The following is a 53,704-nucleotide window of genomic DNA, read 5'->3' on the forward strand; positions in this document are numbered from 1 at the left end:
TCGTGGTTATCCCAGACCTATGGGCAGGTTCTTTACGTGTTACTCACCCGTCCGCCGCTCATTCCGCCGTCGTCCCCCCGGAGGGTTCAGAACGGCTTCCTGCGCTCGACTTGCATGTATTAGGCACGCCGCCAGCGTTCGTCCTGAGCCAGGATCAAACTCTCCAAAGAATTTGATATAGCTCTTAAATTGACGAAGCTTGCGCTTCATTCAAAAATGGTAAAACTTATTTTTGCCTCATCGTTCAGTTTTCAAAGACCAATCGTTGTCGTGTTAGCGACTTTTTAATAATAGCGATTTGACTTGTGAAAGTCAACTACTTTTTATTATTTTTTTCGCTTTCTGATTATTGTTTCGTGAACAACATCAGCGACGTTTATTAATATATCAGCATCCTAAAAAACCGTCAACTGTTTTTCTAAAAAAACTTTATTTTTTTCTATTAACATCACTAAATGAAAAAAAACAGTCGTGGATCAACCCCCTGACAAGGAGTAATCCACGACCGCTCGATCGTTAGGATGACTTAGAAGACATCTGCTTTTTTGTTTTCTTCTTCGCTGTTTCCGAAGAAGTCGGCTCTGCAACTTGTCCAGTCTGTTGGAAACGATGAAGCATCAATACTTGATAGGCGTTCGCAAACACGAGTGTCGCGAGTGCTGGCCAAAGTAATGGGATTTCATCAGTTGTTTGAAGCGCTGGAATCCATTCGATTAACGTAATCACCGTCATCAAGAAGAGTGTCGGAATGAAAGCACTCATATTCGTTTGTTTCGCCTTACTTACAGCAACTACCCAAGCGACAATTAATAGCACAGCCATCTCACCGATATAACGCCACATATGATCGTTCCCAAATGCGAGCATTCGTAAATAAACGGCATCAAAGATTGCGAAAGCAATCAGCAATACTTGAACACGATTCCATAGACGTGGTCCTCTAAACAAGTCGAGACCGACTCGGTGGATGATTAGGTAGGCGAAGAAGCCCATCATGCTGATCCCGGTCCATGTACTCGAGTAACTGAGTGCCGTGACAATTGCCTCCCAGGACTGACTGACCAAATAACCCGGGTTCGCCAATAAATTCATCAGGAACCCAAACAACGTCCCAAACACGAGCGTTGTCCAAAACAAACGTAAAAAACCTTGTACTTTCATCTCTCACCGATTCACCCTTCTATTTGTTGAATGACTGCTTGCGCCAACTCATCATACGTATGCTCAAACGGATGCCCATCACGATACACAGATGGTGCAAAGTCTTCTTCGTTGTCATACGGTTGACCGAGTGGGATTTGAGCGAGGAGTTTACTCTTCAGTGCTTCTGAGAGTTTTTCTCCACCACCATACCCAAATACGTATTCTTTCTCGCCTGTGACCTTACTTTCGAAGTAAGCCATGTTCTCAATGATGCCTAACACTTTATGGTTCGTTTTAATCGCCATTGCTCCTGCACGGGCAGCAACGAAGGCTGCTGTAGCGTGAGGTGTCGTCACAATCAACTCTTGACATGATGGGAGCATAGAGTGGATATCGAGCGCGACATCTCCTGTTCCTGGTGGTAAGTCGAGCAATAGATAGTCAAGGTCTCCCCACTCCACATCATTAAAGAAGTTGTTGAGCATCTTCCCGAGCATCGGTCCGCGCCAGATAACAGGTGCATTATCTTCAACAAAGAAGCCCATCGAGATGACTTTTACACCAAATCGCTCAACTGGAATGATTTTTTCTCCACGAACGACTGGACGTTCTTCGATTCCGAGCATATCTGGGACACTGAAACCGTAAATGTCCGCGTCGATCAATCCAACTTTCTTCCCAGCACGTGCAAGCGCAACCGCTAAGTTGACGGATACTGTCGACTTCCCTACGCCACCTTTACCTGAAGCGATCGCGATAAATGTCGTTCCTGAATTCTCACGAAGGATTGCTGGCTTCGTTGCCTCCTTCAAACTTTCATCGTTCAATGCTTCAAAGCGAAGCCCGACCGTCTTAAAGCCTTTCCCCTTGAGCAATGTGACGATCTCTTGTTGTAACTGAAGCTGTTCCCCGCTCCCTGTTTGTCCGAGTGCCACTTTTACACTGACGTAATCTTCTTTAATGCGGATGTCTTTGACTCCCGCTGTATCTCCAAGCGTTCGGTTGATCGTTGGATCAACGAGCCCCGCCAATTCCTCGCGTACTTGCTCTACTGTAAGCATATCGCTTCCCCCTTATAACTGTTTCGATATCAGTATATCAAAAAAAGCGTTTTCTTGACGGCTTTGGAATCGACTAATTCAAACAAAAAACTCTCCACCCGAAAGGATGGAGAGTTCGAACCACTTCGCGAAGATTAACGCTTCGAGAATTGTGGTGCGCGACGTGCTGCTTTAAGACCGTATTTTTTACGTTCTTTCATACGAGCGTCACGAGTTAAGAAGCCTTTTTCTTTGAGGCTTGGACGGAATTCTGGGTCCGCTTGAAGAAGCGCACGTGATACGCCGTGGCGAATCGCTCCAGCTTGTCCAGTGTATCCACCACCGTTAACGTTAACGATTACATCGTATTTACCTTCTGTTTCAGTCAATACGAGTGGTGATTTAGCCATCATGATCAAAGTCTCATGACCGAAGTATTCTGAGATATCGCGGCCATTTACAACAACTTTACCGTCACCTGCAACGAGGTGAACGCGAGCCACCGAGTGTTTGCGGCGGCCTGTTCCGTAGTAACGTACATCTGCCATCGTTTAGTTCCTCCCTGTGTCTCGATTAACCGCGAAGTTCGTAAACTTCTGGTTTTTGTGCTTCATGCTTGTGTTCAGTTCCAGCGTAAACGTGGAGTTTGTTGAATTGTTGACGACCGAGTGATCCTTTTGGAAGCATCCCTTTGATCGCGAGTTCAAGCATACGCTCTGGACGTTTTGCGAGAAGCTCTTTTGCAGTTTGTGATTTCAAACCGCCTGGATGACCTGAATGACGGTAGTAGATCTTGTCATTCAATTTGTTACCAGTCAATTTGATTTTCTCAGCGTTGATGATGATGACGTGGTCTCCGCAATCAACGTGTGGTGTGAAAGTCGGCTTGTGCTTACCGCGAAGAAGTGATGCTACTTCACTAGTCAAACGACCGAGTGTTTTGCCTTCTGCGTCGATAAGGAGCCATTTGCGTTCTACTTCAGATGCTTTAGCCATGAATGTTGTGCGCATGTGGAATACCTCCTAAAATGTCTGTTCACTTAATTTTTTTGATGCTTTATCATAATCCTAGTTTACGGGGCTAAGATTGTGGTTCATCTCTAAATGTGAAAATGAAATGCCAATGAATATAATACGATTTTATAGAGGGAATGTCAATCTACTTTTTCATAATTCACATTCCATAAATACAAACCGTGTGGGGGCGCGGTAATCCCCGCCATACGGCGGTCTTTCGCTTCCAGCATTTCGGTGATGTCAGCCGGCTTATATTTGCCTCTCCCTACCTCAATGACCGTCCCTACCATGATGCGTACTTGGTTATATAAGAAACCAGAACCGACGAAACAGAATACGATCTCATCCCCCATTTCGAGCACTTCTGCTTCAAAGATGGTACGGACGCGGTCCTCGACTTCCGCCTTTGTCACAGAGAACGATGTAAAGTCGTGGGTGCCGACTAGCCGCTCCATCGCCTCACGCATTCGATCAAGGCTAAGGTCATACGTCACCGTGGCAGCATAGTGCCTTCTGAATGGATCCTCGGTCTTACGGATATGATAGCGATACTCTTTTCGCTTCGCCCCATATCGAGCATGGAACCCAGGATCCGCTTCTTCTGCTTGTTTGACGAGGATGTCGTCCGGCAACATCGCGTTCAACGCTTTGACAAACCGCTCCGCCGGCATCTGTAACGAAGTGTCAAAATGAATCACTTGTCCTAAGGCATGGACACGAGCGTCTGTACGACCTGAGGCGACAATTTTGACGGGATGGCGATGCATTCGTGTGAGAACTGCCTCGATCTCCGCTTGAATCGTATTCCCATTTGGCTGTACTTGATATCCCGCGTAGTGTGTCCCGTCATAGGCAACTGTCAGTTTAATCCGTCTCATCCAATCCCTCTCAATCCGAACAATATGAGTGATAACGCGACAAAAATCAGCAGTACTGCTGTATCACGCGTCTGCCACTCCATCTCACGCAACCTCGTCCGTCCTTCACCCCCACGATACCCGCGAGCCTCCATCGCCGTAGCGAGGTCCTCAGCGCGCTTAAACGCCGAGATGAACAATGGAATTAATAAAGGGATGACTCCTTTTAAACGAGACTTCCATGGACCGCTCATCAAATCAACCCCTCGTGCTTGCTGGGCTTTCATGATTCGGTCTGTCTCGTCTGCAAGAGTTGGTAAGAAGCGAAGCGAGATCGATAACATCAAGGCAATTTCATGTGCCGGTACACGAATCCGCTCAAACGGTCGCAGACCCGCTTCAATCGAATCCGTCAACTCCATCGGTGTCGTCGTCAACGTGACGAGTGTCGTTAACATGACGAGATAGAAGAACCGGAGCGAGACGATCAGTCCCATCCGAATCCCTTCTGAGTAAATGGCAATCGGACCAAATTCAAAAAGGAGTGTCCCGTCACGATTAAATAATAACTGCAAGATCAACGTGAAGACGATCAAGAAAAGAATCATCCGCAACCCATTCCATAAATAACGCCACGATAGTTGTGATAGTTTCACCGCAAATAACGTGAACGCTAATAGAAACAAGTTCGTCCATAAGTTATCCGCTAAAAACACGACCGGGATAAATCCTAAAATAAAGAGTGTCTTCGCACGTGCATCGAGTGAATGGAGCCAGGAATGACCCGGTATATATTGACCAATAATCATTCGGCTCCCCCTCTCAAGTGCTCTGCGATCCAATCCGCTAATTCGGCCTCCGTTCGTACGAGTGGAGTGACCGTTCCCCCAAAAACAGGCGCTAGATCACGGGCGAATCGGAGAACGTGCGGGATATCGAGCTGGAGACGACGTACGAGAGCTTCATCCTGAAACAACTCAAACGGATCGCCATCGAACGCTACCTGTCCACGCTCCATCACGACGACGCGTTCCGCGTAAGTGAGCACGTCATCCATATCGTGAGAAACAAGAATCAGCGTTAGATTCAGCTCTTCTCGTAATCGTTTAAATAATGCCAGCATATCTCGTCTGCCGATTGGATCAAGACCAGCTGTTGGTTCGTCGACGATGAGGACGTCGGGGCGGCTCGCTAAGACGCCCGCAATTGCGACGCGACGCATTTGCCCCCCGGAAAGGTCAAATGGAGAACGGTCCCATAGTGATTCATCTAAACCGACGAGACGAAGTGCCTCATGGGCACGCTCTTTTGCTTCGGCATCTGTCGCGCCAAAGTTGCGCGGACCGAACATGACGTCGCGTTCGACCGTCTCTTCAAACAATTGGTGCTCAGGATATTGAAAGACGAGCCCAACGCGACGCCGAAGCGGCAAGAGATTTTGTTTTTTATCACGACGCGTTCGAATCGGTGTGACCGTGATATCATCGACCACGACACGTCCATCAGTCGGTCGTAATAACCCGTTCATATGTTGAACGAGCGTTGATTTCCCAGAGCCCGTATGCCCAAGAAACGCAACAAGCGCTCCCGACGGAATGGTTACATTCACATCGCGCAGCGCGGTTCGTTCAAACGGAGTATTCATTTGATATTGATATGTTACTTCTTCAATGCGTATCGGCATAGATGGTTCACCAACTCCGAATGTTGTAGCATCAGACGATCGAGTGGAATGCCACGTGCCTTCAGTTCGAGTTGCATCCGGACAATGAACGGGACATCCAATTGAATGTCACGAAGCGTATCGGGATGTTGAAACACGTCTTCAGGTGTACCCGTCATCGCAATCTTACCTTTCGATAATGCAATGATACGGTCGGCAAACAACACTTCGTCGAGCTCGTGTGTAATGGCGACAACGGTCATCCCTTCTGAGACGAGTTGTCTTACCGTTTGTAATACCTCTTGTCGCCCAATTGGGTCGAGCATCGAGGTCGCTTCATCGAGCACGAGGACACGCGGGCGCATTGCGAGAGCCGCAGCTATCGCAACGCGCTGCTTTTGTCCACCGGATAACTGATGCGGTTCACGGTCCGCTAGTTCCGATAATCCAACGCGCGCTAGACTGTCATCAATTCGACGAACCATTTCTTGACGTGGAAGTCCCATGTTTTCGAGAGAAAATGCCACATCATCGCGCACGGTCGCCCCGACAAATTGATTGTCGGGATTTTGAAAGACGACCCCGATCCGCGTTCGAACGTCCCACACGTCTGCGGCGTTCGATGGATCGAGTGTCTCGACGCGGACTTCCCCCTGTTCAGGAATAAGAAGTCCGTTCCACAACTTCGTCAGTGTCGACTTACCAGAACCATTATGGCCGACAATCGCAAGCCATTCCCCTTTATATACATCGAGCGACAGGCCGTTAAGTGCCGGCTCAGACTGTCCAGGGTAATGAAATACGACGTCCCGTACCATAATTTGCGATTCCATAGGTCGACTCCTTTCTGATGTGGAAACAGGGCAATACGTCACCGCATGCCCTGTTGACTGCCTAATGAATTAGACGAGTTCGATGATTACAACTTCTGCACCATCACCGCGGCGTGGGCCGACTTTCATGATGCGCGTGTATCCACCTTGACGTTCAGCGTAGCGTGGAGCCACGTCTTCGAACAATTTTTGGATTGCGTCTTTTTCTCCAGCGTTCTCCTTACGAACGAATGAAGCTACTTGACGACGGGCATGAAGATCGCCACGTTTCCCAAGAGTGATCAATTTTTCAACGACTGGGCGAAGTTCTTTCGCTTTTTGTTCAGTTGTTTGAATGCGCTCGTTGATGATTAGGTCAGTTGCAAGATCACGCAAAAGCGCCTTGCGTTGCGAGCTTGTACGGCCAAGTTTCGAATAAGCCATTACATTTCCCTCCTTCGGTTGAACTTAGTCTTCTTTACGCAAGCCCAAACCGAGTTCGTCCAACTTGTGTTGAACTTCTTCGAGTGATTTACGTCCGAGGTTACGAACTTTCATCATCTCTTCCTCTGATTTGTTTGCGAGTTCTTGAACAGTGTTGATGCCAGCGCGCTTCAAGCAGTTGTACGAACGAACTGAGAGATCGAGTTCTTCAATCGTCATTTCGAGTACTTTTTCTTTTTGGTCTTCTTCTTTCTCGACCATGATTTCTGCGTTGAGAGCCTCATCTGTCAAACCAACGAAGATGTTCAAGTGTTCAGTCAAAATTTTTGCTCCTAATGATACAGCTTCTTCCGGACGAATTGAACCATCTGTCCACACGTCTAATAAAAGCTTATCAAAGCTAGCGTCTTGACCGACACGTGTTTTATCTACTTCGTAGTTCACGCGTTGAATCGGTGTATAGATCGAATCGATTGGAATGACCCCAATCGGCATATCATCACGTTTGTTATCTTCTGCCTGGACGTAACCACGACCACGGCGAGCAGTCAAACGCATGCGAAGCGTCGCATTGTCAGCGAGAGTCGCGATGTGGAGCTCAGGATTCAAGATTTCAACGTCGCTATCATGGGTAATGTCTGCCGCAGTGACAGCACCGGCACTTGAAACGTTAATCTCAAGCGTTTTCTCTTCTTCCGAGTACACTTTGAGTGCTAACTTCTTGAGGTTTAGTACGATTTGAGTAACGTCTTCGACGACACCGTCAATCGTAGAGAACTCGTGAAGCACGCCATCGATTTGAACCGCTGTTACCGCTGCACCTGGGAGCGATGACAATAGAATTCGACGTAGTGAGTTACCGAGAGTAGTGCCATATCCACGTTCAAGCGGTTCTACTACGAATTTACCAAACGTAGCGTCCTCGCTGATTTCGACCGTTTCGATCTTTGGTTTTTCAATCTCGATCATCTGAACCCCTCCTTGAGTATATCCTGCCGTGCAGTTTGAACTGCTAAAGTATAAGCTGTCGTGCTAGGTAAACCCCTCACACGCTCAAGCGATTATACGCGGCGACGTTTCGGAGGGCGGCAACCGTTGTGCGGAACTGGAGTTACGTCACGGATTGCAGTAACTTCGAGACCAGTAGCTTGGAGCGCACGGATAGCCGCTTCACGTCCAGCACCAGGACCTTTAACGTTAACTTCTACTGTACGCATACCGTTGTCCATTGCAACTTTCGCTGCAGTTTCAGCAGCCATTTGTGCTGCGAACGGAGTCGATTTACGTGATCCTTTAAATCCAAGGTTACCAGAAGTAGCCCATGAGATCGCGTTACCTTGCGTGTCAGTGATTGTAATGATTGTGTTGTTGAATGTAGAACGGATGTGTACCACACCGACTTCAACATGTTTTTTAACTTTACGTTTAGAACGTACGTTTTGCTTACGTTTCGCCATTGTTCAATTCCCTCCTTTACTTCTTCTTGTTCGCTACTGTACGGCGTGGGCCTTTACGAGTACGCGAGTTGTTCTTCGTGTTTTGACCGCGAACAGGGAGACTACGGCGATGACGGATACCGCGGTATGCGCCGATCTCGATCAAACGTTTGATGTTAAGTGAAACTTCACGACGAAGGTCACCTTCAACTTTGATTCCGTCAATTGCTTCACGGATACGGTTGAGTTCATCTTCAGTAAGGTCGCGTGTGCGTGTCTCTTCAGAAACGTTAGCAGCCTTCAAAATTTCTTGTGCTTTTGTTTTACCAATACCATAGATGTATGTGAGCGAAATAACGATACGTTTTTCGCGTGGAATATCTACACCAGCAATACGTGCCATGTGTGCACCTCCTCTGAAATTAACCTTGTTTTTGTTTGTGTTTCGGGTTTTCGCAAATTACCATTACTTTACCCTTACGGCGAATAACTTTACATTTTTCGCAAATCGGTTTTACCGACGGTCTTACTTTCATGAGTATACCCTCCTCCTGGAAAAATCGGAGTTACTTATAACGGTACGTAATCCGCCCGCGAGTCAAGTCGTATGGAGACAACTCAACAGTTACGCGGTCACCTGGAAGGATCCGAATGTAGTGCATCCGAATTTTCCCTGAGACGTGCGCGAGCACCGTGTGGCCGTTTTCTAACTCCACTTTAAACATTGCGTTCGGAAGTGGTTCGACAACAGTGCCTTCCACTTCAATGACATCTTGTTTCGCCATCATTTATTCCCCTTTCTATATGAAGATCTTTAGGAGCACAGACGATCTATTGCCATCTACTGTGAGAGAAGGATCCAGAATGGATCAGTATGAAACAATAGAGCCTCATTCACCGGAATCGAGTTTCGTTAAAATCTCGTATCCATCGTCTGTGATGGCGATGGTGTGCTCAAAGTGGGCGCACATGCTACCGTCCACTGTGACAACTGTCCAGTTATCAGCCAGTGTTCGAACATAGCGTTGACCAGCATTAACCATTGGTTCAATAGCTAACGTCATCCCAGTCTTCAGGCGCGGCCCTTTCCCCGGTGGACCATAGTGTGGAATTTGCGGTTCTTCATGCAAATTTTGTCCAACACCATGACCGACGTATTCGCGGACGACAGAGAAATCGTGTGATTCAACATATGCTTGAATCGCATGAGAAATATCTGTCAATCGCCCTCCAGCCTTGGCGTGCTCCAATCCTTTATACAGACTTTCTTCGGTTACGTCAAGTAGCCGCTGTGTCTCTTCTGAGATTGTTCCCACTGGATAAGTCCAAGCGGAATCTCCATGGTATCCATTATAGTAGGCACCGATGTCGATGGAGATAATATCTCCATCTTTCAATACCCGTTTTCCTGGAATGCCATGAACAAGCTCTTCATTCACCGAAGCGCAAACACTACCGGTAAAACCGTTATAGCCTTTAAACGATGGCGTCGCACCTTGGCTGCGAATGTAATCTTCCGCAATCTGGTCGAGCTCAAGCGTCGTGATTCCTGGTTTTATGTGCTGTTTGAGCACCTGGTGCGTTCGAGCAACAATTTGCCCAGCCTCACGCATAATCGCAATTTCACGAGGCGTCTTCGTGATGATCATTCAGTATCACCGAGTAATGCTTTGACATCGGCATATACGACATCGATTGGACGATCTCCATCCAATGTACGAAGATACCCTTTTTCAGCGTAAAAGTCAATGAGTGGTTTCGATTGCTCGATGTTGACGTCAAGGCGACGGCGAACCGTTTCCTCTTTATCGTCTTCACGTTGCATGAGAGCCGACCCATCCACATCACAGATGCCTTCCACTTTTGGTGGGTTGAAGATCACGTGATATGTCGCACCACATGTTGGGCAGATCCAACGACCTGTCAAACGTGGAACGAGAATTTCCGCATCCACATCGATGTTGACGACGTGGTCAATCTGTTTCCCCAAATCTTTAAGCAAACTTTCGAGTGCCTCTGCTTGAGCAACAGTACGCGGGAATCCATCAAGTAAGAAACCTTTTTCAGTGTCATCTTGGCTAAGACGTTCGCGTACGATTCCGATTGTTACCTCATCCGGTACGAGTTCGCCTTTATCCATAAACGACTTGGCTTCTTTACCGAGTGGCGTTCCGCCTTTGATTGCCGCACGAAACATGTCGCCTGTCGAAATGTGAGGGATTTGGTACTCTTCTACGATTTTAGCAGCTTGAGTCCCTTTCCCAGCACCCGGTAAGCCCATGAGTACTAGATTCATCTCGGTTAGCCTCCAGTTTTGATTTTCACGAAGGGCTTGTAAACACGACAGGAAGGAAGGGTCAACCCTTCCTTCCGCTTTAACGGATAAAGCCTTTATAGTGTCGTTTTACAAGTTGACTCTCGATTTGTTTCATCGTTTCGAGGGCTACCCCGATGACGATCAATAAGCTCGTTCCTCCGATTTGAACGGAAGTTGGAAGACCGGCAAGCTTAATGAAGATTGTCGGCATGATCGCCACGAGCGATAAGAAAATCGCTCCGAAGAAAGTCAATCGATACAGCAACTTCGTGATGTACTGTTCTGTTTGCGCCCCAGGACGAATCCCAGGAATATAACCACCTTGCTTCTGCAGATTTTCTGCCATCTGCTCTGGGTTGACCTGAACAAATGTATAGAAGTAAGAGAACGCAATGATTAACGCAACGTAAATCGACATTCCGATTGGCGCCGTCGTGTCAAAGTACGTCTGTAATTTTTGCGTTGTCTCTGGAGAAGCAATGAAGCTTGCAACAGTTGGTGGTGTTACCATGAAGGAAATCGCGAAGATAACCGGGATAACACCTGCAGCGTTTAGTTTGATTGGCAAGTGCGTCGACTGACCGCCCACTGGGGTACGGTTTGCCGTGCGTTTTGCATATTGGATTGGAATTTTGCGTGCCGCTTGTTGAACATAAATGATCCCAACCGTCACAGCCAAAATAACAAGGGCCAATACAACCAAGTAAACGATGTTAATGAACAATGCATCTCCAGCGTTTTGGAGTTTTGTTTCATAAATCTGCGTAAAGATTCTTGGGAACCCAGCGACGATACCAGCGAAGATAATGATGGAAATACCATTCCCAACACCTTTCTCCGTTGTCATCTCACCAAGGAACATCAAGAACGCTGTACCCGCAGTGAGTACAATCGCGATCACAAAGTAAGTTGCCGTTCCCCATGTTTCATTGACGAGACCTGGGTAGAGGCGGTTAAATCCAAACGACAATGAAGTCGCTTGGACAAAGCCTAAGATGATCGTCCCATAGCGCGTGACCGTCGCTAACTTTTTACGGCCCGCCTCTCCTTGTTTTGCCCATTCGGCAAACTTTGGAACGACGTCCATTTGTAAAAGTTGCACAACGATCGATGCCGTAATGTACGGCATGATCCCCATTGCGAACAAGGAGAAGTTCTGTAAAGCATTTCCTCCAAACAAGTTCAAGAAGTCAAGAAGACCTCCTGAGTCAAAACGCAACACATCCGTATTCACCATCGGCACCGGGATATGAGCCCCGATGCGGAAAATGATGATGATTGCGAGTGTGAAGAGAATACGCTGTCGAATATCTTTCACGCGCCACATATTGGAGATCGTCTGAAACATCAGATCACCTCAACTGTACCGCCAGCTGCTTCGATTGCTTCTTTCGCTGCACCCGAGAACTTGTTGGCTTTTACAGTCAATTTAGTTTCAAGCTTGCCGTTAGCAAGGACCTTGATTCCGTCTTTAGCAGAGCTGACTACACCAGTCTCGATTAAGAGTTCTGGAGTAACTTCAGTACCTGCTTCGAAACGGTTAAGCGTGTCTAGGGAAACAACCGCGTACTCTTTACGAGTTGGGTTGTTGAAACCGCGTTTTGGAAGACGACGGTAAAGTGGGTTTTGTCCACCTTCGAATCCTGGACGAACGCCACCGCCCGAACGAGCTTTTTGACCTTTGTGTCCACGGCCAGAAGTTTTACCGTTACCGGTCGCCATACCGCGACCGACACGGTTACGTTCGTGACGTGAACCTGGAGTTGGCTTCAATTCATGGAGTTTCATAGTGGCACCTCCTTATTTATTAAAATCTTTATTATTCGTTGATTTCTTTTACAGTCACAAGGTGCGACACTTTATTGATCATACCGCGCATCGCGACGTTGTCTGGGACAACGACCGTTTGATGCATTTTGCGAAGACCGAGTGTACGTACAGTAACACGCTGACCTTCCGGACGACCAATTGTGCTGCGTGTGAGGGTGATTGCGAGTTTCGCCATGTCTAGTTCCCTCCCTTAGTTAAGAAGTTCTTCTACGCTTTTACCACGTAGTTTAGCAACTTCCTCTGCTTTTTTGAGCTCAGTCAAGCCCTGTACCGTCGCACGGACGATGTTGATCGGTGTGTTTGAACCTAACGATTTCGAAAGGATGTCACCTACACCTGCAAGTTCGAGCACCGCACGAACTGGACCACCAGCGATAACCCCAGTACCTTCAGAAGCTGGTTTCATGAATACACGACCTGCTCCGAATACTCCTGTGATTTCGTGTGGAATTGTTGTACCAACCATAGGTACTTGTACCATGTTTTTCTTAGCGGCTTCAATAGCCTTGCGAATCGCTTCTGGCACCTCTTGTGCCTTACCTGTACCGAAACCGACGTGACCATTTTTGTCACCTACGACTACGAGAGCAGCAAAACGGAAGCGGCGGCCACCTTTTACGACTTTCGCGACGCGGTTTACGGTAACAACGCGTTCTTCAAGTTGTTCCATGTTAACGTCTAACTGGCGCATCGAGTGTCCCCTCCTTTTTATTAGAATTTAAGACCTGCTTCACGAGCTGCTTCTGCAACAGCTTTGACGCGGCCATGATAGAGGTATCCACCACGGTCGAACACAACTGTGTCGATACCTTTCTCGAGTGCACGTTCTGCAGCAAGTTTACCAACAGCTTTCGCTGCTTCAACGTTACCGCCATTTGTAAGATCGAGAGCTTTATCTTTCGAAGATGCAGACACAAGCGTTGTTTGTGCTGCGTCATCGATAAGTTGAACGTAAATGTGCTTGCTCGAACGGAATACGTTCAAACGTGGACGAGCTGCTGTCCCCGAGATCGTACGACGTACGCGAGCATGACGTTTTTTACGAACTGCATTTTTATCTGCCTTTGTGATCATTTATGCCACTCCTTTCCGTTCATTTCGTGACGAATTACTTACCAGTCTTACCTTCTTTACGGCGAATACGTTCATCAGAGTAACGAACACCTTTACCTTTGTAAGGTTCTGGAGCACGGTACGAGCGGATTTGAGCAGCAACGTGACCGACGCGCTCTTTGTTAATCCCTTTTACGATGATTTGCGTGTTTGAAGGAACTTCGATTTCGATACCTTCCTCAGCAACGTACTCGATTGGGTGCGAGTAGCCGAGGTTGAGGACGAGTTTGTTACCTTGCTTCGTAGCACGGTAACCAACCCCCGAGATCTCAAGTGTTTTTTGGAATCCGTTCGACACACCTTGTACCATGTTGGCAATAAGGGCACGTGTCGTACCGTGAATTGTGCGGCTTTCTTTCGATTCGTCTGGACGAACAACCGTCAATTCGTTCTCTTCAACTTTGATTTCCAATGCCGGGTTAGCTGAAAGCGAAAGTTCACCTTTAGCACCTTTTACTGTGACCGTGTTGTCATTAGCAACTGTTACAGTAACGCCAGCAGGAATCGTAACTGGTTTTTTACCAATACGTGACATTGATTACACCTCCGTTCTTGTTAGAAAAGTGACTTACCAGATGTAGGCGATCACTTCGCCGCCGACTTGTTGTTGGCGAGCTTCTTTATCAGTCATAAGACCTTTAGATGTCGAAAGAACTGCGATTCCGAGTCCTCCGAGTACTTTAGGCACTTCATCAGCTTTTGCGTATACGCGAAGACCTGGTTTCGAAATACGTTTGAGACCAGTGATTACACGTTCGTTGCTTGCTCCATATTTAAGGAAAAGACGAAGTGTACCTTGTTTAGCGTCCTCGATATATTCAACATCGCGAATGAAACCTTCACGCTTAAGGATTTCAGCGATCTCACGTTTAATGTTCGAAGCTGGAAGCTCCATTTTTTCATGGCGAACCATGTTAGCGTTACGGATACGTGTAAGCATATCTGCAATAGGGTCTGTCATTACCATGCGATGTACCTCCTTTCACACTGTTAGTGGATTACCAGCTTGCTTTTTTAACACCAGGGATTTGACCTTTGTATGCAAGATCACGGAACTTGATACGGCTGATCCCGAATTTACCCATGTAACCATGCGGACGACCTGTGATGCTGCAACGGTTGTGCAAGCGTACAGGTGACGAGTTACGTGGCAATTTGCTGAGTCCGATATAATCGCCTTCAGCTTTCAACTTCGCACGCTTTTCAGCGTACTGGGCAACGAGTTTCTCGCGTTTAAGTTCGCGATTCACCATTGACTTTTTAGCCATGTTGTCGACCTCCCTCTAGATTATTTTTGGAATGGCATACCGAGAAGTGTGAGCAATTCACGTGCTTCTTCGTCTGTGTTTGCTGTTGTAACAACAACGATGTCCATACCGCGTACTTTAGATACTTTATCGTAATCGATTTCAGGGAAAATAAGTTGCTCTTTCACGCCAAGCGTGTAGTTACCGCGTCCGTCGAATGCTTTCTTCGATACACCGCGGAAGTCACGTACACGTGGAAGTGAAACAGTTACCAATTTGTCGAGGAAATCGTACATACGCTCGCCACGAAGTGTAACCTTCGCACCGATTGGCATACCTTCACGAAGCTTGAAACCAGCGATTGATTTCTTCGCTTTCGTTACGAGTGGTTTTTGACCTGAAAGAATTGTTAATTCTTCAACTGCCATGTCAAGTGCTTTCGAGTTCGAAACAGCATCACCTACACCCATGTTGATGACGATCTTTTCGATTTTCGGTACTTGCATGACCGAGTCATAGTTGAATTTATCCATCATCGCTTTCACGATGTCGCTTTTATACTTCTCTTGCAAACGGTTCATAGTCGAATGGACCTCCTTTCGTCACGTTCTTCTTATTTATCGAGTGATTCGCCCGATTTCGCGACACGAACTTTTTTACCATCGACTACTTTGAAACCAACACGAGTTGGTTTGCCAGTTTTAGGGTCGAGTGGCATTACGTTCGAGACGTGAATTGGTGCTTCGATCTCAAGGATCCCGCCTTGTGGATTCGCTTGTGAAGGTTTTGAGTGTTTTTTCATCACGTTTACGCCTTCAACCACTACGCGGTTTTTGCTTGGCATAGCTTTGAGGATAACCCCTTGCTTGCCTTTATCTTTACCAGACATTACCTGGACTGTATCGCCTTTTTTAACATGCATCGTTTGCGCACCTCCTTATAGGATTGAAATTGGAAATTAAAGTACTTCCGGTGCCAACGAAACGATCTTCATGAATTCTTTTTCACGAAGTTCACGTGCAACTGGCCCGAAGATCCGTGTGCCGCGTGGGCTCTTGTCATCTTTGATAATGACTGCTGCGTTCTCATCGAAACGGATGTACGAACCATCTTTACGACGAGCGCCGCGTTTTGTACGAACGACAACTGCTCTGACAACGTCACCTTTTTTAACAACGCCACCTGGTGTTGCTTGTTTTACCGTAGCGACGATAACGTCACCGATGTTTGCAGTCTTACGACCAGAACCACCGAGAACCTTAATTGTCAACAGTTCACGCGCGCCAGAGTTGTCTGCTACTTTCAAGCGAGATTCTTGTTGAATCATGCGAGTGTACCTCCCTCCGGATGTTTAATAAATCCGAACTGTTATTAGATGATTACTGATTCTTCTACTACTGTTACAAGACGGAAACGTTTGTCTTTAGAAAGAGGACGTGTTTCCGCGATGCGAACGATATCGCCCACTTTAGCGACGTTGTTCTCATCGTGTGCTTTATATTTCTTCGTGTAGTTTACACGTTTGCCATAAAGTTTATGACGAACCTTTGTTTCTACTGCGACGACGATCGTTTTGTCCATTTTGTCAGACACGACGCGACCAGTGAACACTTTACGGTTGTTGCGTTCCATGAGTGTTACCTCCTCTCAAGAATCCGATGTAATTAGCCGTTGTTGATGCCGAGTTCGCGTTCACGAAGAATCGTTTTAGCACGCGCAATCGACTTGCGTACTTCACGGATACGAGCAGGATTCTCAAGCTGACCTGTAGCAAGTTGGAAGCGAAGGTTAAAGAGTTCTTCTTTCCACTCGCCCACTTTACCGTTGAGCTCTTCAGTTGTTGATTGACGGAGATCAGTTGCTTTCATTCGTATCACCACCATTTTCTTCACGTTTCACGAACTTACATTTTACTGGAAGTTTGTGCGATGCAAGACGAAGTGCCTCACGTGCCACTTCCTCAGATACACCTGCGATTTCGAACATTACTTTGCCAGGCTTAACTACAGCTACCCAGCCTTCTGGAGCACCTTTACCCGAACCCATTCGGACTTCGAGAGGCTTTTTAGTGTACGGCTTGTGTGGGAAGATCTTGATCCACACTTTACCACCACGTTTCATATAACGTGTCATTGCAATACGTGCTGATTCGATTTGACGGTTTGTAATCCAGCTCGCTTCGAGAGCTTGGAGACCGAACTCACCGAAGTGTACAGTTGTGCCGCGTTTAGCATTCCCGCGCATTTTACCACGGTGTACACGACGATATTTCACGCGTTTAGGTAACAACATAGTGTGTTGCCTCCTTCCTGAAAGAGTGTTTATTATTCAGCGTTTTTCGCTGTGTTGTTTTTTGTTGGAAGAACTTCACCGTGGTATAACCAAACTTTTACGCCGATTTTACCGTAAGTTGTGTCAGCTTCAGCTGTTCCGTAGTCGATGTCGGCACGGAGTGTGTGAAGTGGAACTGTTCCTTCCGAGTATTTCTCTGAACGAGCGATATCAGCGCCACCAAGACGACCAGAAACTTCTGTTTTGATCCCTTTGATGCCAGTACGCATCGAACGTTGAATTGATTGTTTCATTGCACGACGGAATGATACGCGACCTTCCAATTGACGAGCAATGTTTTCTGCTACAAGCTTCGCAACAGCGTCAGCGTTTTTCACTTCAACAACGTTGATGTGAACGCGTTTTCCGTCAGCGATTTTTGTAATGTGTTTACGGAGTGATTCGATTTCAGAACCACCTTTACCGATTACCATACCTGGCTTCGCAGTGTGAAGCGAAATGTTCACGCGGTTTGCAGCGCGTTCGATTTCAACTTTAGAAACACTAGCATCCTTCATTTTGTTTTCGATGTATTCACGAATAACGAAGTCTTCATGAAGGAGATCAGCGTAGTCTTTCTCAGCGTACCAACGCGAATCCCAGTCTTTGATAACACCAACGCGAAGACCGTGCGGATTTACCTTTTGACCCACTACATATCCCTCCTTATTTCTCAGTTACCACGATGTGGATGTGGCTTGTGCGTTTGTTAATACGGCTTGCGCGACCCATCGCACGTGGGCGGAAGCGTTTGAGTGTTGGACCTTCGTTTACGTAAGCTTCTGTTACAACGAGGTTCTCAATGTTCATATCGTAGTTGTGCTCTGCGTTAGCAATCGCTGATTTTAATACTTTTTCAACGACTGGCGATGCTGCCTTGTTCGTGTGAGCAAGGACAGAGAGCGCTTCGCCGACTTGTTTCCCGCGAATTAAGTCTACAACGAGACGTGCTTTGCGAGGAGCAAGACGGACCATATTAGCTGATGCTTTAGCTTGCATGGATTTGACCTCCCCTCAAATTACCGTTTCGTTTTCTTGTCTGATCCGTGACCTTTGTACGTGCGTGTTGGAGCGAATTCACCAAGTTTGTGACCAACCATGTCTTCTGTCACGAATACTGGTACGTGTTTACGACCATCGTGCACACCGAACGTGTGACCCATGAATTCTGGGAAGATCGTCGAGCGACGTGACCAAGTTTTGATGACTTGCTTCTCACCAGATTCGTTGAGTTTGTCAACTTTAGCGAGCAAGTGGTGATCTGCGAATGGACCTTTTTTTAAGCTGCGACCCATGTTAGAACCTCCCTTTGGAATGATTCGGGAACGGCCCTTTCGAACCGCCCGAGAATCATGTAGTAATTATTTCTTACGGCGACGAAGGATGTACATGTCGCTCGATTTGTTTTTCTTACGAGTCTTAAGACCAAGAGCTGGTTTACCCCAAGGAGTAAGTGGGCCCGAACGACCGATTGGCGCACGACCTTCACCACCACCGTGTGGGTGATCAACCGGGTTCATGACAGAACCACGTACTGTTGGGCGTTTGCCTAACCAACGTGAACGTCCTGCTTTACCGATGTTTACGAGTTCGTGTTCTTCGTTACCAACTGAACCGATTGTCGCGCGGCAAGTGCCGAGGAACAAGCGTGATTCACCTGATTGAAGACGAACGATGACGTACTTGCCGTCACGTCCTTGGATTTGTGCCGATGCACCAGCCGCACGAACAAGCTGACCGCCTTTACCAGGCTTAAGCTCGATGTTGTGGATTGTTGTACCGACAGGGATGTTTACGAGTGGAAGAGCGTTCCCCACTTTGATATCCGCTTCAGGACCAGACATGATTTCCATGCCTACTTTGATGCCCTTAGGAGCGAGGATGTAACGTTTCTCACCATCTACATAGTTGATGAGTGCGATGTTTGCTGAACGGTTTGGATCGTATTCGATCGTTGCTACGCGTCCTGCAACGCCATCTTTGTTACGTTTGAAATCGATGATACGGTATTTACGCTTGTGACCGCCACCTTGGTGACGAACAGTCAAGCGACCTTGGTTGTTACGTCCGCCTTTTTTCGAAAGCTTTTCAGTTAACGATTTTTCAGGGCGATTCGTTGTGATCTCTGCAAAGTCGAGAGATGTCATGTTACGACGACCGTTAGTGGTCGGCTTAAACTTTTTGATTGCCATCGAGGATTCCCTCCTTTTCTTCTAAGGTAGTTAATTAACCGAGGAAGTCGATTGTGTTGCCTTCTGCAAGAGTTACGATCGCTTTTTTACGGCGAGCTGTGTAACCAGCGTGACGACCGACACGTTTCGCTTTCGGTTTGTAGTTCATTGTGTTTACCGAAGCAACTTTCACATTGAAGATTGTTTCGATAGCGTGTTTCACTTGCGATTTAGTCGCTTTTACGTCGATTTCGAAAACGTATTTGTTAGCTTCCATGAGGCTAACTGAACGCTCAGTGATAATCGGACGTTTGATGATATCGTATGCTTGAGCCATTATGCAAGCACCTCCTCTACCTTCGCAACCGCATCTTTAGTGAAGATGACTTTGTCGTTAGCAACGAGGTCAAGAACGTTTACGCCTGCTGCGTCGATCACAGTCACTCCTGGGATGTTACGAGCTGCGAGAGCGATAGTCTCATTGTAGTCCGCTGTGACTACAAGAGCCTTACGTTCTACTGATAAGCTGTTGAGTACAGCAGCCATATCTTTTGTTTTTGGTGCATCGAAAGCAAGGCCTTCGAGGACGATGATTTCGTTGTTTTGTACTTTCGACGAAAGAGCCGAGAGAAGTGCTAAACGACGAACCTTCTTAGGAAGTTTGTAAGAGTATGAACGTGGTGTTGGACCGAAGACTGTACCACCACCAACCCATTGTGGTGAGCGGATAGAACCTTGGCGCGCACGACCAGTTCCCTTTTGTTTCCATGGTTTACGGCCGCCACCGCGTACTTCCGAGCGACCTTTCGTATCGTGAGTACCTTGACGGCGTGATGCTTGTTGCATGACGATTGCGTCGTAAAGTACTGATTCGTTTGGCTCGATTCCGAAGATGGCTTCTGCCAATTCGATTTCGCCAACTTGTGAACCTGTTTGGTTAAGCAAAGCTACTTTAGGCATTCGTAATTCCTCCTTTCCGTGCAGTTAATTAGTTACCTTTGACCGCTGATTTGATGATGACGTTCGATTTACGAGCGCCTGGGATAGCACCTTTCACGAGGAGAAGGCCGCGTTCCACATCAACTTTAACGATTTCAAGGTTTTGAATTGTTTTACGCTCTCCACCCATTTGACCAGGAAGAAGTTTCCCTTTGAATACGCGGTTAGGAGCGACAGGACCCATCGAACCAGGACGACGGTGGTAGCGCGAACCGTGAGCCATTGGTCCACGTGATTGTCCGTGACGCTTGATCGCACCTTGGAATCCTTTACCTTTCGATGTACCTGTAACGTCTACTAATTCACCTGCAGCGAAAATGTCTGCCTTAATCTCTTGACCGATTTCGTATCCTTCTACTGAAGTACGAACTTCTTTGATGAAGCGCTTAGGTGTCGCGTTTGCTTTCGCAGCGTGACCTTTTGATGGTTTGTTTTGACGTGATTCTTTGATGTCTCCGAAACCAAGTTGAACTGCTTCGTAACCGTCTGTATCAACTGTTTTAAGTTGAAGAACGACGTTACCTTCTACAGCAACTACTGTTACCGGTACAACTTCGCCTGCTTCGTTGAAGATTTGAGTCATACCAAGTTTTGTTCCTAAGATTCCTTTAGCCATGAGATACACCTCCTGTTAAATAATTAATTGTCTCTTCTGGCTAGTATCTACTATATGAAGAATTAAAGTTTGATTTCGATGTCTACACCTGATGGTAACTCGAGACGCATAAGCGAATCGACTGTTTTCGGTGTTGGGTTTACGATGTCGATCAAGCGTTTGTGTGTACGCATTTCGAACTGCTCACGAGCATCTTTGTACTTGTGAACCGCACGAAGGATCGTGTAAACCGATTTTTCAGTTGGGAGCGGGATTGGACCCGATACCTTTGCACCTGAACGCTTCGCAGTGTCAACGATCTTCTCAGCTGATTGATCGAGAACGCGATGGTCATATGCTTTTAAACGAATACGAATTTTTTCATTTGCCATGTTTGTTTCCCTCCTTTGTCGCCTATTTTAAAAATAGACAATTCTCCGCGGAAATTTCCACACCGGCCATGGCAATGCTGCCTGGCGTGTCATAACCTCCCGCTTCAACGCAGCGTGCTTGTGTCAGCAGAGGCATCCGATCATTGCGAATCAACGATTGGACCCGTTTTCTGCTGTAAAGTCTCTCACCACTCGCACAAACACTTAATCATTATATCTAATCTGGTCATGGAATGCAAGATTAGATTTTTGAAGTTGCTGGTTGTCTGATGAGTTGCTCAACGTTCCCTAATGTAACAAGATTCGCGAGCTTTTGCAAGAGAAAATTCATTCTTTTATTGAACTATTTTTCAAACGAAGTCCCATGTCAACTCGACCTAGCGTTTCATCATCTCTCCAAATCGCTCCGTTACCCCTTCTACGACCGATTGTGGGGCTCTTCTTAAACATGCATGAACAATTCCTTCATTTATATCGTGTGTCTCAAAATAGCGAGCCAGACGCGTCAGTTTATCCTCTCTACCGATGACTGTATAAAGGACAATCCATTCTTCGAGGTGCATCCAGTTCCCTTCTGCTTCTATATAAGGATGTGTATAGATGCCGTCAGTACACTTCATGCGAAAACTGGACATGACATCTACGTCGGTCCCCTCGAAAACATACTCCCCAAAGTACGTCGTCAAGTTCAAGTACGCCTCATGTGGTTCGGATGATTGTTTCTCTCCAGCACGACTCAAGATCTGGTCTAATCGTTCAAACTGATCGGGCTCTACGAAAACATCAATGTCATTCGTTTCGTCGACAATGCCATGATGCTTTAACAGTTGCGAACCGCCGATACGATATGCGATTCCATTCAAGCGACAAATCGTCTCCAATTGTTTCAACATGACGTCACTCCTTCCTCGTATGCTTCATCTTACCACGCTCATCCAGAAACACAAAAAAGCAGCCCGCATATTGCGGACTGCTTAAAGTTGTTCAGTTGAATCAATCGATTACTCGATGATTTCTGTTACTGAACCAGCACCTACAGTACGGCCACCCTCACGGATAGAGAAACGTGTACCGTCTTCGATCGCGATTGTAGAAATCAATTCGATCGTCAACTCGATGTTGTCTCCTGGCATTACCATTTCAGTACCTTCTGGAAGGTGAACGATACCTGTTACGTCAGTTGTACGGAAGTAGAACTGCGGGCGGTAGTTCGCGAAGAATGGCGTGTGACGGCCACCCTCTTCTTTAGAAAGAACGTAGATTGATGCTTTGAATTTTGAGTGTGGTGTGATTGAACCTGGCTTAGCAAGTACTTGTCCACGCTCGATGTCGTCACGTGATACACCACGGAGAAGTGCACCGATGTTGTCGCCAGCTTCAGCATAGTCAAGAAGCTTACGGAACATCTCTACACCAGTACATACAGTTTTCTTAGTTTCTTCTGTAAGACCAACGATTTCGATCTCGTCGTTGACGCGGAGAACACCACGCTCAACACGACCAGTCGCTACAGTACCACGACCAGTGATTGAGAATACGTCCTCAACAGGCATCATGAAGTCTTTGTCTGTGTCACGAACTGGTTCTGGGATGTACTCATCAACAGCGTTCATGAGTTCCATAACTTTTTCTTCCCACTGAGCTTCACCGTTAAGTGCGCCAAGTGCAGAACCTTTGATTACAGGGAGGTCGTCGCCTGGGAAGTCGTATTCAGAAAGAAGTTCACGGATTTCCATTTCAACGAGTTCGAGGAGCTCTTCGTCGTCTACCATGTCAACTTTGTTCATGAAGACTACGATGTAAGGAACACCTACTTGACGTGAAAGAAGGATGTGCTCACGTGTTTGTGGCATTGGGCCATCTGTTGCAGATACAACGAGGATCGCGCCGTCCATTTGAGCAGCACCAGTGATCATGTTTTTAACATAGTCAGCGTGTCCTGGGCAGTCAACGTGTGCGTAGTGACGCTTGTCAGTTTCGTACTCGATGTGAGCTGTTGCGATTGTGATACCGCGCTCGCGCTCTTCTGGAGCACCATCGATTTGGTCAAACTTAGTAGCTGTTTTACCTTGTGCACGTGAAAGTACAGCAGAGATTGCTGCAGTCAAAGTTGTTTTACCGTGGTCGACGTGGCCGATTGTACCAACGTTAACGTGCGGTTTAGAACGGTCGAATTTTTCTTTACCCATTCTAGATTCCTCCTCTATTAAACGATTAGTTTTTATTTAACTAGGAAGACGTAGGTTACTTTTAACATACGTCCTCCTTAGCTTACAACAATCAATCTAGCGATACAACCGTTATTAGCCGTTCGCTTTTTTGACGATTTCTTCAGCAATTGATTTCGGTACTTCTTCGTAGTGATCGAAGTGCATCGAGTACGTTCCACGTCCTTGTGTACGTGAACGAAGTGATGTTGCGTAACCGAACATTTCTGAAAGTGGAATCATCGCTTTAACGACTTGTGCGTTACCGCGAGCTTCCATACCTTCTACGCGTCCACGGCGTGACGTTACATCACCCATGATGTCACCCATGTATTCTTCAGGGATAACAACTTCAACACGCATCATTGGCTCAAGGATGACAGCTTTCGCTTGGTCCTTAAGTTGTTTAACCGCCATCGAAGCAGCAACTTTAAACGCCATCTCGTTCGAGTCGACATCGTGGTACGATCCGAATACGAGGCGAGCTTTAACGTCAACTACTGGGTAACCAGCGAGGATACCGTTTTCGAGAGCTTCTTCAATCCCGTTTTGAACAGCTGGGACGTATTCACGTGGTACAACACCACCGACGATCTTGTTCTCGAACTCGAATCCAGCGCCTTCTTCGTTCGGCTCGAATTCTACGACAACGTGACCGTACTGACCGCGTCCACCAGACTGACGAACGAATTTCGAATCGATCTTCGCAGCGCCACGGATTGTTTCACGGTAAGCAACTTGTGGTGCACCAACGTTAGCTTCTACTTTGAATTCGCGACGCATACGGTCAACGAGGATATCAAGGTGAAGCTCACCCATACCAGAGATGATCGTTTGACCAGTCTCAGGGTTTGTTTCAGTGCGGAATGTTGGATCTTCTTCTGCGAGTTTCGCAAGAGCTTGACCCATCTTATCTTGGTCTGCTTTCGATTTAGGCTCGATTGCAACCGAGATAACTGGTTCTGGGAACGTCATTGACTCGAGAACGATGTTATCTTTCTCTGTGCAAAGCGTGTCACCAGTAGTCGTGTCTTTGAAACCAACAGCAGCGGCGATGTCACCAGCGTATACCATTGGAATCTCTTCACGGCTGTTTGCGTGCATTTGAAGGATACGACCGAGACGCTCACGCTTCCCTTTAGTCGAGTTCTTCACGTATGATCCTGCTTCAGCTGTACCAGAGTACACGCGGAAGAACGTCAATTTACCGACGTAAGGGTCAGTCATAACTTTGAACGCAAGTGCTGAGAATGGAGCTTCGTCAGAAGGCTCACGCGTGATTTCTTCTTCTGTATCGAGGTTGATCCCTTTGATTGACTCAACATCAACTGGTGATGGGAGGTAATCAACAACGGCGTTAAGCATGAGCTGAACACCTTTGTTCTTGAAGGCAGAACCAACGAGTACAGGGTAGAATTCAACGCTAAGTGTCGCTTGACGGATTGCAGCTTTCAATTCATCGATTGAAATCTCTTCACCTTCAAGGTACTTCATCATCAACTCTTCGTTGAAGTCAGCAACACCTTCGATCAATTGACCGCGAAGTTCTTCAGCTTGGTCAGCCATGTCAGCTGGGAAGCCATCTGTTACTTCGATGTCAGTACCGAGGTCGTTGTTGTACATGTAAGTCTTCATTTCAACGAGATCGATGATCCCTTTGAAATCGTCCTCTGCTCCGATTGGGAGTTGGATCGCGTAAGCGTTCGCTTGAAGACGATCGTGGAGCGTCTTCACAGAGTACAAGAAGTCTGCGCCGATTTTATCCATCTTGTTGACGAATACGACACGTGGTACACCATATGTCGTCGCTTGACGCCATACAGTTTCAGTTTGTGGTTCTACACCTGACTGAGCGTCAAGTACAGCAACAGCACCATCAAGTACACGGAGTGAACGTTCAACTTCTACTGTGAAGTCTACGTGTCCAGGTGTATCGATGATGTTTACACGGTGGCCATTCCACTGTGCAGTTGTCGCAGCTGAAGTGATCGTGATTCCACGCTCTTGCTCCTGCTCCATCCAGTCCATTTGTGAAGCACCTTCGTGCGTTTCACCAATTTTGTGGATACGACCTGTGTAATAAAGAATACGTTCAGTTGTTGTCGTTTTACCGGCATCGATGTGAGCCATGATCCCGATGTTACGAGTATTCTTTAGGGAGAATTCTCTTGCCATACTGGGTATTCTCCTTCCGCATGTTTGATTTTCGTGTGCGCGCACACGATATGATTATACCCGAAAGCCACTCCGTTAAGCCATGCTTGGCGGAGTGGACTTTACGATTAAATTACCAACGATAGTGAGCAAACGCTTTGTTTGCTTCTGCCATCTTATGCATGTCTTCGCGTTTCTTAACAGACGCACCAGTGTTGTTGGCTGCATCCATGATTTCGTTCGCGATACGTTGCTCCATCGTTTTTTCGTTGCGGAGACGAGCGTAGTTCACGAGGTAACGAAGACCAAGTGTTGTACGGCGCTCTGGACGAACTTCAACAGGAACTTGGTAGTTAGCTCCACCTACACGGCGTGCTTTAACTTCAAGTACAGGCATGATGTTGTTCATTGCTTCTTCGAACACTTCCATAGGCTCTTTGCCTGAGCGTTCAGCGATGATGCCAAATGCGTTGTAAATGATAGTTTGAGCTGTACCTTTTTTACCGTCTAACATGACACGGTTAATGAGGCGAGTTACCAATTTCGAGTTGTAGATCGGATCTGCGATAACGTCACGACGTTCTGCACGGTTTTTACGCATCCGAGTACCCTCCTTTCAAAATTTCAATTGTATTTTAGTTGGCGAGAATTACTTCTTCGCAGCTTTCGGACGCTTCGTACCGTATTTAGAACGGCCTTGCATACGTCCATCAACACCTGCAGTGTCAAGCGCACCACGAACGATGTGGTAACGTACCCCTGGTAAGTCTTTTACACGTCCTCCACGGATAAGAACAACGCTGTGCTCTTGAAGGTTGTGGCCAATACCTGGAATGTACGCAGTCACTTCGATTTGGTTAGTCAAACGAACACGAGCATACTTACGAAGCGCCGAGTTCGGTTTCTTCGGAGTCATTGTACCAACACGTGTACAAACACCACGTTTTTGTGGTGAGCTCACGTTTGTTTGTGACTTGATGAAACTGTTGTAACCTTTGTTAAGTGCTGGAGAGTCAGATTTAACGACTTTCGATTTACGTCCTTTACGGACTAACTGGTTAATAGTAGGCATCTTTGAAGATCCTCCCTTCCTGAATGTTGCTATTTTCTAGTCCCACCGACCCGGGTGGTTCATTTAAGGTCATAACGAAACGCTTTTACGAGGCGTAGGCATTCCATGACCTCGCAAAAACGTGAGTTATACCTTGAAAGTGGCAATTGTAGCAGCCAAACCTTCCCGTAGAAAGTTCGGATGGACGTCCAAGTAGCTTGCCGACTGCTGGACATCGTTGTCATCGACAACAACCGATTGGCGGCACTAAATCATAGTAGCACCGCCAACCTGCGCTGTCAAGACGTATTTTACTCGACGGTTGTATCTTCGAGTGCAACTGGCACCTCATCTTCTTTAAGTTCGACATCGCGGTAGACAGCCATTCCAGTACCAGCTGGAACGAGTTTACCGATGATGACGTTCTCTTTGAGTCCGAGGAGATAGTCGCGTTTCCCTTTGATTGCCGCATCTGTCAAGACACGAGTCGTTTCTTGGAACGAAGCCGCTGAGAGGAACGAATCTGTCTCAAGTGATGCTTTTGTGATCCCGAGAAGGACTGGTTTTGCAGTCGCTGGGTGTTTTCCGTCACGAATCGCATCTTTACACGCTTCTTTGAAGACGCTGATGTCGACAAGTGAACCTGGGAGAAGTGGTGTGTCACCAGACTCGATGACTTTGACACGACGAAGCATTTGGCGAACCATAACCTCAACGTGCTTATCACCAATTTCTACCCCTTGCATCCGGTATACTTTTTGAACTTCTTGGAGAAGATAGTTCTGAACACCAGATACACCACGGACGGCGAGCAATTCTTTCGGATCGATCGAACCTTCCGTGAAGACTTCACCGGCTTCTACTGTATCGCCGATTTGAACACGGAGACGCGCTCCGAATGGAATCGTGTAAGAACGTGTTTCACTGAATCCTTCGACCGTGAGTTCACGCTTGTCACGCGATTCCGTGAAGTCGATGACCGTACCAGAGATTTCCGAGATGACCGCTTGACCTTTCGGGTTACGGGCTTCGAATACCTCTTGGATACGTGGAAGACCTTGTGTGATATCGTCTCCGGCAACCCCACCTGTGTGGAAGGTACGCATTGTAAGCTGCGTTCCTGGCTCACCGATAGATTGTGCGGCGATGATACCGACGGCTTCCCCGACTTCAACGTTTGATCCAGTAGCCAAGTTACGTCCGTAACACTTCTTACATACGCCGTGTGACGTGTTACATGTGAAGGCTGTACGGATTTCTACTTGCTCGACACCTGCATCAACGATGACGCGTGCGATGTCTTCTGTGATCAATTCGTTCTTATCAACTAACACTTCGCCCGTTTCAGGGTGTGTGACCGTTTCAAACGATGTACGTCCGACGAGACGGTCGTACAAGTTTTCGATTTCTTCCGTACCTTCGCGGAGTGCAGAAACGCGGATCCCGCGGTCTGTTCCACAATCTTCTTCACGGATGATGACATCTTGTGCAACGTCAACGAGACGACGCGTCAAGTAACCTGAGTCGGCTGTCTTCAAGGCTGTATCGGCAAGACCTTTACGAGCCCCGTGAGTCGAGATGAAGTACTCTTGAACCGTCAGACCTTCACGGAACGACGATTTGATTGGAAGTTCGATGATGCGACCAGATGGAGCGGCCATCAAACCACGCATACCCGCAAGCTGCGTAAAGTTAGATGCGTTACCACGGGCACCAGAATCAGACATCATGAAGATCGGGTTCAAGCGGTTGAGGGATTTCATCAATCGAGATTGAATTTCATCCTTCGCTTCGTTCCAAGCACGTACAACGCGCTCGTAACGCTCATCTTCTGTGATGAGACCACGACGGAACGACTTCATGATTTGGTCGACTTGTTTTTGTGCCTCATCCAAGATTTCCTGTTTATCAGGAAGTACGATGATGTCGGCGATCCCAACTGTCACACCGGCTTTCGTCGAGTGTTTGAAGCCGAGATCTTTCATGCGGTCAAGCATGCGGCTTGTTTCAGTCGTTTCAAACTTCTGGAACACTTCCGCGATGACTTTTCCAAGGAATCCTTTTTTGAACGGGTCGATAATTGGACGTGATGCGATTTCTTCCGCAACGTTCGCCCCTTTGTCGATGAAGTACTTATCAGGAGTTGCTTCCTGCAAGTTTTCCATTGTCGGCTCGTTCAAGTATGGGAATGTGTTTGGCAAGATCTCGTTGAAGATCATCTTACCAACAGTCGTAATGAGCAATTTCTCGTTCTGTTCGTCTGTGAACGTCGGGTTGTTGAGCGTACGTGCCGGAAGTGCCACACGCGAGTGCAAGTGGACATATCCGTTTTGGTAAGCGATCAACGCCTCGTTGACGTTCGAGAACACTTTCCCTTGACCGACGGCATCTTCACGTTCGAGTGAGATGTAGTAGTTACCGAGGACCATATCCTGCGATGGTGTAACAACCGGTTTTCCGTCTTTCGGGTTCAAGATGTTCTGTGCAGCGAGCATGAGAAGACGTGCTTCCGCTTGTGCTTCTGCAGAAAGCGGAACGTGGACGGCCATTTGGTCACCATCGAAGTCGGCGTTATAAGCCGTACATACGAGTGGGTGAAGGCGAATCGCACGACCTTCAACAAGAATCGGTTCGAATGCTTGAATACCAAGACGGTGAAGTGTCGGGGCACGGTTCAAGAGAACCGGATGCTCACGGATAACTTCTTCAAGGACGCCCCAGATTTCAGGTTGCATCTTCTCGATTTTGCGTTTTGCGTTCTTGATGTTCGAAGCGATGCCGCGACCGACAAGCTCTTTCATCACGAACGGTTTGAAGAGCTCAAGTGCCATCTCTTTTGGAAGACCACACTGATACATCTTCAAGTTCGGTCCGACGACGATAACCGAACGTCCTGAGTAGTCGACCCGTTTACCAAGAAGGTTTTGACGGAAGCGACCTTGTTTCCCTTTCAACATGTGTGAAAGTGATTTGAGCGGACGGTTACCAGGACCTGTTACCGGACGACCACGACGACCGTTGTCGATGAGGGCGTCAACCGCTTCTTGAAGCATACGCTTCTCGTTTTGCACGATGATGTTCGGCGCGCCGAGGTCGAGCAAACGTTTGAGACGGTTGTTACGGTTGATGACTCGACGATACAAGTCGTTCAAGTCAGATGTCGCAAAGCGTCCACCGTCGAGCTGTACCATTGGGCGAAGCTCTGGTGGGATGACAGGAAGTACTTCAAGGATCATCCAATCCGGATTGTTCCCTGACGTGAAGAACGCATCGAGAACTTCCAAACGCTTGATCGCACGTGTACGACGTTGACCTTGGACAGTTTTCAACTCTTCACGAAGCTCGCTCACTTCTTTTTCAAGATTGACGTCTTGAAGGAGTGTACGGATGGCTTCAGCACCCATGTCTGCTTTGAAGTCACTACCGTATTTTTCACGATAGAGACGGAATTCTTTTTCCGAGAGAAGTTGTTTCTTCTCAAGCGGTGTATCACCTGGCTCTGTGACCACGTAAGAAGCGAAGTAAATCACTTCTTCGAGTGCACGTGGTGACATATCGAGAACAAGCCCCATGCGGCTTGGAATCCCTTTGAAGTACCAGATGTGCGAAACTGGTGCCGCGAGCTCGATATGGCCCATTCGCTCGCGACGCACTTTCGCTTTCGTCACTTCAACGCCACAGCGGTCACAAATGACTCCTTTATAACGGATACGTTTGTACTTCCCGCAGTAACATTCCCAGTCTTTCGTAGGACCGAAGATTCGTTCACAGAATAATCCGTCCTTCTCTGGTTTAAGTGTACGATAGTTGATCGTTTCCGGCTTTTTGACTTCACCGTAAGACCACGAACGGATCTTCTCTGATGAAGCCAAGCCGATTTTCATATATTCAAATCGATTAACATCTACCAAGGGGCCGACCTCCCTTTTCGCCTTATTCCTCTTCCGTAACAGTCGGTTGAACGACTTGTTCTAACGCCGATGTTGCGTTCGGGATGTTGTCGTCATCTTCATCTTTCATTTCGACTTCTTCATCATCCGCTGACATCATCTTGACTTCCATACCGAGCGCTTGAAGCTCTTTGATCAAGACGCGGAATGATTCAGGAACGCCCGCTTTCGGAACGCTCTCGCCTTTCACGATGGCCTCGTATGCTTTCACACGACCAACCGTGTCATCCGACTTGATTGTCAAGATTTCTTGGAGCGTGTAGGCTGCGCCGTACGCTTCAAGAGCCCAAACTTCCATCTCCCCGAAGCGCTGACCACCGAACTGTGCTTTACCACCGAGCGGTTGTTGCGTAACGAGTGAGTATGGTCCAGTCGAACGAGCGTGAAGTTTGTCATCAACCATGTGCGCGAGTTTGATCATGTACATGACACCGACAGAGACACGGTTATCGAACGGTTCACCCGTACGACCGTCATAGAGACGCGTCTTCGCATCTTTATCCATACCAGCCTCTTCAATCGTTGCCCATACGTCTTCCTCACGCGCTCCATCGAATACAGGTGTCGCCACTTTGATGCCGAGCTTCTTCGCCGCCATCCCTAAGTGAAGTTCAAGCACCTGACCGATGTTCATACGAGATGGTACCCCAAGCGGGTTGAGCATGATGTCAACCGGTGTACCGTCTGGCATGTATGGCATATCTTCTTCAGGGAGGATCCGCGAGATAACACCTTTGTTACCGTGACGTCCCGCCATCTTATCCCCTTCGTGAATCTTACGTTTTTGAACGATGTAGACACGTACCATCTGGTTGACGCCTGGAGACAACTCGTCGCCGTTTTCACGGTCGAACACTTTGACATCCAAGATGATTCCGTCTCCACCGTTTGGTACACGAAGTGACGTATCACGTACTTCACGTGCCTTCTCACCGAAGATTGCGTGCAAGAGACGCTCTTCCGCCGTCAATTCTGTAACTCCCTTAGGTGTTACTTTACCGACGAGGATATCGCCATCTTTAACTTCAGCTCCGATGCGGATAATTCCACGATCGTCCAAGTTACGAAGTGCGTCATCTCCGACGTTTGGAATATCACGTGTGATTTCCTCTGGTCCGAGTTTCGTGTCACGTGACTCCGACTCGTACTCTTCGATATGAATCGATGTGTACACGTCATCTTTCACGAGACGCTCACTCATGATGATCGCATCCTCATAGTTGTAACCATCCCAAGTCATGAAGGCAACGACGACGTTACGGCCGAGCGCGAGCTCACCCATATCCATCGACGGACCGTCTGCAAGGATTTCTCCTTTTTCGACACGGTCGCCAGCTGCGATGATTGGTTTTTGGTTGTAGCATGTCCCTTGGTTAGAACGGACATATTTTTGAAGTTTGTAGCGGTCTAAATCACCTGAAACCTCAGAACCGTTAACGTCAGACGTACGACGGATCAAAATTTCACGCGCTGTGACACGCTCAACGACACCTGGGTATTTCGCAACGATTGCTGCCCCAGAGTCTTTCGCAGACACGTACTCCATTCCAGTACCGACAATCGGTGAATCTGGTTGGAGAAGCGGTACTGCTTGACGTTGCATGTTCGCTCCCATGAGGGCACGGTTCGAGTCATCGTTCTCAAGGAATGGGATACATGCTGTTGCGGCAGAAACAACCTGTTTCGGCGAAACGTCCATGTAATCGACTCGGCTTGGCTCAACTGACAAGTTTTGTCCGCGGAAACGGCAAAGAACTTGTTCGTCTGCAAAGTGACCGTCTTCTGTGAGCGGCATGTTCGCCTGTGCGACGACATAGAGGTCTTCCTCATCAGCCGTCATATATTGGATATCGCCAGTGACAAGACCTGTTTCCGGGTCAACGCGACGATACGGTGCTTCGATGAAACCGTACTCGTTCACTTTCGCATAAGACGAGAGTGAGTTGATGAGTCCGATGTTCGGTCCCTCTGGTGTTTCGATTGGACACATCCGACCGTAGTGCGAATAGTGAACGTCTCGAACTTCGAAACCAGCACGCTCACGTGTCAAACCACCCGGTCCAAGTGCAGAGAGACGACGTTTGTGCGTCAACTCAGCGAGCGGGTTCGTCTGGTCCATGAACTGTGACAATTGCGAGCTACCGAAGAACTCTTTCAGTGATGCGATAACCGGGCGAATGTTGATAAGCGCCTGCGGTGTGATCGCGTTTTGATCTTGAATCGACATACGTTCTTTTACAACACGTTCCATACGAGAAAGCCCGATACGGAATTGGTTTTGGAGAAGTTCTCCGACTGAACGAAGACGACGGTTTCCTAAGTGGTCGATGTCATCTGTTGTTCCGACTTCGTGAAGTAAGTTGAAGAAGTAGTTGATTGAAGCGATAATATCAGCCGGCGTAATATGTTTAATACTACGGTCGATATTGCCATTTCCGATGATGTTCAAGACACGCTCTCCATCTGGGTCATCTGGTGAGATGACTTTGATTGATTGAAGACCGAACGGTTCACCTTCAGCGACACCACCAGTTGGTTCCGCATCGACATAACCGAGGCCGCTCTCCAAGTGTGGGAGGATACGATCTAAGTTGCGGCGATCGAGGACTGTTCCAGCTTCAGCGAGTACTTCGCCTGTTTCTGGGTCCACGAGCGTTTCCGCCAATTTTTGACCGAACAAACGGTTCTTAAGATGAAGCTTTTTGTTCATCTTGTAGCGACCGACGTTCGCTAAGTCATAACGTTTCGGGTCGAAGAAACGTGACACGAGAAGTGATTTCGCATTTTCTACCGTTGGTGGTTCACCAGGGCGGAGACGCTCATAAATCTCGATCAACGCTTTTTCTGTAGACTCTGTATTATCTTTTTCAAGGGTGTTACGAAGGTATTCGTCATCCCCGAGAAGGTCGATAATCTCTTGGTCCGTACCGAATCCGAGGGCACGCAACAACACCGTTACCGGGATTTTACGGGTACGGTCGATACGAACATAAACGATATCTTTGGCATCTGTCTCGAGTTCGAGCCAAGCACCACGGTTCGGGATGACGGTTGCGCCAAATCCACGTTTACCGTTTTTATCGAGTTTAGCGTTATAGTACACGCTCGGTGAACGGACAAGCTGGGAAACGATGACGCGTTCTGCACCATTAATGATAAACGTTCCCGATTCTGTCATGAGCGGGAAATCACCCATGAATACTTCTTGTTCCTTAAGCTCACCTGTCTCTTTGTTTTGGAGACGTACTTTTACGCGAAGTGGCGCAGAATAAGTAACGTCGCGCTCCTTCGATTCATCGATTGAATACTTCGGCTCACTGAGCGAGTAATCGATGAACTCCAATACGAGGTTTCCTGTGAAGTCGGAAATCGGTGAAATGTCCGTGAACATTTCCTTCAATCCTTCACGCAAGAACCACTCATAAGAAGCAGTTTGAATTTCAATCAAATTCGGAAGCTCTAATACCTCACTGATACGGGCAAAGCTTCTTCTCTGACGGTGACGACCGTACTGAACAAGTTGACCAGTCAACTGATTCACCTCTCAGACCCCCAATTCTTTAGCGAATTTTTCGGGCGTAGTAATCGAACATTGTCATTGAATGTCGCTCGTTTTCCGTCTCTAAAAAGCAGCAGACACGGCAGTTTCAAGCGAATTCCATTCCAATGGCATTTTATAATGTTAGCATATACGTTATAGCGAGTCAACAAGACTTCACCGTTTGTCAAGACCGAATTGCTCGGAAAATAAAGTAACCTTTTTCTTTCGCAATCGTTTCGACTTGACCAAACACCTCTTCTAATAACTTCTTAGCAGAAGGCGCTCCTTGTTTTTTCTGAATGACGACATAGATTGCTCCTCCATCGACCAAATGCGCATGTGCTTCACGCAAGATCGTATGGACGACTTGTTTCCCCGCACGAATCGGCGGATTGGTGACAATGGCGGCAAACCGTTCTCCCCCCACCGCGTCATACGCGTGAGAAAGTCGTGTTTCGACCGTCACTCCATTACGGGCGGCGTTTTGCTCAGAGAGCGCCAGCGCACGCTCATTCACATCGATGAGCAAGGCTTCACGCCCAGAGGCATCGGCAAGCGAGATCCCCATCGGACCATAGCCGCAGCCTACATCTAAAATACGTCCTGAGACATCAGGCACTTCAAACGACTCAATTAAAAGACGCGACCCAAAATCGACTGATCCTTTCGAGAACACACCGCGGTCCGAAGTGAAATGATACTGTTTCCCTCGCAACTCGTACGTCCATGTCTCCGGGGCACTTTCCGAACGTGGATCGTTCGTATAGTAATGATCTCCCATGCGTTGAACCTCCTAACCCTTTCTTCAAGGAAATAAAAGAAGCTCGCCATGGCGAGCTTCTATAGGTTGTGAAGTTGAATTACTTAACTTCAACAGATGCGCCAGCTTCTTCAAGCTTAGCTTTGATTGACTCAGCGTCTTCTTTAGAAACGCCTTCTTTGACTGGAGCTGGAGTTCCGTCAACGAGTGCTTTTGCTTCTTTAAGGCCGAGACCTGTGATTTCACGAACAGCTTTGATGACGTTGATTTTACCAGCGCCAGCGTTTGTGAGTACTACGTCGAATTCAGTTTTCTCTTCAGCTGCTGCGCCTGCGCCAGCACCTGCAACTGCTACTGGAGCTGCTGCTGATACGCCGAATTCTTCTTCGATTGTTTTTACGAGTTCGTTAAGTTCGAGAACCGTCATTGATTTGAGGTCTTCGATGAATTGCTCTTTGTTGAAAGCCATTATGGTTTTCCTCCTTTGATGTTGTGAAAAAGTTTTTTGAGTTACGCTACGCGACAAAAATTAAGCTGATTGCTCTTCTTTTTGTTCTGCGATTGCGTTTGTTGCGACTGCGAGCCCACGGATTGGAGCTTGAAGTACGCTGAGAAGCATCGAGAGAAGACCATCGCGTGATGGAAGTTCTGCAAGGGCTTTGATTTCTTCGAGTGAAGTCACTTTGCCTTCGATGATTCCGCCTTTGAGTTCGAGCGCTTTGTGCTCTTTCGAGAAGTCGTTCAAGATCTTCGCTGGAGCAACAACGTCTTCGTTAGAGAAGGCGATTGCTGTAGGACCAGTGAAGACTTCGTCAAGACCTTCGAAGTTCGACTGAGTAGCTGCGCGGCGAAGAAGACCGTTCTTGTAAACTTTGAACTCGATTCCAGCGTCACGGAGTGATTTACGGAGTGTAGTCACTTCTTCAACTGTAAGTCCACGGTAGTCAACAACAACTGTTCCAACGCTCGCTTGCATTTTCTCAGCGATTTCATCGACGAGTGCCGATTTCTGAGCTACGATTTTTTCGTTTGCCATGTGTTTGCACCTCCTAGTCAATTCTTATACCGGACGAGAGGCTGCTCTCCAAAAGAAATCCCTCGTATGAAGACATACGAGGGCGTAATTGTTTGAAAGTAAACCTGTGACAACAGGCTCAAGTTCGAGCAAAGACACCTCGGAAGGGTTTACGGACCGATGTCCACCTTCTGTCTACGGTAATCCAACATATTCGGTTGAACGTGTATTACTTTAACAGCGGCGTCACACGTTGTCAACAATTTATTTCAACAAGATTACTTAAGGAAATCCGCAGTCGCTACACGGATCCCAGGACCCATTGTAGATGAAAGCGCGATGTTTTTAAGGTAAGTTCCTTTTGCAGTAGCAGGCTTCACTTTCATGAGTGTTTCGAGGATTGTCTCGATGTTCTCAGTAAGTTTAGATGCTTCAAATGATTTCTTACCAACTGGAACGTGGATGTTACCAGCTTTATCAACACGGTATTCAACTTTACCAGCTTTGATATCCGCGATTGCTTTTTCTACGTCAAAAGTAACTGTTCCTGTTTTCGGGTTAGGCATGAGGCCTTTAGGTCCGAGAACACGACCAAGTTTACCAACTTCACCCATCATGTCAGGTGTCGCAACGATTACATCGAAGTCGAACCATCCTTGTTGGATTTTGTTGATGTACTCAGCGTCGCCAACGTAGTCTGCGCCAGCAGCTTCCGCTTCTTTCACTTTCTCACCTTTTGCGAAGACGAGAACTTTTTGTGTTTTACCAGTACCGTGTGGAAGTACAACGGCACCACGGATTTGTTGGTCTGCTTTCTTCGGATCTACGCCGAGACGGACAGCAACTTCGATTGTTTCATCGAATTTAGCAGTAGCTGTTTTTTGAACGAGCTCGACAGCTTCAGCGAGGTCGTATGACTTCGTGCGGTCAACAAGCTTAGCTGCTTCTTGGTGTTTTTTACCCATGATCTTTTCCTCCTTGTGGTTAGCGGAATTTCCTCCCACATAATGAAGGGATTGAAGGTGAGCAGTATTCACCGACAACCCCAGAGACTAACAATTAGTCTTCGATTACAATACCCATACTACGTGCAGTACCTTCAACCATAAGCATCGCTGTTTCTACAGATGATGCGTTAAGGTCAGGCATTTTAAGTTCAGCGATTTCGCGAACTTTGTCACGCTTAACCGTTGCTACTTTCTTACGGTTTGGTTCACCAGAACCACTCTCGATACCAGCAGCTTTCTTCAAGAGAACTGCAGCTGGTGGAGTTTTCGTAATAAATGTAAACGAACGATCTTCGTATACCGTGATGACTACAGGAATAATCAATCCGGCTTGGTCTTGTGTACGAGCGTTGAACTCTTTACAGAATCCCATGATGTTAACACCTGCTTGACCAAGTGCTGGACCTACTGGTGGTGCTGGGTTAGCTTTACCAGCTGGGATTTGAAGTTTAACGAGTTTAGAAACTTTTTTCGCCACGAGACACACCTCCTTAAGTCTAAAATGTGGTTTCTTGGACGTTGTGCGCCCTCCCACTCAATCTATTAGGTCGAGTTTGTACCGAAATATAGCACAACATCAAACATTTTCGATTGTACCATCCGTTCCACGGATTAGCAAGTGGGTTTAGTTAATTTTCTGAACTTGTTCGAAATCAAGCTCAATTTTTGTTTCGCGACCGAACATGTCGACCACGACTTTGAGCTTCTCTTTGTCGGCTTCAATCTCGTCGATTGTCCCCTCAAAGTTCTCGAACGCGCCTTCTTTCACGCGGACAAGGTCACCGAGCTCGTAGTTGTAACGATCTTTCTTCTCGATGAGTCCCATTTGTGACAAGACGTTTGTCACTTCGTCCGGTTGGAGCGGGATCGGTTTTGCACCGCCGCCCGTTGAACCGAGGAAGCCGGTGACGTTAGGCGTGTTGCGGACAACATACCATGAATCGTCAGTCATGACCATCTCTACGAACACATAGCCCGGGAAACTTTTGACTTCACGCTCTTTAATTTTCTTTTCGCCACTCTTTAATGTGACTTCTTCTTGCGTCGTTTCAGTCGGGACGAGGACGCGGAAAATTTTATCTTCCATGTTCATCGAACCGATTCGACGTTCTAGGTTTTCTTTGACGTTATTCTCAAAACCTGAGTACGTCTGGACAACAAACCATTGTTTCTCCACGGCTTTCACCTCTTCCTTAGTTAATCAATAAATTGACGAGATAGCTGACTCCAGTATCTACGCCGAACACGAACAGGCCAATCACGACAACAGTCGCGATGACGGTAACGGTATATTTCGTGAGTTCTTTACGAGTTGGCCAACTCGTTTTTTTCAACTCTTTCCATACGTCGCGCAAAAAGTTCATGGTAGCTTCCTCCTACATTGAATGCCAATCTACGTTACTTTGATTCTCGATGCATCGTATGCGCGTTACAGCGGCGACAAAACTTTTTCATTTCAAGCCGTGTCGACACACCATCTTTTTTTGTCGTCGAATACTCCCGAGACCCGCATTCTGAGCAAGCGAGACTTACTTTCTTTGCCATTCATAAGCGCCCCTTTCGACTACTCCCTTTTAAAAAAGAGCGAAAAAAAAACGCCTCCTGTAAATGGCGTCTACGGACAAGGCGCTGCTTTTAAAGTATCACATAGGAGGCACGCGGTCAATAATCGGTTAGCTCGTAAGCATCCGGACGTCGACATGACGTTCGAATTTCTTCTTCACACGCTGTAACGCATTATCAATCGATTTGACATGACGGTCGAGGTCGTCTGAAATCTCTTGATAAGAACGTCCGTCTAAATAAAGACGCAACACTTTCCGTTCGAGATCACTCAAAATCTCATCCATCTTCGCTTCCATAAACGTCTGTTCTTCTTGTGTCACGATGAGTTCTTGTGGATCCGTCGGATGTGGTGGCAAAATGACGTCGAGTAACGTCCGGTCGGATTCCTCGTCGAAAATCGGTTTATCGAGTGACACATATGAGTTGAGCGGAATATGCTTTTGACGCGTCGCCGTCTTGATTGCCGTGATCATCTGACGTGTGATGCACATCTCGGCAAAACTTTTGAACGAGGCGAGTCGCTCGTCTTTATAGTCCCGCACCCCTTTATAAAGACCGATCATGCCCTCTTGGACGATGTCCTCATGATCTGCACCAATCAAGAAATAAGAACGTGCTTTCGCGCGTACAAAATACCGGTATCGTTCAATCAAAAACTCGAGCGCGTCGCTATCCCCTTCGTTGCGCGCCAATAAGACCAACTCTTCGTCTGACATTTTTTCAAACTGTTCGTACGGCCATCCGTTCATGCTCGTTACCCCCCGGCGATTGATCCTGAACTATGTAAGGTTTTGTCCCATTATAGGACCCCTACTCCTATGCGTCAAACAAATTTCTAAAAATTCCGTCAATTAAATGCTGTGTAACTCATATATGTAATAGTATACAACATTCCTTTGCAAAAAAATGTCAAAATCGAAACAAAGACGAGTCCATTTCATGAACTCGTCCGTGATTTCAATCACCTTTTGATTTACGACGTCGCATTTCTTCAAATCGTTCTTGAATATGCGGAGGAATATCGATCGTTTTTCGATTCGATTGTTCCTTCTCTAACGAGAGGCGTTGTTGCTCAATCAGTGTTTTGGCATGCTTCCAATCTTTTAATAACTCGGTCGCGGGAACACGTAAGGCACCTTGGCCGAAAATGACCCACTGCTCGGTGAAATCGTTCGTCGCGACGAATAGTGTGACGAGTCGGTTATCCACCAGTTCGTGCGCTCGCCGCTCAATCCACTCGTCTGCCGTCTCGTTCTCTTTCGTATAGACGACATCGACACGACTTCGTTTTTCTTTCGATTCACGACCGTAACGCATATGGGCATCAAAGACGACGGTGACTTCTTTCCCTGATACGGCCTGATATTCCGCCATCGCTTCAATTAACAAATTGCGCGCTTGATCAAAATCCATATCGCGCAAACTTCTCAAATGTGGCCACGCCCCGATGATGTTATATCCGTCGACAAGAAGGAGCTCGCGTTTTTGGATACTCATGCTAACGGGTTACGTGAGCGATGCACTTCATACAGAAGGAGTGCCGCTGCAACAGATGCATTGAGTGACGTGACATGACCAACCATTGGTAAATGAACGAGGAAGTCGCATGATTCACGCACGAGACGGCTCATTCCTTTTCCTTCACTTCCGATGACCACGACAAGTGGCATATTCCCATCCAATCGACGATAGTCCTGACTCTCTTTCGCATCGGTCCCGACGACCCATAGTCCTTTTTCTTTCAATTCTTCGAGTGTCCGCGTCAAATTCGTCACGCGCGCAACCGGGATATGTTCAATCGCCCCAGTCGACGCTTTGGCGACCGTTTGAGTCAAACCGACCGAGCGGCGTTTCGGGATGATGATTCCATGTGCGCCGACAGCATCCGAGGTCCGTAAAATGGAACCGAGGTTATGTGGGTCCTCGAGTTCATCTAGCAAAATAAAGAGCGGTGTCTCTTCTTTTGAAGCGGCGAGTGCGAACATGTCCTCGATGGTTTTATATTCATAGGCCGCGACGGCTGCCACGACACCCTGATGATGTTCACTACCAGCCATCTTCTCAAGCTTTGTTTTCGGTACGAATGACACTTGGACGGATGCTTCATTCGCCATCGCGATGATTTGAGCGAGCGGGCCTTTTTGTTGCCCTTCCATGATAAATACTTTGTTCATGTCGCGACCGCTTCGAAGTGCTTCGAGTACAGGGTTTCGCCCGTAAAGGAAATCAATCCCTTCCTCCATCACGTCTACTTCCTTATAGTCCGGTCGTTCCGACTTCTGATGGCGTGAACGCTCTGGACGTTCCCCACGTGGGCGGTCAAACGTTCGTTTTTCCGCACCTCGTTTTCCGTCATGTCGTTTCGGTCGACTCGGCTTCGAGTCGTTCGAACGCTTGTTTGATGAGTTCTTCAAGACGATCCCTTCTTTCTGTTAAGTAGATATAGCCAATCAATGCCTCGAATGCTGTGGAATAACGATACGTATGGACGTCGACCCGCTTCGGAATCGAGCCTGATTTCGCATTTTTGCCACGTCTGACGACGGCTTGTTCTTCTTCCGTCAACACGTCCGTCTCTAGCCAATAGGTCACGACGCTCGCTTGCGCCCGCGCGTTCACATAACGGACGGCACCTCGATGCAAATCGTTCGGTCGCGTCAACCCTTGCTCGAGCAGTCTTTCTCGTACGGCCAATTCATATACCACGTCACCCATGTAGGCGAGCGCGAGGGCATTCATTTGTTTCGGTTGCATCATAACCGCTTCCACCGAACCCCTTGGGCCGTGTCTTCGAGTTGGATGTTTTGTTCTTTCAGTAAATCACGAATCTCGTCAGCCCGGGCAAAGTTACGTGCTGCGCGTGCGTCGTTTCGTTCTTGAATCAATTGATCGATTTCAGCATCAAGCAGTTCTTTCTCTTCAGCGAGCGTCAATCCGAGCACACCTGTCAATTCGTCGAATAACGAGAGAACTTGTTCGAGTGTCGCTTTTGCCACATGGTCCGCCTTGGCGTAAATGTTCGCTTCTCGTGCCAAGTCAAAGAGGACAGTCATCGCATTGGCCGTATTGATATCGTCATCCATCGATTCGATGAACGACGTCTTGATTGCTTCAAGTTTCCGCTCCATCGACTCGCTCGGTTCACCAAGTCCAGCCGTTACCGATAAACGATATTCGATGTTTTGATACGCTTCTTTGATTCGACTCCAACCGTTTGCCGCCTGTTCAATCAATTCACGGCTATAGTTGATCGGATGACGATAATGGACGGACAACATGAAGAAACGAAGAACCATTGGATCTACTTCTTTCAGCGCTTCGTGGACGAGAAGGAAGTTTCCGAGCGATTTGGACATTTTCTCATTTTCAATGTTGATGAATCCGTTATGCAGCCAATAGTTGGCGAACTTCGCATGGTTGCAAGCTTCTGACTGGGCAATCTCATTCTCGTGGTGTGGGAATTTTAAATCATGACCACCTGCATGGATATCGATTGTTGCCCCGAGATGCTTTTTCGCCATCGCCGAGCATTCGATATGCCAACCTGGTCGTCCTTTGCCCCACGGACTATCCCAAGAAGGTTCGTCCGGTTTAGCGGCTTTCCATAAGACGAAGTCGAGTGGATCTTCTTTCTTTTCTCCGACATCGACACGTGAGCCCGCCCGTAAATCTTCGATCGATTGTTGACTTAGCTTTCCGTACGTTTCAAACTTCTTCGTCCGGAAATAAACGTCGCCTTCTGATTCATAAGCGAACCCTTCCGTCTCTAGCTGATGGATAAACTCGATAATCTCTTCCATCGTATCGGTAACACGTGGGTGTACGTCTGCCGGTTGCACGTTCAATGCTCCCGTATCGGCCAAATAAGCCTCAATATAACGATTCGTCAACGTCTCGGTGTCTTCCCCAAGTTCGTTCGCGGTACGAATGATCTTGTCGTCTACGTCCGTGAAGTTTAGGACGTATTTCACCTCATACCCACGATATGTCAAATAACGACGAACCGTATCGAAGGCGATGGCCGGACGGGCATTCCCGACATGGATGTAGTTGTAGACGGTCGGTCCACACACATACATGGATACTTTCCCCGGAACGATTGGGACAAACGGTTCTTTTTTATTCGTGAGACTGTTGTACAGCTGAATCATGCGTTTTCTCCTCCATCCGCTTTTCAAGCGTCGCTAATTTTTGTTGTAGTTCATCCACTGCCGCTTCTAAACGTTCTTGACACTCGCGGTCCGGATCTGGGAAACGATGATCGAGGTCATGTTGCTTCACACGCTTCCCGTTTCGAATGACGACACGTCCTGGAATCCCGACGACGGTCGAATCAGACGGTACATCGTTCAAGACGACAGAGCTCGCTCCGATTTTGACGCAATCGCCAACCGTAATGTTTCCGAGAACTTTCGCACCTGCCGAGATGAGTACGTCACTCCCAATCGTCGGGTGACGCTTCCCTTTCTCTTTCCCTGTTCCTCCAAGTGTGACGCCTTGATAAATCGTCACGTCGTTCCCGATAATCGCCGTCTCTCCGATGACGACACCAAAACCATGATCGATGAATACACGGTCGCCAAGGACTGCTCCCGGATGAATTTCAATCCCGGTCAACCAACGACTGAACTGGGCTAATAACTTGGCCACCAGCTTCACGTTACGTTTCCATAATCCGTGCGCGATACGATGTGCCCATATGGCGTGTAGTCCCGGATACGTCAGTGCCACCTCTACTTTTGAACGAGCTGCAGGGTCTAGTTCCAAGACAGTCCGCAAGTCTTCACGCACGCTGCTCCAAAATCCCATAATTGATATCTCCTTTTCTTATACAAAAACAAAGACGCCCCTGTGCCAAGGCACAGAGACGCCATAAGCGCGGTTCCACTCTGTTTGGGAAAAGTGTTCCCCTCTCAAGTCTCGTTAACGCAGAGTCGCGGCCTCGACTACGTATCGCCGAGACGGCTCCGAGGTGCACTTCTTCGGGGGACACATCTAGAACTCCCAGCCTAGGTTCTAGTCTCTGCAAAGTGTCATACCGCTTACTTTCCTCATCGATGCCTTTATGCTAATAAAGTTGTCAGACGCTTCAAGACACGCTCTTTTCCGATTAACGAAATCGCGTTCGGAAGCTCTGGTCCATGTGTTTGTCCTGTCGTCGCGACACGGATTGGCATGAACAAGTTCTTCCCTTTTTGACCAGTCGCTTTTTGCGTCGCTTTCGTCGCCGCTTTAATCGCTTCTGGTGTGAAGTCTTCGATTCCTTCGAGCTGTTGTTTGAACTCTGCAAGGACAGCAGGAACCGTTTCCCCTGAAAGGACAGCGTTCGCTTCCTCGTCATACTCGATCTCATCTTTGAAGAACAAGTCCGTCAACGAGACAATCTCCGCCCCGTGCGTCATTTGTTCTTTATACAATGCGATCAAGTTTGTTGCCCAATCTGCCTCCTCGACAGATACCGCCTCGGGTAATCGTCCTGCTTCTTGTAAGAATGGTAAACTGAGTGCCACTACTTCGTCAAGCGTGGCCTTCTTCATGTATACACTATTGATCCAAGAAAGTTTTTGTTGGTCAAATACAGCCGGACTCTTCGACAAGCGGTTCGCATCAAACATTTCAATAAACTCTTCTTTCGAGAAGATTTCTTCTTCTCCAACTGGTGACCAGCCAAGAAGAGAAATGAAGTTGAAGAGCGCTGCTGGCAAGTAGCCAAGATCCGCATATTGTTCAATGAACTGGATGATCGATTCATCACGCTTTGACAATTTCTTATGTTGATCGTTATAGATAAGCGTCATGTGACCGAACTCAGGATATTCCCATCCGAGTGCGTCATATACCATCATCTGTTTTGGTGTGTTTGCGATGTGGTCGTCTCCACGCAAGACGTGGCTGATCTTCATCAAGTGGTCGTCGACAACAACAGCGAAGTTGTAAGTCGGAATCCCATCTTGTTTCACGATGACCCAATCACCAAAGTCTTTCGACTCGAATGAAACATCACCTTTGACGACATCCGCCCATTTATACGTCACGCCTTCAGGCACGCGAATTCGAATTGACGGCTTGCGGCCCTCTGCTTCAAACGCTTCACGTTCTTCGACAGTCAGGTTGCGGTGCGCACCAGAATAACGTGGTGCTTCGCCGCGCGCGATTTGTGCTTCACGCTCTGCTTCGAGCTCCTCTGATGTCATATAGCATTTATAAGCAAGACCTTTGCTCATCAATTCGTTGACGTATTTCTCATAAAGCGAAAGACGTTCCATTTGATAATATGGACCGTAGTCTCCATCACGACCTGGACCTTCATCCCAATCGATCCCGAGCCACTCCAAATACTTCATTTGACTCTCGACACCATTTAATACATTTCGTTTTTGGTCTGTATCTTCAATTCGAAGAATCAATTTCCCGCCTGCATGACGAGCAAATAAGTAGTTAAACAACGCAGTCCGCGCATTCCCGATGTGGAGATGCCCCGTCGGACTAGGCGCATAGCGTACACGCACTTCACTCATAATAGTTCCACCTTTCTTCTCTTCTGCCCAAATAGTATACCATTTCTGTCAAGCCCGGTTGAGTAAGATGACCGCTTGCGCCGCGATTCCTTCTTCACGTCCTGTGAAGCCGAGTTTCTCCGTCGTCGTCGCCTTCACGTTCACCTGTTCGATGTCCGCCTCGAGTAGGTCGGCAATGACCGCTCGCATCTCATCAATATAAGGACGTAGCTTCGGACGTTGTGCCATGACGGTCGCGTCCACATTTCCGAGGACATATCCCTCATCCTTCACAAGTTGCCATACGTGGCGAAGCAACGCTTTCGAATCCGCATCTTTAAATTCTGGATCCGTATCAGGAAAATGCTTCCCAATATCACCTGCCGCAATCGCTCCAAGCGCTGCATCGGCAATCGTATGAAGTAACACATCAGCATCGGAATGACCGAGTAGACCACGTTCGTGTGGAATCTCAATCCCTCCTAAAATTAATGGACGTCCTTCTGCAAATGCATGTACATCAAATCCTTGACCAATTCTCATTGTAAGTCCTCCCTCGCTAAAATCGCATCACCAAACAGTAAGTCCTCTGGCGTCGTCATCTTAATATTATGATAGTCCCCAAGAACGACTTGTACTGTCTCACCAAGCCATTCGAATAAGCTCGCATCGTCCGTTCCCATCATCTGTTGTTCGACCGCTCGTTCATGTGCCCCTAAAATCGCCTTGGCCTGGAAAGCTTGCGGCGTTTGCGCCAACCATAGATTTTCCCGAGGAACCGTTCGTTCGATTTGATGACGTTCGACTTGTTTAACTGTGTCTTTGACCGGTACTGCTAAAATGGCGCCACCTTGTAACGCCGCTTCTGCCACTTGATGCAGCTGTTCACGTTTTACAAACGGACGGGCACCGTCATGAATCATCACAATCGTATCGGGTGCAACCACCTTAAGCCCCGCATGGACACTCTGTTGTCGTTCTTCCCCACCTGTTACATATGTAATCGGTGTTTCGACTTGTGCCGTGATCGCTTCAAACCAGTCACGTTCCTCTGGACGAATCGCCAAAACAATCCGTTCACACCAAGGATCGGTATCGAACGCTTGTAACGTCCACGCGATAATCGGTTTGTCACGGAGCGACAACATGAGTTTGTTCGCATCCGCTCCCATTCGTTTTCCTCTTCCCGCAGCCGGGATCACAACTGTATAAGATACTATGCTAAACACCTCTCTTCGTGAAAAAAGAGAGCGCTCACGCGTCTCTTTTTTGTTCGTTATTCAGGACGAGCAAAAATCATTCGGCCTGCAGATGTCTGCAGCACGCTCGTCACGACGACAGGAAGCGTCTTCGAGATCAACTTACGTCCACCTTCCACGACGACCATCGTCCCGTCTTCGAGATAGGCAACACCTTGATTTTGTTCTTTCCCTTCTTTAATGACAGTGACGACCATCTCTTCGCCAGGGATGACGATTTGTTTGACGGCATTCGCCAAGTCATTGATATTTAAGACCGGGACATTTCGCACTTCACAGACTTTGTTTAAGTTATAGTCGTTCGTGACGACAATCCCGTTTTTCAACTCTGCCAATTTAATCAACTTGATATCGACTTCTGGTACATCTTCAAAGTCCCCATCGTAAATTTCAACTTGGATTCGTTTGTTCTCTTGAAGCTCTTTTAAAATATCGAGCCCACGGCGACCACGGTTTCGTTTCAACGTATCCGATGAATCCGCGATATATTGAAGTTCTCCGATGACGAACTGCGGAACGATCAATGTACCTTCCACAAACCCAGTCGTGGCGATATCTGCGATACGACCGTCAATAATGACGCTCGTGTCTAAGATTTTATCATTCGAACGTTGTACCGGTTCAGCCGCCGGTTTCTCCCGCTCACTCTTTACAAATAGTTTGATCCATTCGTTACGCTTCCGATATCCGACCGCGAAACCGAAGTAACCAAACAGCGCCGTGACAAAGATCGGAACGATCTTACTCAGTAAGAAAATGTTCGTTACTTCAAGCGAGACACTGATCAAAAAGGCAATCAAGAGCCCGATAATGAGGCCAATCGAACCGAATAAAATATCCCCTACCGGTAAACGGACGAGCCGTTCTTCGACAAAACGAATAAATGCAACAACACCATCGGTTAAGAATAAACTAAGAATGAAGAAGATAAGTCCACCAATCAAACTTGCTACGTATGGAATCGTTAACCATTCCGGCACATTCATGCCGAGGTCTCCTAATAATAACGTCGCTTCGATAATTCCGAACCAACCTACGACGAGACCAATCAAAATAAATCCGATTCGTACAGCAATCTTCACTCATTCCACCTCCTTTTATATGAAATAAAATTTCAAAAATAACACTTTCATTGTAACATGGTTTTTTCAATCACGTTCGTTACAAAGCGTTAAAAACTGCCATTGGCGACCCGTTAAAACGGGATCGCCAACTGCAGTGCTTCGTCCACCGTTCCGACGCCGACCACTTCAATCCCTGCCGGAGCGGTCCATCCACCCATGTTGTTTTTCGGAATGATGGCACGTGTGAATCCTAGTTTTGCGGCTTCGGCGACACGTTGCTCAATCCGCGATACGCGTCGCACTTCTCCGGTCAATCCGACTTCACCGATACAAACATCCGTCGGACGGGTTGGACGATCACGGAAACTCGAGGCAATCGAGACACAAATCGCGAGGTCAATCGCAGGCTCATCTAGTTTGACGCCACCCGCCGCTTTCAAGTAGGCGTCTTGCGTCTGAAGCAATAAGCCAGAGCGTTTCTCAAGGACGGCCATCAGAAGCGCGACCCGGTTTTGATCGATTCCCGTCGCCATACGTCTCGGGTTACCGAATGAGGTTGGCGAGATGAGTGCTTGTAGTTCGACGAGCACTGTCCTTGTCCCTTCCATCGAAGCGACGACCGTCGAACCGGAAACACCGGCGGTTCGTTCTTCTAAAAAGATTTCGGACGGGTTGAGGACTTCTTCTAGCCCACTCTCTTTCATCTCGAAGATCCCGATTTCGTTCGTTGAACCGAAACGGTTTTTCACCGCGCGTAAAATACGGAACGTGTGATGACGCTCGCCTTCAAAGTAAAGTACCGCATCGACCATGTGCTCGAGTAATCGCGGACCCGCAATCGATCCTTGTTTCGTTACGTGACCGACGATGAACACAGCAATCCCTCGTGTTTTTGCAATTTTCATAAGCGCTGCTGTACATTCTCGTACTTGAGACACACTTCCTGGCGCCGATTGAATTTCATCCATATATACCGTCTGAATCGAGTCGATGATGACAAACCCGGGTTGTTCTTCATCAATGACGCGTTCAATCATCAACATGTCTGTCTCAGCGAGCACAAACAAGTCTTCGGTCGGTAAGCCGAGACGTTCCGCCCGAAGTTTCGTCTGCTTGAGTGATTCCTCACCTGAAATATAAAGCACTTTTTTGCCACTATGGGCTAGGTGTGCACTAACCTGTAACAGAATCGTCGACTTCCCGATTCCCGGGTCCCCACCGACTAAGACGAGTGAACCTGGAACGATCCCACCACCTAGCACACGGTCAAATTCACGACTATTCGTGTGAACGCGTGTCTCTTCTTGTGAGACGACGTTGGCGAGTCGTTCTGGCTTCAATTGTCGAGATGAACTATGCACAAACGCTGCGCCACGTTTAGCTTTCTTCTCTTCGACAAACTCCTCAACGAGCGTATTCCATTCATTACAACCTGGACAGCGTCCCATCCATTTGGCTGATTCATATCCACACGATTGGCAGACGTATTTCGTTTTAATTTTGGCCATAAGTTTCCTTCCTGTCTAAAAAAGCTCCCTCATAAACAACGAGGGAGCTGAATGATTTACTGAACCACACCTTCGTTACGAACGACAAACTCTCCATCTTGTACGTCGAGCGCAACTTTACTGCCTTTAGCGATTGTGCCGCCAAGCATTGCTTCTGAGAGGCGATCTTCCACTTCTCGTTGAAGGGCACGACGGAGAGGGCGAGCCCCGTATTCCGGATCATAGCCGACTTCGGCAATCTTGTCGAGCGCCGCATCCGTCAAGCTGAAATCAACACCTTGTTCGGCAAGACGTTTCTTGAGTGTCTCTGCCATAAGTTTGATGATTTCTTGAATGTGCTCTTTTTGAAGTGAATGGAAGACCGTGATTTCGTCAATCCGGTTCAAGAACTCAGGTCGGAACGCCTTTTTCAATTCCTCGAGTACTTTATCCTTCATTTCTGTATACTCACGTTTCACATCATCTTCGACTGTGAATCCAACATATTTATTTCGTTGAAGCGCTGCGGCCCCGACGTTTGATGTCATGATGATGACCGTGTTTCGGAAGTCGACCGTGCGACCTTTCGAATCCGTCAAGCGACCGTCGTCAAGCACTTGAAGTAAGATGTTGAACACTTCCGGGTGCGCTTTTTCAATTTCATCGAGAAGGATGACCGAGTATGGCTTCCGGCGTACCTTTTCTGTCAACTGACCGCCTTCTTCGTAACCGACATAACCAGGAGGCGAACCAACGAGACGGCTCGTCGCATGTTTTTCCATGTACTCTGACATGTCGATTCGAATAATCGCATCCTCATCCCCAAACATCGCTTCAGCAACTGCGCGAGCGAGTTCGGTTTTACCGACTCCGGTAGGTCCGAGGAAGATGAATGAACCGATTGGACGTTTTGGATCTTTCAAGCCAGCCCGAGCCCGACGAATGGCGCGGGAAATCGATTTCACCGCATCGTCTTGACCGATGACACGGTTGTGAAGAATTGATTCGAGTTTGAGGAGACGGTCTGTCTCTTCCTCGGCAATCTTCGTGACCGGTACACCTGTCCAGTTTGCGACAACTTGAGCGATATCTTCTTTCGTCACTTCAAGTTTTTCGTTTCCTTGTTTGTTCTGCCATTCTGCTTTCAACTCTTCTAACTCATCGCGTAACTTTTGTTCTGTATCACGGAGAGAAGCCGCTTTTTCAAACTCTTGGCTTTGAACAGCAGAGTCTTTTTCTTTACGAATCGACTCAAGGCGTGACTCCAACTCTTTCAAGTTCGGTGGTGCCGTGAACGAGCGAAGTCGTACTTTTGATGCCGCCTCATCGACGAGGTCAATCGCTTTGTCCGGTAAGAAACGATCCGAGATGTAACGGTCAGACAGAACGACCGCCTCGTGAATCGCCGTGTCTGTAATCGTTACGCGGTGATGCGCTTCATAACGATCTCGCAACCCGAGTAAGATTTGTTCAGCTTCTTCTGTTGTCGGTTCATTTACTTGAATTGGTTGGAAGCGTCGTTCAAGCGCTGCATCTTTTTCGATGTACTTCCGATATTCATCAAGTGTTGTCGCCCCGATACATTGAAGTTCACCACGAGCCAATGACGGCTTGAGGATGTTCGACGCATCAATCGCACCTTCTGCACCACCCGCACCAATCAATGTGTGCAACTCGTCGATGAAGAGAATAACGTTTCCTGCCTGACGAATTTCGTCCATTACTTTTTTCAATCGATCTTCGAACTCACCACGATATTTCGTACCTGCTACGAGTGTACCCATGTCGAGTACCATCACTCGTTTATTGCGAAGTGTTTCAGGTACTTCGTTGTTAATGATTTGTTGAGCGAGACCTTCGACTACTGCCGTTTTCCCGACACCTGGCTCTCCGATAAGAACCGGGTTGTTTTTCGTACGACGAGATAAGACTTCAATGACACGTTGAATCTCACCTGCGCGGCCGATGACCGGGTCTAAACGCGATTCACGTGCTTGTTGCGTCAAGTCGCGTGCCAACCCATCAAGTGTTGGGGTTGCAGCGCTCGCGCCTGGTTGTGAAGCATTTGAAGAAGACTCCGTGTTACCGAGAAGCTGTAATACTTGTTGACGTGCTTTCGTCAAACTGATTCCAAGGTTATTGAGGACACGTGCCGCGACACCTTCGCCTTCACGAATCAATCCAAGAAGGATGTGCTCCGTTCCAACATATGAATGTCCTAGTTTACGTGCCTCATCCATCGAGAGTTCAATGACCTTTTTCGCACGTGGTGTGTAGTGAATCGTCGATCCATTCTCAGAACCGCGTCCAATCAATGATTCTACTTCTTGTTGAATTTTTTCAGAAGTCAATCCGAGAGCGAAGAGCGCTTTTGCCGCAATCCCTTCTCCTTCACGAACCAATCCTAATAAAATATGTTCTGTACCAATATTATGATGGCCAAGACGTACTGCTTCCTCTTGTGCTAAAGCTAATACGCGCTGTGCTCGTTCTGTAAATCGTCCAAACATCATTGACAAAACCTCCTTGTAGTTGGATCAAACTAAGCCTTGATCTAACGTTCGACGAACGAGTGTCGCTCGTTCTCGATCCCGTTCTTGCGTAGATAATGTTTTCCCGAAATGTTTTTGTAGAAAACCTGATTGTAGCCGAACAATGAGTTCATGGAACTTTGGTGGACTCCAATCAGACAAAATCCCTAGGTCACTCGCTAAATGTAAATCAGATAATCGTTCGATGGCTTCAGTAGAAGATAGTAATTTTGCATATCGCAAAATACCATATGATCGATAAAATTGATCTTCTAACTCTTCCTGTCGATTCGCAACGAGTTCTTCGCGCGCATGACGCTCTGCTTGAATCACTTGTTCTGTCACTTCCATAAAGTCAGCCAGTAACTGTGACTCGTGACTCCCTAACGTCCGTTGATTCGACAGTTGGAACAAGCGACCCGCTGCATCACTACCTTCACCATAACGACCTCGAATCGTATAGCCCAATTTTCGAAGTTCTCGTAAGATTGGACTGATTCGTCCCGTCAAGGTGAGTCCCGGCAAGTGTAACATGACCGAGGCACGAAGTCCTGTTCCGATATTACTCGGACATGTCGTCAAATAGCCTAACTGTTCATCAAACGCATACGATAGGGATTCTGCACATAATGCATCAACTTGTTTCGCTAATTCAAACGCCTCTTTCACTTGATATCCCGGAAGTAGCGTTTGAATGCGTAAATGGTCTTCCTCATTAATCAATACACTGATGGTTTCATCTTCACTTAAGAAGACCGCACTCTCTTCATTGGTTGCAACGGCTGGGCTAATCAGGTGTTTCTCCATCAACGCCTGTCGTGTCACTTCATCATAATCACGCATATGAAGATATTCGAATCCTTTCAACCCACGTAAACGCCCTTCTAGACGATCGCAAAGCTGACGTTCTCCTTCTTTAGAAAGTACGGGAGAGAATACCGTGTCTTTGACATTACGCGCCAGTCGAATTCTTGTAGAAACGACCAAATCATCGAGCTTGGCACGTTCTTTCATTTTTGGACCAAGTGGATGTGTTAGGAAAGTTTCCATCAGACATCTCCCTGCCCTTCTAATTGCTTCATTTCTTTTTGAATGCGTGCTGCCCGTTCATAATCTTCTTGTTCGACAGCGCGGTTCAACTCCCCTGCCAACTTTTCGAGCCGTTCTTCAATCCGTTCATGTGGCGTGCGTAGCTGGTCAGGGATTGAACCGATATGATGATCATGTCCTTGTTGATATTGACGAGTAATCTTAATCAATTCATCCCGAAATACGGTATAACATGTAGCGCATCCCGCTTTTCGTACACGCAATAGGTCTTGGCGTGTCATCTGGCAAGTCGGGCATCGCTTCACGACCGGTACATATCCTGTCATCAGTTCTACCGTACATTGTCGACATAATCGTTTTTTTACGGGTACATCTTGTTCCATCACAACGACTTCATTGACAGCAGGTCGTTGTTTACAACGTTCGCATAACATACGACTTATCCCCCATTACGATAACGAAGTACTTTCATCAGTGCCAGCAATTGTTGACGTCGAATAAAAGAGCGATCATCAACTTGTAAGTTTAATGCTTCATCTGATAAGAGATGGTAAATCAATTGCGCTTCTTGTTCGTGCATCATTTGTTCTTCCACTAATCGCACGAGCACATTTTCAACGAGTTGTTCATTCAGACGTGGATGCTCATGAATGACATCCATCAAACTAGAGAGCACATCCTGTTTTTCATGTAAGATGACGCGTCGGATCCGAATATATCCACCGCCACCTCGTTTACTTTCTACTAAATATCCTTTTTCGACGGTAAAACGTGTGTTGATGACATAATTGATTTGGGATGGGACACATTCGAATCGTTGCGCGATATCTTGGCGTTTAATCTCGATTGCATTTGCCTGACTTTCCTTCAATACTTGCTTCAAATACTGTTCGATAACATCCGAAATATTTCTCATCTCCACCACCCTCTGACCATCTTTGACTTTTGACTATATTTTATCATTGATTTAAAAAAAGGCAAACGAAAAGCGATGCTCTCATAGAGAGCACCGCCAATCAATAAAAAAAACGACCGAGCGTATGCTCGGTCGTCCTCTCTGTTGTTGCCTGGCAACGTCCTATCCTCACAGGGGGAGATCCCCCAACTACTTTCGGCGCTGAGACGCTTAACTTCCGTGTTCGGCATGGGAACGGGTGT

At 47.4% G+C, this 53,704-nt stretch carries 68 protein-coding genes, 2 rRNA genes and 2 other annotated features; all 70 genes read right to left on the minus strand.

From position 1 onward, the window contains the following. A 16S ribosomal RNA gene (locus ACQKD4_RS13955) occupies positions 1-170 on the minus strand; the annotation flags it as partial. A 346-nt stretch (positions 171-516) separates the two neighbouring features. Further along, a complete protein-coding gene (locus ACQKD4_RS13960) occupies positions 517-1,161 on the minus strand; it encodes a KinB-signaling pathway activation protein (protein ID WP_214697135.1) in 645 nt (214 codons plus the stop codon). A gap of 11 nt (positions 1,162-1,172) precedes the next feature. Beyond that, positions 1,173-2,204, minus strand: a complete 1,032-nt coding sequence (locus ACQKD4_RS13965) for a P-loop NTPase (protein ID WP_074032486.1) — start codon at positions 2,202-2,204, stop codon at positions 1,173-1,175. Positions 2,205-2,338: 134 nt separating this feature from the next. Beyond that, on the minus strand, positions 2,339-2,731 hold the full coding sequence (rpsI, locus tag ACQKD4_RS13970; RefSeq protein ID WP_012727644.1) for a 30S ribosomal protein S9: 393 nt from the start codon (positions 2,729-2,731) through the stop codon (positions 2,339-2,341). 25 nt (positions 2,732-2,756) lie between these two features. Then, positions 2,757-3,194, minus strand: a complete 438-nt coding sequence (rplM, locus tag ACQKD4_RS13975; protein WP_026824852.1) for a 50S ribosomal protein L13 — start codon at positions 3,192-3,194, stop codon at positions 2,757-2,759. Between the two features lie 143 nt (positions 3,195-3,337). Beyond that, the gene (gene truA / locus ACQKD4_RS13980; protein ID WP_427373802.1) at positions 3,338-4,078 is read right to left on the minus strand and encodes a tRNA pseudouridine(38-40) synthase TruA; all 741 of its coding nucleotides are present in this window, start codon (positions 4,076-4,078) and stop codon (positions 3,338-3,340) included. After that, a complete protein-coding gene (locus ACQKD4_RS13985; protein ID WP_074032475.1) occupies positions 4,075-4,866 on the minus strand; it encodes an energy-coupling factor transporter transmembrane component T family protein in 792 nt (263 codons plus the stop codon). Before ACQKD4_RS13985 ends, truA begins: the two co-directional genes overlap by 4 nt. Then, complete coding sequence (locus ACQKD4_RS13990) at positions 4,863-5,741, minus strand: energy-coupling factor transporter ATPase (RefSeq protein WP_214697131.1); 879 nt, start codon at positions 5,739-5,741, stop codon at positions 4,863-4,865. The genes ACQKD4_RS13985 and ACQKD4_RS13990 overlap by 4 nt, the downstream gene beginning before the upstream one ends. After that, positions 5,717-6,553 (minus strand): energy-coupling factor transporter ATPase, encoded by an 837-nt coding sequence (locus ACQKD4_RS13995; protein ID WP_031421869.1) that lies wholly within the window; start codon positions 6,551-6,553, stop codon positions 5,717-5,719. The genes ACQKD4_RS13990 and ACQKD4_RS13995 overlap by 25 nt, the downstream gene beginning before the upstream one ends. 69 nt (positions 6,554-6,622) lie before the next feature. After that, a complete protein-coding gene (rplQ, locus tag ACQKD4_RS14000; RefSeq protein ID WP_012727650.1) occupies positions 6,623-6,976 on the minus strand; it encodes a 50S ribosomal protein L17 in 354 nt (117 codons plus the stop codon). Positions 6,977-7,000: 24 nt separating this feature from the next. Then, positions 7,001-7,945 carry a DNA-directed RNA polymerase subunit alpha gene (locus ACQKD4_RS14005; RefSeq protein WP_012727651.1) on the minus strand — a complete coding sequence of 315 codons (945 nt, stop codon included), beginning with the start codon at positions 7,943-7,945 and terminating at the stop codon, positions 7,001-7,003. Between the two features lie 92 nt (positions 7,946-8,037). Continuing rightward, entirely contained in the window at positions 8,038-8,433 is a 396-nt protein-coding gene (gene rpsK, locus ACQKD4_RS14010; RefSeq protein WP_012727652.1) for a 30S ribosomal protein S11, read from the minus strand. 16 nt (positions 8,434-8,449) lie between these two features. After that, positions 8,450-8,815, minus strand: coding sequence for a 30S ribosomal protein S13 (gene rpsM / locus ACQKD4_RS14015; RefSeq protein WP_012727653.1), 366 nt, complete (start codon positions 8,813-8,815; stop codon positions 8,450-8,452). A gap of 19 nt (positions 8,816-8,834) precedes the next feature. Continuing rightward, the gene (rpmJ, locus tag ACQKD4_RS14020) at positions 8,835-8,948 is read right to left on the minus strand and encodes a 50S ribosomal protein L36 (RefSeq protein ID WP_003156543.1); all 114 of its coding nucleotides are present in this window, start codon (positions 8,946-8,948) and stop codon (positions 8,835-8,837) included. Positions 8,949-8,978: 30 nt separating this feature from the next. Beyond that, positions 8,979-9,197, minus strand: a complete 219-nt coding sequence (infA, locus tag ACQKD4_RS14025) for a translation initiation factor IF-1 (RefSeq protein WP_021066622.1) — start codon at positions 9,195-9,197, stop codon at positions 8,979-8,981. 105 nt (positions 9,198-9,302) lie between these two features. Next, entirely contained in the window at positions 9,303-10,061 is a 759-nt protein-coding gene (gene map / locus ACQKD4_RS14030; RefSeq protein ID WP_074032461.1) for a type I methionyl aminopeptidase, read from the minus strand. Next, positions 10,058-10,708: an adenylate kinase gene (locus ACQKD4_RS14035; RefSeq protein WP_012727656.1), complete on the minus strand. Its 651-nt coding sequence runs from the start codon at positions 10,706-10,708 to the stop codon at positions 10,058-10,060. The genes map and ACQKD4_RS14035 overlap by 4 nt, the downstream gene beginning before the upstream one ends. 79 nt (positions 10,709-10,787) lie before the next feature. Next, positions 10,788-12,077, minus strand: coding sequence for a preprotein translocase subunit SecY (secY, locus tag ACQKD4_RS14040; protein WP_214697130.1), 1,290 nt, complete (start codon positions 12,075-12,077; stop codon positions 10,788-10,790). Beyond that, positions 12,077-12,517: a 50S ribosomal protein L15 gene (gene rplO, locus ACQKD4_RS14045; protein WP_012727658.1), complete on the minus strand. Its 441-nt coding sequence runs from the start codon at positions 12,515-12,517 to the stop codon at positions 12,077-12,079. The genes secY and rplO overlap by 1 nt, the downstream gene beginning before the upstream one ends. A gap of 31 nt (positions 12,518-12,548) precedes the next feature. Next, on the minus strand, positions 12,549-12,734 hold the full coding sequence (gene rpmD, locus ACQKD4_RS14050; RefSeq protein ID WP_012727659.1) for a 50S ribosomal protein L30: 186 nt from the start codon (positions 12,732-12,734) through the stop codon (positions 12,549-12,551). Positions 12,735-12,749: 15 nt separating this feature from the next. Next, positions 12,750-13,250: a 30S ribosomal protein S5 gene (gene rpsE, locus ACQKD4_RS14055; protein ID WP_012727660.1), complete on the minus strand. Its 501-nt coding sequence runs from the start codon at positions 13,248-13,250 to the stop codon at positions 12,750-12,752. A gap of 20 nt (positions 13,251-13,270) precedes the next feature. Continuing rightward, on the minus strand, positions 13,271-13,633 hold the full coding sequence (gene rplR / locus ACQKD4_RS14060) for a 50S ribosomal protein L18 (RefSeq protein WP_074032453.1): 363 nt from the start codon (positions 13,631-13,633) through the stop codon (positions 13,271-13,273). A 34-nt stretch (positions 13,634-13,667) separates the two neighbouring features. Continuing rightward, positions 13,668-14,207: a 50S ribosomal protein L6 gene (gene rplF, locus ACQKD4_RS14065; RefSeq protein ID WP_012727662.1), complete on the minus strand. Its 540-nt coding sequence runs from the start codon at positions 14,205-14,207 to the stop codon at positions 13,668-13,670. A 33-nt stretch (positions 14,208-14,240) separates the two neighbouring features. Then, positions 14,241-14,639 carry a 30S ribosomal protein S8 gene (gene rpsH, locus ACQKD4_RS14070; protein ID WP_012727663.1) on the minus strand — a complete coding sequence of 133 codons (399 nt, stop codon included), beginning with the start codon at positions 14,637-14,639 and terminating at the stop codon, positions 14,241-14,243. Between the two features lie 31 nt (positions 14,640-14,670). Further along, positions 14,671-14,940 carry a 30S ribosomal protein S14 gene (gene rpsN / locus ACQKD4_RS14075; RefSeq protein WP_012727664.1) on the minus strand — a complete coding sequence of 90 codons (270 nt, stop codon included), beginning with the start codon at positions 14,938-14,940 and terminating at the stop codon, positions 14,671-14,673. Positions 14,941-14,960: 20 nt separating this feature from the next. Then, a complete protein-coding gene (rplE, locus tag ACQKD4_RS14080) occupies positions 14,961-15,500 on the minus strand; it encodes a 50S ribosomal protein L5 (protein WP_012727665.1) in 540 nt (179 codons plus the stop codon). Between the two features lie 32 nt (positions 15,501-15,532). After that, positions 15,533-15,841 (minus strand): 50S ribosomal protein L24, encoded by a 309-nt coding sequence (rplX, locus tag ACQKD4_RS14085; RefSeq protein ID WP_074032448.1) that lies wholly within the window; start codon positions 15,839-15,841, stop codon positions 15,533-15,535. A 36-nt stretch (positions 15,842-15,877) separates the two neighbouring features. Next, entirely contained in the window at positions 15,878-16,246 is a 369-nt protein-coding gene (gene rplN, locus ACQKD4_RS14090) for a 50S ribosomal protein L14 (RefSeq protein WP_026824839.1), read from the minus strand. 44 nt (positions 16,247-16,290) lie between these two features. After that, positions 16,291-16,551 (minus strand): 30S ribosomal protein S17, encoded by a 261-nt coding sequence (gene rpsQ / locus ACQKD4_RS14095; protein WP_012727668.1) that lies wholly within the window; start codon positions 16,549-16,551, stop codon positions 16,291-16,293. 32 nt (positions 16,552-16,583) lie between these two features. Next, entirely contained in the window at positions 16,584-16,787 is a 204-nt protein-coding gene (rpmC, locus tag ACQKD4_RS14100; RefSeq protein WP_012727669.1) for a 50S ribosomal protein L29, read from the minus strand. Then, positions 16,774-17,211, minus strand: a complete 438-nt coding sequence (rplP, locus tag ACQKD4_RS14105; protein WP_012727670.1) for a 50S ribosomal protein L16 — start codon at positions 17,209-17,211, stop codon at positions 16,774-16,776. Before rplP ends, rpmC begins: the two co-directional genes overlap by 14 nt. Positions 17,212-17,243: 32 nt before the next feature. Continuing rightward, positions 17,244-17,903: a 30S ribosomal protein S3 gene (rpsC, locus tag ACQKD4_RS14110; protein ID WP_012727671.1), complete on the minus strand. Its 660-nt coding sequence runs from the start codon at positions 17,901-17,903 to the stop codon at positions 17,244-17,246. 13 nt (positions 17,904-17,916) lie between these two features. Then, positions 17,917-18,249, minus strand: coding sequence for a 50S ribosomal protein L22 (rplV, locus tag ACQKD4_RS14115; protein WP_012727672.1), 333 nt, complete (start codon positions 18,247-18,249; stop codon positions 17,917-17,919). A 20-nt stretch (positions 18,250-18,269) separates the two neighbouring features. Next, entirely contained in the window at positions 18,270-18,545 is a 276-nt protein-coding gene (gene rpsS, locus ACQKD4_RS14120; RefSeq protein ID WP_012727673.1) for a 30S ribosomal protein S19, read from the minus strand. 66 nt (positions 18,546-18,611) lie between these two features. Beyond that, the gene (gene rplB / locus ACQKD4_RS14125; protein WP_012727674.1) at positions 18,612-19,442 is read right to left on the minus strand and encodes a 50S ribosomal protein L2; all 831 of its coding nucleotides are present in this window, start codon (positions 19,440-19,442) and stop codon (positions 18,612-18,614) included. Positions 19,443-19,476: 34 nt separating this feature from the next. Further along, a complete protein-coding gene (gene rplW / locus ACQKD4_RS14130; RefSeq protein WP_026824834.1) occupies positions 19,477-19,758 on the minus strand; it encodes a 50S ribosomal protein L23 in 282 nt (93 codons plus the stop codon). Then, positions 19,758-20,381, minus strand: a complete 624-nt coding sequence (rplD, locus tag ACQKD4_RS14135) for a 50S ribosomal protein L4 (protein WP_012727676.1) — start codon at positions 20,379-20,381, stop codon at positions 19,758-19,760. Before rplD ends, rplW begins: the two co-directional genes overlap by 1 nt. A gap of 28 nt (positions 20,382-20,409) precedes the next feature. After that, positions 20,410-21,036 carry a 50S ribosomal protein L3 gene (rplC, locus tag ACQKD4_RS14140; RefSeq protein ID WP_074032441.1) on the minus strand — a complete coding sequence of 209 codons (627 nt, stop codon included), beginning with the start codon at positions 21,034-21,036 and terminating at the stop codon, positions 20,410-20,412. A 62-nt stretch (positions 21,037-21,098) separates the two neighbouring features. After that, on the minus strand, positions 21,099-21,407 hold the full coding sequence (rpsJ, locus tag ACQKD4_RS14145) for a 30S ribosomal protein S10 (RefSeq protein WP_074032438.1): 309 nt from the start codon (positions 21,405-21,407) through the stop codon (positions 21,099-21,101). Between the two features lie 377 nt (positions 21,408-21,784). Then, complete coding sequence (locus ACQKD4_RS14150) at positions 21,785-22,300, minus strand: hypothetical protein (RefSeq protein ID WP_427373803.1); 516 nt, start codon at positions 22,298-22,300, stop codon at positions 21,785-21,787. 108 nt (positions 22,301-22,408) lie between these two features. Continuing rightward, complete coding sequence (gene tuf, locus ACQKD4_RS14155) at positions 22,409-23,596, minus strand: elongation factor Tu (protein ID WP_214697124.1); 1,188 nt, start codon at positions 23,594-23,596, stop codon at positions 22,409-22,411. A gap of 114 nt (positions 23,597-23,710) precedes the next feature. Next, positions 23,711-25,789 carry an elongation factor G gene (fusA, locus tag ACQKD4_RS14160; RefSeq protein ID WP_214697122.1) on the minus strand — a complete coding sequence of 693 codons (2,079 nt, stop codon included), beginning with the start codon at positions 25,787-25,789 and terminating at the stop codon, positions 23,711-23,713. Positions 25,790-25,901: 112 nt separating this feature from the next. Beyond that, positions 25,902-26,369: a 30S ribosomal protein S7 gene (gene rpsG, locus ACQKD4_RS14165; protein ID WP_012727682.1), complete on the minus strand. Its 468-nt coding sequence runs from the start codon at positions 26,367-26,369 to the stop codon at positions 25,902-25,904. 48 nt (positions 26,370-26,417) lie between these two features. After that, entirely contained in the window at positions 26,418-26,840 is a 423-nt protein-coding gene (gene rpsL, locus ACQKD4_RS14170) for a 30S ribosomal protein S12 (RefSeq protein WP_012727683.1), read from the minus strand. A 290-nt stretch (positions 26,841-27,130) separates the two neighbouring features. Beyond that, a complete protein-coding gene (rpoC, locus tag ACQKD4_RS14175; protein ID WP_427373804.1) occupies positions 27,131-30,730 on the minus strand; it encodes a DNA-directed RNA polymerase subunit beta' in 3,600 nt (1,199 codons plus the stop codon). A 22-nt stretch (positions 30,731-30,752) separates the two neighbouring features. Beyond that, on the minus strand, positions 30,753-34,301 hold the full coding sequence (gene rpoB / locus ACQKD4_RS14180; protein WP_214697140.1) for a DNA-directed RNA polymerase subunit beta: 3,549 nt from the start codon (positions 34,299-34,301) through the stop codon (positions 30,753-30,755). Between the two features lie 193 nt (positions 34,302-34,494). Further along, on the minus strand, positions 34,495-35,091 hold the full coding sequence (locus tag ACQKD4_RS14185) for a class I SAM-dependent methyltransferase (RefSeq protein WP_074032423.1): 597 nt from the start codon (positions 35,089-35,091) through the stop codon (positions 34,495-34,497). A gap of 79 nt (positions 35,092-35,170) precedes the next feature. Beyond that, positions 35,171-35,539, minus strand: coding sequence for a 50S ribosomal protein L7/L12 (rplL, locus tag ACQKD4_RS14190; protein ID WP_074032420.1), 369 nt, complete (start codon positions 35,537-35,539; stop codon positions 35,171-35,173). A 60-nt stretch (positions 35,540-35,599) separates the two neighbouring features. Then, on the minus strand, positions 35,600-36,106 hold the full coding sequence (rplJ, locus tag ACQKD4_RS14195; RefSeq protein ID WP_214697119.1) for a 50S ribosomal protein L10: 507 nt from the start codon (positions 36,104-36,106) through the stop codon (positions 35,600-35,602). 44 nt (positions 36,107-36,150) lie between these two features. Next, positions 36,151-36,304: a sequence feature (ribosomal protein L10 leader region), on the minus strand. Between the two features lie 59 nt (positions 36,305-36,363). Next, complete coding sequence (gene rplA, locus ACQKD4_RS14200; RefSeq protein WP_074032415.1) at positions 36,364-37,050, minus strand: 50S ribosomal protein L1; 687 nt, start codon at positions 37,048-37,050, stop codon at positions 36,364-36,366. A 94-nt stretch (positions 37,051-37,144) separates the two neighbouring features. After that, complete coding sequence (gene rplK, locus ACQKD4_RS14205) at positions 37,145-37,570, minus strand: 50S ribosomal protein L11 (protein WP_012727690.1); 426 nt, start codon at positions 37,568-37,570, stop codon at positions 37,145-37,147. A 147-nt stretch (positions 37,571-37,717) separates the two neighbouring features. Continuing rightward, a complete protein-coding gene (nusG, locus tag ACQKD4_RS14210; RefSeq protein WP_012727691.1) occupies positions 37,718-38,269 on the minus strand; it encodes a transcription termination/antitermination protein NusG in 552 nt (183 codons plus the stop codon). 16 nt (positions 38,270-38,285) lie between these two features. Then, positions 38,286-38,456, minus strand: a complete 171-nt coding sequence (gene secE, locus ACQKD4_RS14215) for a preprotein translocase subunit SecE (protein WP_074032412.1) — start codon at positions 38,454-38,456, stop codon at positions 38,286-38,288. Positions 38,457-38,490: 34 nt separating this feature from the next. Continuing rightward, entirely contained in the window at positions 38,491-38,637 is a 147-nt protein-coding gene (rpmG, locus tag ACQKD4_RS14220) for a 50S ribosomal protein L33 (protein ID WP_026824819.1), read from the minus strand. 128 nt (positions 38,638-38,765) lie between these two features. Next, positions 38,766-39,407, minus strand: coding sequence for an RNA polymerase sporulation sigma factor SigH (gene sigH / locus ACQKD4_RS14225; RefSeq protein WP_031421852.1), 642 nt, complete (start codon positions 39,405-39,407; stop codon positions 38,766-38,768). A 208-nt stretch (positions 39,408-39,615) separates the two neighbouring features. Continuing rightward, positions 39,616-40,155, minus strand: a complete 540-nt coding sequence (locus ACQKD4_RS14230; RefSeq protein WP_214761567.1) for an NYN domain-containing protein — start codon at positions 40,153-40,155, stop codon at positions 39,616-39,618. Beyond that, complete coding sequence (gene rlmB, locus ACQKD4_RS14235; RefSeq protein ID WP_427373806.1) at positions 40,152-40,901, minus strand: 23S rRNA (guanosine(2251)-2'-O)-methyltransferase RlmB; 750 nt, start codon at positions 40,899-40,901, stop codon at positions 40,152-40,154. Before rlmB ends, ACQKD4_RS14230 begins: the two co-directional genes overlap by 4 nt. A 109-nt stretch (positions 40,902-41,010) precedes the next feature. After that, the gene (locus ACQKD4_RS14240; protein ID WP_074032405.1) at positions 41,011-41,415 is read right to left on the minus strand and encodes a Mini-ribonuclease 3; all 405 of its coding nucleotides are present in this window, start codon (positions 41,413-41,415) and stop codon (positions 41,011-41,013) included. Further along, positions 41,412-42,809, minus strand: coding sequence for a cysteine--tRNA ligase (cysS, locus tag ACQKD4_RS14245; protein ID WP_427373805.1), 1,398 nt, complete (start codon positions 42,807-42,809; stop codon positions 41,412-41,414). The genes ACQKD4_RS14240 and cysS overlap by 4 nt, the downstream gene beginning before the upstream one ends. Next, positions 42,778-43,467, minus strand: coding sequence for a serine O-acetyltransferase (cysE, locus tag ACQKD4_RS14250; protein ID WP_012727699.1), 690 nt, complete (start codon positions 43,465-43,467; stop codon positions 42,778-42,780). Before cysE ends, cysS begins: the two co-directional genes overlap by 32 nt. A gap of 51 nt (positions 43,468-43,518) precedes the next feature. Further along, positions 43,519-43,725, minus strand: a binding site (T-box leader). Next, a complete protein-coding gene (gltX, locus tag ACQKD4_RS14255) occupies positions 43,722-45,179 on the minus strand; it encodes a glutamate--tRNA ligase (RefSeq protein ID WP_427373807.1) in 1,458 nt (485 codons plus the stop codon). (Overlaps the previous feature by 4 nt.) 45 nt (positions 45,180-45,224) lie before the next feature. Then, a complete protein-coding gene (gene ispF, locus ACQKD4_RS14260; protein ID WP_224863697.1) occupies positions 45,225-45,698 on the minus strand; it encodes a 2-C-methyl-D-erythritol 2,4-cyclodiphosphate synthase in 474 nt (157 codons plus the stop codon). Continuing rightward, entirely contained in the window at positions 45,695-46,375 is a 681-nt protein-coding gene (ispD, locus tag ACQKD4_RS14265; RefSeq protein WP_427373808.1) for a 2-C-methyl-D-erythritol 4-phosphate cytidylyltransferase, read from the minus strand. Before ispD ends, ispF begins: the two co-directional genes overlap by 4 nt. Positions 46,376-46,431: 56 nt before the next feature. Then, on the minus strand, positions 46,432-47,496 hold the full coding sequence (locus ACQKD4_RS14270) for a PIN/TRAM domain-containing protein (RefSeq protein WP_074032388.1): 1,065 nt from the start codon (positions 47,494-47,496) through the stop codon (positions 46,432-46,434). Positions 47,497-47,609: 113 nt separating this feature from the next. Beyond that, positions 47,610-48,986, minus strand: coding sequence for a DNA repair protein RadA (gene radA, locus ACQKD4_RS14275; RefSeq protein ID WP_074032385.1), 1,377 nt, complete (start codon positions 48,984-48,986; stop codon positions 47,610-47,612). 56 nt (positions 48,987-49,042) lie between these two features. Then, on the minus strand, positions 49,043-51,478 hold the full coding sequence (gene clpC, locus ACQKD4_RS14280; protein ID WP_214697112.1) for an ATP-dependent Clp protease ATP-binding subunit: 2,436 nt from the start codon (positions 51,476-51,478) through the stop codon (positions 49,043-49,045). Between the two features lie 24 nt (positions 51,479-51,502). Next, positions 51,503-52,546, minus strand: a complete 1,044-nt coding sequence (locus tag ACQKD4_RS14285) for a protein arginine kinase (RefSeq protein WP_214697110.1) — start codon at positions 52,544-52,546, stop codon at positions 51,503-51,505. Then, complete coding sequence (locus ACQKD4_RS14290; protein WP_214697108.1) at positions 52,546-52,980, minus strand: UvrB/UvrC motif-containing protein; 435 nt, start codon at positions 52,978-52,980, stop codon at positions 52,546-52,548. The genes ACQKD4_RS14285 and ACQKD4_RS14290 overlap by 1 nt, the downstream gene beginning before the upstream one ends. Positions 52,981-52,985: 5 nt before the next feature. Further along, positions 52,986-53,462 (minus strand): CtsR family transcriptional regulator, encoded by a 477-nt coding sequence (locus tag ACQKD4_RS14295; RefSeq protein WP_214697106.1) that lies wholly within the window; start codon positions 53,460-53,462, stop codon positions 52,986-52,988. 149 nt (positions 53,463-53,611) lie between these two features. After that, positions 53,612-53,704, minus strand: a 5S ribosomal RNA gene (gene rrf / locus ACQKD4_RS14300); the annotation flags it as partial.

The sequence above is a fragment of the Exiguobacterium sp. NPDC077395 genome (genome assembly GCF_050269125.1).
Classification (GTDB): domain Bacteria; phylum Bacillota; class Bacilli; order Exiguobacteriales; family Exiguobacteriaceae; genus Exiguobacterium; species Exiguobacterium aestuarii_A.

Coding starts and splice junctions, on each gene's coding strand:
- ACQKD4_RS13960 (WP_214697135.1), bottom strand. CDS start 1,161: ATGAAAGTACAAGGTTTTTTACGTTTGTTTTGGACAACGCTCGTGTTT.
- ACQKD4_RS13965 (WP_074032486.1), bottom strand. CDS start 2,204: ATGCTTACAGTAGAGCAAGTACGCGAGGAATTGGCGGGGCTCGTTGAT.
- rpsI (WP_012727644.1), bottom strand. CDS start 2,731: ATGGCAGATGTACGTTACTACGGAACAGGCCGCCGCAAACACTCGGTG.
- rplM (WP_026824852.1), bottom strand. CDS start 3,194: ATGCGCACAACATTCATGGCTAAAGCATCTGAAGTAGAACGCAAATGG.
- truA (WP_427373802.1), bottom strand. CDS start 4,078: ATGAGACGGATTAAACTGACAGTTGCCTATGACGGGACACACTACGCG.
- ACQKD4_RS13985 (WP_074032475.1), bottom strand. CDS start 4,866: ATGATTATTGGTCAATATATACCGGGTCATTCCTGGCTCCATTCACTC.
- ACQKD4_RS13990 (WP_214697131.1), bottom strand. CDS start 5,741: ATGCCGATACGCATTGAAGAAGTAACATATCAATATCAAATGAATACT.
- ACQKD4_RS13995 (WP_031421869.1), bottom strand. CDS start 6,553: ATGGAATCGCAAATTATGGTACGGGACGTCGTATTTCATTACCCTGGA.
- rplQ (WP_012727650.1), bottom strand. CDS start 6,976: ATGGCTTATTCGAAACTTGGCCGTACAAGCTCGCAACGCAAGGCGCTT.
- ACQKD4_RS14005 (WP_012727651.1), bottom strand. CDS start 7,945: ATGATCGAGATTGAAAAACCAAAGATCGAAACGGTCGAAATCAGCGAG.
- rpsK (WP_012727652.1), bottom strand. CDS start 8,433: ATGGCGAAACGTAAGCAAAACGTACGTTCTAAACGTAAAGTTAAAAAA.
- rpsM (WP_012727653.1), bottom strand. CDS start 8,815: ATGGCACGTATTGCTGGTGTAGATATTCCACGCGAAAAACGTATCGTT.
- rpmJ (WP_003156543.1), bottom strand. CDS start 8,948: ATGAAAGTAAGACCGTCGGTAAAACCGATTTGCGAAAAATGTAAAGTT.
- infA (WP_021066622.1), bottom strand. CDS start 9,197: ATGGCGAAACAAGATGTCATTGAAGTGGAAGGCACTGTTGTCGAACCA.
- map (WP_074032461.1), bottom strand. CDS start 10,061: ATGATCATCACGAAGACGCCTCGTGAAATTGCGATTATGCGTGAGGCT.
- ACQKD4_RS14035 (WP_012727656.1), bottom strand. CDS start 10,708: ATGAATCTAGTACTCATGGGCTTACCGGGTGCTGGGAAAGGGACTCAA.
- secY (WP_214697130.1), bottom strand. CDS start 12,077: ATGTTTCAGACGATCTCCAATATGTGGCGCGTGAAAGATATTCGACAG.
- rplO (WP_012727658.1), bottom strand. CDS start 12,517: ATGAAACTCCATGAATTGAAGCCAACTCCAGGTTCACGTCACGAACGT.
- rpmD (WP_012727659.1), bottom strand. CDS start 12,734: ATGGCGAAACTCGCAATCACCCTCACACGCAGCACAATTGGTCGTCCG.
- rpsE (WP_012727660.1), bottom strand. CDS start 13,250: ATGCGCCAGTTAGACGTTAACATGGAACAACTTGAAGAACGCGTTGTT.
- rplR (WP_074032453.1), bottom strand. CDS start 13,633: ATGATCACAAAGGCAGATAAAAATGCAGTTCGTAAAAAACGTCATGCT.
- rplF (WP_012727662.1), bottom strand. CDS start 14,207: ATGTCACGTATTGGTAAAAAACCAGTTACGATTCCTGCTGGCGTTACT.
- rpsH (WP_012727663.1), bottom strand. CDS start 14,639: ATGGTAATGACAGACCCTATTGCAGATATGCTTACACGTATCCGTAAC.
- rpsN (WP_012727664.1), bottom strand. CDS start 14,940: ATGGCTAAAAAGTCAATGGTGAATCGCGAACTTAAACGCGAGAAACTC.
- rplE (WP_012727665.1), bottom strand. CDS start 15,500: ATGAACCGTTTGCAAGAGAAGTATAAAAGCGACATCGTGAAAGCGATG.
- rplX (WP_074032448.1), bottom strand. CDS start 15,841: ATGCATGTTAAAAAAGGCGATACAGTCCAGGTAATGTCTGGTAAAGAT.
- rplN (WP_026824839.1), bottom strand. CDS start 16,246: ATGATTCAACAAGAATCTCGCTTGAAAGTAGCAGACAACTCTGGCGCG.
- rpsQ (WP_012727668.1), bottom strand. CDS start 16,551: ATGGAACGCAACAACCGTAAAGTGTTCACTGGTCGCGTCGTGTCTGAC.
- rpmC (WP_012727669.1), bottom strand. CDS start 16,787: ATGAAAGCAACTGATCTCCGTCAATCAACAACTGAAGAGCTCAACGGT.
- rplP (WP_012727670.1), bottom strand. CDS start 17,211: ATGTTGTTACCTAAACGCGTGAAATATCGTCGTGTACACCGTGGTAAA.
- rplV (WP_012727672.1), bottom strand. CDS start 18,249: ATGCAAGCTAAAGCATCAGCTAATATGGTCCGTCTTGCTCCTCGCAAA.
- rpsS (WP_012727673.1), bottom strand. CDS start 18,545: ATGGGTCGCAGCTTAAAAAAAGGTCCATTCGCAGATCACCACTTGCTC.
- rplB (WP_012727674.1), bottom strand. CDS start 19,442: ATGGCAATCAAAAAGTTTAAGCCGACCACTAACGGTCGTCGTAACATG.
- rplW (WP_026824834.1), bottom strand. CDS start 19,758: ATGGCTCAAGCATACGATATCATCAAACGTCCGATTATCACTGAGCGT.
- rplD (WP_012727676.1), bottom strand. CDS start 20,381: ATGCCTAAAGTAGCTTTGCTTAACCAAACAGGTTCACAAGTTGGCGAA.
- rplC (WP_074032441.1), bottom strand. CDS start 21,036: ATGGCTAAAGGAATCTTAGGAACAAAACTTGGTATGACTCAAATCTTC.
- rpsJ (WP_074032438.1), bottom strand. CDS start 21,407: ATGGCAAATGAAAAAATTCGTATTCGTTTAAAAGCATATGACCATCGC.
- ACQKD4_RS14150 (WP_427373803.1), bottom strand. CDS start 22,300: ATGTTGAAACAATTGGAGACGATTTGTCGCTTGAATGGAATCGCATAT.
- tuf (WP_214697124.1), bottom strand. CDS start 23,596: ATGGGTAAAGAAAAATTCGACCGTTCTAAACCGCACGTTAACGTTGGT.
- fusA (WP_214697122.1), bottom strand. CDS start 25,789: ATGGCAAGAGAATTCTCCCTAAAGAATACTCGTAACATCGGGATCATG.
- rpsG (WP_012727682.1), bottom strand. CDS start 26,369: ATGCGTAAAAACCGTGCAGAACGTCGTGACGTTATCGCAGATCCGATC.
- rpsL (WP_012727683.1), bottom strand. CDS start 26,840: ATGCCTACTATTAACCAGTTAGTCCGTAAAGGACGTAAATCGAAAGTC.
- ACQKD4_RS14185 (WP_074032423.1), bottom strand. CDS start 35,091: ATGGGAGATCATTACTATACGAACGATCCACGTTCGGAAAGTGCCCCG.
- rplL (WP_074032420.1), bottom strand. CDS start 35,539: ATGGCTTTCAACAAAGAGCAATTCATCGAAGACCTCAAATCAATGACG.
- rplJ (WP_214697119.1), bottom strand. CDS start 36,106: ATGGCAAACGAAAAAATCGTAGCTCAGAAATCGGCACTCGTCGATGAA.
- rplA (WP_074032415.1), bottom strand. CDS start 37,050: ATGGGTAAAAAACACCAAGAAGCAGCTAAGCTTGTTGACCGCACGAAG.
- secE (WP_074032412.1), bottom strand. CDS start 38,456: ATGAACTTTTTGCGCGACGTATGGAAAGAGTTGAAAAAAACGAGTTGG.
- rpmG (WP_026824819.1), bottom strand. CDS start 38,637: ATGGCAAAGAAAGTAAGTCTCGCTTGCTCAGAATGCGGGTCTCGGGAG.
- sigH (WP_031421852.1), bottom strand. CDS start 39,407: ATGAACGGATGGCCGTACGAACAGTTTGAAAAAATGTCAGACGAAGAG.
- ACQKD4_RS14230 (WP_214761567.1), bottom strand. CDS start 40,155: ATGAGTATCCAAAAACGCGAGCTCCTTCTTGTCGACGGATATAACATC.
- rlmB (WP_427373806.1), bottom strand. CDS start 40,901: ATGGAGGAAGGGATTGATTTCCTTTACGGGCGAAACCCTGTACTCGAA.
- ACQKD4_RS14240 (WP_074032405.1), bottom strand. CDS start 41,415: ATGATGCAACCGAAACAAATGAATGCCCTCGCGCTCGCCTACATGGGT.
- cysS (WP_427373805.1), bottom strand. CDS start 42,809: ATGATTCAGCTGTACAACAGTCTCACGAATAAAAAAGAACCGTTTGTC.
- cysE (WP_012727699.1), bottom strand. CDS start 43,467: ATGGGATTTTGGAGCAGCGTGCGTGAAGACTTGCGGACTGTCTTGGAA.
- ispF (WP_224863697.1), bottom strand. CDS start 45,698: ATGAGAATTGGTCAAGGATTTGATGTACATGCATTTGCAGAAGGACGT.
- radA (WP_074032385.1), bottom strand. CDS start 48,986: ATGGCCAAAATTAAAACGAAATACGTCTGCCAATCGTGTGGATATGAA.
- clpC (WP_214697112.1), bottom strand. CDS start 51,478: ATGATGTTTGGACGATTTACAGAACGAGCACAGCGCGTATTAGCTTTA.
- ACQKD4_RS14285 (WP_214697110.1), bottom strand. CDS start 52,546: ATGGAAACTTTCCTAACACATCCACTTGGTCCAAAAATGAAAGAACGT.
- ACQKD4_RS14290 (WP_214697108.1), bottom strand. CDS start 52,980: ATGTTATGCGAACGTTGTAAACAACGACCTGCTGTCAATGAAGTCGTT.
- ACQKD4_RS14295 (WP_214697106.1), bottom strand. CDS start 53,462: ATGAGAAATATTTCGGATGTTATCGAACAGTATTTGAAGCAAGTATTG.